At 70.6% G+C, this 57,671-nt stretch carries 33 protein-coding genes and 7 pseudogenes (1 of these 40 running past the window's edge); 24 read left to right on the top strand and 16 right to left on the bottom strand.

Annotated elements, in window-relative coordinates:
* Together ACZ6SQ_RS00200 and ACZ6SQ_RS00195 are read right to left on the bottom strand one after the other, a co-directional pair.
* Window positions 1-7,503 carry the 5' portion of a SpvB/TcaC N-terminal domain-containing protein gene (locus ACZ6SQ_RS00200; protein WP_469554800.1) on the bottom strand. 618 nt of this gene lie to the left of the window's left edge, so only the first 7,503 of its 8,121 coding nucleotides appear in the window; its start codon is at window positions 7,501-7,503; its stop codon lies beyond the left edge, outside the window.
* Between the two features lie 387 nt (window positions 7,504-7,890).
* A complete protein-coding gene (locus ACZ6SQ_RS00195) occupies window positions 7,891-10,890 on the bottom strand; it encodes an AfsR/SARP family transcriptional regulator (protein ID WP_469554798.1) in 3,000 nt (999 codons plus the stop codon).
* 929 nt (window positions 10,891-11,819) lie between these two features.
* Here ACZ6SQ_RS00195 and ACZ6SQ_RS00190 point away from each other — a divergent pair.
* The 3 genes and pseudogenes from ACZ6SQ_RS00190 to ACZ6SQ_RS00180 all read left to right on the top strand — a co-directional run bounded on the left by ACZ6SQ_RS00190 (window position 11,820) and on the right by ACZ6SQ_RS00180 (window position 13,789).
* The gene (locus ACZ6SQ_RS00190; RefSeq protein ID WP_469554796.1) at window positions 11,820-12,821 is read left to right on the top strand and encodes a DUF389 domain-containing protein; all 1,002 of its coding nucleotides are present in this window, start codon (window positions 11,820-11,822) and stop codon (window positions 12,819-12,821) included.
* A gap of 3 nt (window positions 12,822-12,824) precedes the next feature.
* Window positions 12,825-13,385: pseudogene (locus tag ACZ6SQ_RS00185) on the top strand (transposase); the annotation flags it as partial.
* Complete coding sequence (locus ACZ6SQ_RS00180) at window positions 13,382-13,789, top strand: hypothetical protein (protein WP_469554794.1); 408 nt, start codon at window positions 13,382-13,384, stop codon at window positions 13,787-13,789. The pseudogene ACZ6SQ_RS00185 and the gene ACZ6SQ_RS00180, both read left to right, overlap by 4 nt.
* Before the next feature lie 385 nt (window positions 13,790-14,174).
* Here ACZ6SQ_RS00180 and ACZ6SQ_RS00175 read toward each other — a convergent pair whose 3' ends face one another.
* On the bottom strand, window positions 14,175-14,324 hold the full coding sequence (locus tag ACZ6SQ_RS00175) for a hypothetical protein (protein ID WP_469554792.1): 150 nt from the start codon (window positions 14,322-14,324) through the stop codon (window positions 14,175-14,177).
* Between the two features lie 6 nt (window positions 14,325-14,330).
* On the opposite strand from ACZ6SQ_RS00175, the pseudogene ACZ6SQ_RS00170 reads away from it, so the two are divergent.
* The 4 genes and pseudogenes from ACZ6SQ_RS00170 to ACZ6SQ_RS00155 form a co-directional block, all read left to right on the top strand.
* A pseudogene (locus tag ACZ6SQ_RS00170) lies at window positions 14,331-14,405 on the top strand (hypothetical protein); the annotation flags it as partial.
* Window positions 14,406-14,487: 82 nt separating this feature from the next.
* A complete protein-coding gene (locus tag ACZ6SQ_RS00165; RefSeq protein WP_469555772.1) occupies window positions 14,488-14,640 on the top strand; it encodes a hypothetical protein in 153 nt (50 codons plus the stop codon).
* A complete protein-coding gene (locus ACZ6SQ_RS00160) occupies window positions 14,637-14,846 on the top strand; it encodes a hypothetical protein (protein ID WP_469555743.1) in 210 nt (69 codons plus the stop codon). Before ACZ6SQ_RS00165 ends, ACZ6SQ_RS00160 begins: the two co-directional genes overlap by 4 nt.
* A 70-nt stretch (window positions 14,847-14,916) precedes the next feature.
* The gene (locus ACZ6SQ_RS00155) at window positions 14,917-15,312 is read left to right on the top strand and encodes a hypothetical protein (RefSeq protein ID WP_469554789.1); all 396 of its coding nucleotides are present in this window, start codon (window positions 14,917-14,919) and stop codon (window positions 15,310-15,312) included.
* Window positions 15,313-15,857: 545 nt separating this feature from the next.
* On the opposite strand, the gene ACZ6SQ_RS00150 is transcribed toward ACZ6SQ_RS00155, so the two are convergent.
* The 4 genes and pseudogenes from ACZ6SQ_RS00150 to ACZ6SQ_RS00135 form a co-directional block, all read right to left on the bottom strand.
* Window positions 15,858-16,406 carry a hypothetical protein gene (locus ACZ6SQ_RS00150; protein WP_469554786.1) on the bottom strand — a complete coding sequence of 183 codons (549 nt, stop codon included), beginning with the start codon at window positions 16,404-16,406 and terminating at the stop codon, window positions 15,858-15,860.
* A 523-nt stretch (window positions 16,407-16,929) separates the two neighbouring features.
* Window positions 16,930-17,367 (bottom strand): annotated as a pseudogene (locus ACZ6SQ_RS00145) (ATP-binding protein); the annotation flags it as partial.
* Window positions 17,364-17,735, bottom strand: a complete 372-nt coding sequence (locus tag ACZ6SQ_RS00140) for a hypothetical protein (RefSeq protein ID WP_469554783.1) — start codon at window positions 17,733-17,735, stop codon at window positions 17,364-17,366. The pseudogene ACZ6SQ_RS00145 and the gene ACZ6SQ_RS00140, both read right to left, overlap by 4 nt.
* Before the next feature lie 210 nt (window positions 17,736-17,945).
* On the bottom strand, window positions 17,946-18,284 hold the full coding sequence (locus ACZ6SQ_RS00135) for a hypothetical protein (protein ID WP_469554781.1): 339 nt from the start codon (window positions 18,282-18,284) through the stop codon (window positions 17,946-17,948).
* A 757-nt stretch (window positions 18,285-19,041) separates the two neighbouring features.
* On the opposite strand from ACZ6SQ_RS00135, the gene ACZ6SQ_RS00130 reads away from it, so the two are divergent.
* Window positions 19,042-19,674: a DUF6461 domain-containing protein gene (locus tag ACZ6SQ_RS00130; protein ID WP_469554779.1), complete on the top strand. Its 633-nt coding sequence runs from the start codon at window positions 19,042-19,044 to the stop codon at window positions 19,672-19,674.
* Window positions 19,675-20,065: 391 nt separating this feature from the next.
* On the opposite strand, the gene ACZ6SQ_RS00125 is transcribed toward ACZ6SQ_RS00130, so the two are convergent.
* From ACZ6SQ_RS00125 to ACZ6SQ_RS00115, 3 genes and pseudogenes are all read right to left on the bottom strand, one after another.
* On the bottom strand, window positions 20,066-22,549 hold the full coding sequence (locus ACZ6SQ_RS00125; protein WP_469555741.1) for a hypothetical protein: 2,484 nt from the start codon (window positions 22,547-22,549) through the stop codon (window positions 20,066-20,068).
* A 204-nt stretch (window positions 22,550-22,753) separates the two neighbouring features.
* A pseudogene (locus tag ACZ6SQ_RS00120) lies at window positions 22,754-22,975 on the bottom strand (helix-turn-helix transcriptional regulator); the annotation flags it as partial.
* A 322-nt stretch (window positions 22,976-23,297) separates the two neighbouring features.
* A complete protein-coding gene (locus ACZ6SQ_RS00115; RefSeq protein WP_469554775.1) occupies window positions 23,298-23,909 on the bottom strand; it encodes a hypothetical protein in 612 nt (203 codons plus the stop codon).
* A 576-nt stretch (window positions 23,910-24,485) separates the two neighbouring features.
* Between ACZ6SQ_RS00115 and ACZ6SQ_RS00110 the strand changes: the two genes are divergently transcribed.
* The gene (locus tag ACZ6SQ_RS00110) at window positions 24,486-24,860 is read left to right on the top strand and encodes a CU044_2847 family protein (protein WP_469554772.1); all 375 of its coding nucleotides are present in this window, start codon (window positions 24,486-24,488) and stop codon (window positions 24,858-24,860) included.
* Window positions 24,861-24,971: 111 nt separating this feature from the next.
* The gene (locus tag ACZ6SQ_RS00105) at window positions 24,972-29,168 is read left to right on the top strand and encodes an nSTAND1 domain-containing NTPase (protein ID WP_469554769.1); all 4,197 of its coding nucleotides are present in this window, start codon (window positions 24,972-24,974) and stop codon (window positions 29,166-29,168) included.
* Window positions 29,169-29,840: 672 nt separating this feature from the next.
* Here ACZ6SQ_RS00105 and ACZ6SQ_RS00100 read toward each other — a convergent pair.
* Window positions 29,841-31,082: a PucR family transcriptional regulator gene (locus tag ACZ6SQ_RS00100; protein ID WP_469554765.1), complete on the bottom strand. Its 1,242-nt coding sequence runs from the start codon at window positions 31,080-31,082 to the stop codon at window positions 29,841-29,843.
* Between the two features lie 301 nt (window positions 31,083-31,383).
* Between ACZ6SQ_RS00100 and ACZ6SQ_RS00095 the strand changes: the two genes are divergently transcribed.
* Window positions 31,384-32,268: a DUF4394 domain-containing protein gene (locus ACZ6SQ_RS00095; RefSeq protein WP_469554762.1), complete on the top strand. Its 885-nt coding sequence runs from the start codon at window positions 31,384-31,386 to the stop codon at window positions 32,266-32,268.
* Between the two features lie 38 nt (window positions 32,269-32,306).
* Here ACZ6SQ_RS00095 and ACZ6SQ_RS00090 read toward each other — a convergent pair whose 3' ends face one another.
* The gene (locus ACZ6SQ_RS00090) at window positions 32,307-32,777 is read right to left on the bottom strand and encodes an SCO4225 family membrane protein (RefSeq protein WP_469554759.1); all 471 of its coding nucleotides are present in this window, start codon (window positions 32,775-32,777) and stop codon (window positions 32,307-32,309) included.
* A gap of 109 nt (window positions 32,778-32,886) precedes the next feature.
* On the opposite strand from ACZ6SQ_RS00090, the gene ACZ6SQ_RS00085 reads away from it, so the two are divergent.
* Entirely contained in the window at window positions 32,887-33,366 is a 480-nt protein-coding gene (locus ACZ6SQ_RS00085) for a hypothetical protein (protein WP_469554756.1), read from the top strand.
* Window positions 33,367-33,442: 76 nt separating this feature from the next.
* Here ACZ6SQ_RS00085 and ACZ6SQ_RS00080 read toward each other — a convergent pair.
* Window positions 33,443-33,598, bottom strand: a pseudogene (locus ACZ6SQ_RS00080) (ATP-binding protein); the annotation flags it as partial.
* 109 nt (window positions 33,599-33,707) lie between these two features.
* Between ACZ6SQ_RS00080 and pyrF the strand changes: the two are divergent.
* On the top strand, window positions 33,708-34,403 hold the full coding sequence (pyrF, locus tag ACZ6SQ_RS00075; protein WP_469554752.1) for an orotidine-5'-phosphate decarboxylase: 696 nt from the start codon (window positions 33,708-33,710) through the stop codon (window positions 34,401-34,403).
* A gap of 24 nt (window positions 34,404-34,427) precedes the next feature.
* Here pyrF and ACZ6SQ_RS00070 read toward each other — a convergent pair.
* From ACZ6SQ_RS00070 to ACZ6SQ_RS00060, 3 genes and pseudogenes are all read right to left on the bottom strand, one after another.
* Window positions 34,428-35,551 (bottom strand): annotated as a pseudogene (locus ACZ6SQ_RS00070) (IS630 family transposase).
* A 99-nt stretch (window positions 35,552-35,650) separates the two neighbouring features.
* Window positions 35,651-36,991: a sensor histidine kinase gene (locus ACZ6SQ_RS00065; RefSeq protein ID WP_469554749.1), complete on the bottom strand. Its 1,341-nt coding sequence runs from the start codon at window positions 36,989-36,991 to the stop codon at window positions 35,651-35,653.
* 83 nt (window positions 36,992-37,074) lie between these two features.
* A complete protein-coding gene (locus ACZ6SQ_RS00060) occupies window positions 37,075-37,764 on the bottom strand; it encodes a response regulator transcription factor (RefSeq protein WP_469554746.1) in 690 nt (229 codons plus the stop codon).
* A gap of 139 nt (window positions 37,765-37,903) precedes the next feature.
* Between ACZ6SQ_RS00060 and ACZ6SQ_RS00055 the strand changes: the two genes are divergently transcribed.
* From ACZ6SQ_RS00055 to ACZ6SQ_RS00005, 11 genes and pseudogenes are all read left to right on the top strand, one after another.
* Window positions 37,904-38,482 (top strand): hypothetical protein, encoded by a 579-nt coding sequence (locus tag ACZ6SQ_RS00055; RefSeq protein WP_469554742.1) that lies wholly within the window; start codon window positions 37,904-37,906, stop codon window positions 38,480-38,482.
* Between the two features lie 23 nt (window positions 38,483-38,505).
* Window positions 38,506-40,956 carry an MMPL family transporter gene (locus ACZ6SQ_RS00050; protein ID WP_469554739.1) on the top strand — a complete coding sequence of 817 codons (2,451 nt, stop codon included), beginning with the start codon at window positions 38,506-38,508 and terminating at the stop codon, window positions 40,954-40,956.
* Window positions 40,953-41,732, top strand: a complete 780-nt coding sequence (locus ACZ6SQ_RS00045; RefSeq protein ID WP_469554736.1) for an LmeA family phospholipid-binding protein — start codon at window positions 40,953-40,955, stop codon at window positions 41,730-41,732. Before ACZ6SQ_RS00050 ends, ACZ6SQ_RS00045 begins: the two co-directional genes overlap by 4 nt.
* A gap of 1,500 nt (window positions 41,733-43,232) precedes the next feature.
* A pseudogene (locus ACZ6SQ_RS00040) lies at window positions 43,233-43,880 on the top strand (hypothetical protein); the annotation flags it as partial.
* A gap of 343 nt (window positions 43,881-44,223) precedes the next feature.
* On the top strand, window positions 44,224-45,234 hold the full coding sequence (locus ACZ6SQ_RS00035; protein WP_469554732.1) for a quinone oxidoreductase family protein: 1,011 nt from the start codon (window positions 44,224-44,226) through the stop codon (window positions 45,232-45,234).
* 156 nt (window positions 45,235-45,390) lie between these two features.
* Window positions 45,391-45,807 (top strand): trypco2 family protein, encoded by a 417-nt coding sequence (locus ACZ6SQ_RS00030; protein ID WP_469554729.1) that lies wholly within the window; start codon window positions 45,391-45,393, stop codon window positions 45,805-45,807.
* A 21-nt stretch (window positions 45,808-45,828) separates the two neighbouring features.
* Window positions 45,829-48,510 carry a tetratricopeptide repeat protein gene (locus ACZ6SQ_RS00025; protein ID WP_469554726.1) on the top strand — a complete coding sequence of 894 codons (2,682 nt, stop codon included), beginning with the start codon at window positions 45,829-45,831 and terminating at the stop codon, window positions 48,508-48,510.
* Window positions 48,511-48,717: 207 nt separating this feature from the next.
* Window positions 48,718-49,749: a hypothetical protein gene (locus ACZ6SQ_RS00020; protein ID WP_469554723.1), complete on the top strand. Its 1,032-nt coding sequence runs from the start codon at window positions 48,718-48,720 to the stop codon at window positions 49,747-49,749.
* A 914-nt stretch (window positions 49,750-50,663) separates the two neighbouring features.
* Entirely contained in the window at window positions 50,664-52,097 is a 1,434-nt protein-coding gene (locus ACZ6SQ_RS00015) for a lipase/acyltransferase domain-containing protein (protein WP_469554720.1), read from the top strand.
* Complete coding sequence (locus ACZ6SQ_RS00010; protein ID WP_469554717.1) at window positions 52,094-54,028, top strand: ATP-binding protein; 1,935 nt, start codon at window positions 52,094-52,096, stop codon at window positions 54,026-54,028. The genes ACZ6SQ_RS00015 and ACZ6SQ_RS00010 overlap by 4 nt, the downstream gene beginning before the upstream one ends.
* Before the next feature lie 18 nt (window positions 54,029-54,046).
* Entirely contained in the window at window positions 54,047-57,535 is a 3,489-nt protein-coding gene (locus ACZ6SQ_RS00005) for a serine/threonine-protein kinase (protein ID WP_469554715.1), read from the top strand.
* The last annotated feature ends 136 nt before the right edge of the window (window positions 57,536-57,671 follow it).

Genomic DNA, 57,671 nt, shown 5'->3' with positions numbered 1-57,671 from the left:
GTTGTTGTGGACGTAGGTGTACGCGGCCAGGTTGCGCGGCTGGCTGATGCCGCCCGCGAGGTCCTGGTCCAGGTACTTCGGCAGCGCCGGGTCGGCGCTCGCCCACAGCTGCGTGCGCGGATTGTAGTAGCGCGCCCCGTGGTAGTAGAGCCCGGTCTCGGCGTCGAGTTCCTCGCCGGTGAACTGATACTCGGTGTCGTGCTGCCCGGAGCGCTCCTCGACCCAGGTCTCACCGTGCGGGAAGTACTCCAGGTGCTCGGTGACCGCTCCCGCCCCGTCGGTGACGTAGCCGGACGAGCCGAGGTGGTCGGCGTGGTAGAAGGATTGGTCGCTCTCCACGCCACCGGACACCGTCTTGGAGGCAACGCGGCTGTCCCCGACGAACACGTGCTTGAAGCCGGTGCCGTCGCGCTCACTGTAGTTGCGGTTCGGGTAAACCGACACCCCGTCACCGGCCTTGACGACCCGGTCGCCCTCGGCGTCGTAGGTGTAGCGGACGGCCGCGCCCGCGCAGCCCGTCGGGTCCTGGGTGACCGCCATGGCGCCGTCGGCATTGCAGGCGAGGCGGTTCTCCTCGTCCCAAACGTACTGGCGGCGCGCTCCGGTGGCGGTGTTCACCGTGTCGGTGAGGTTGCCGTTGGCATCGTAGGTCTGAGTGATCGGCCCGACCTTGTCCGGCGCGTGCGGCTCCCCGTTGCCGTACTCGTAGGCGTACGTGTAGCTGGTGCGATCCTGGACGTCGACCGGGTTGGCCGGGTCCTCCACGGGTTCGATGGGCCCCGGTGACCCGGTGCCTGCCGGGAACGCGGGGGTTCCGCCCGTGATCTCGTGGTGCTGCGCCTTGGTCGTCGTGTTGTCGATCGAGTCGTATGCCAGCGACAGCGTGTACCGGTTGAGCTGATTATCCTTGTCCGTGTACTGCCCGGACGAACTGGTCAGCCGGTACAGGTCGTCGTAGGCGTACGTCTGGCTGCTCGGACCGCCGATAACCGAGTTCTGTGGCGCGCTGTTGGTGCGGCCGGTGACGTTGCCCGTGTTGTCGTAGGTGTAGCCGAGCTCCTGGAACGGCGTCCCGCTCGGGCTCGCGGCCTTGAGGGTCGCCAGCCTGCGGTCTTCGGAGTCGTAGGTGTACGTGGTGCGCACACCGTTGCCGGTCTGTTGTAGGACCTTCTGCCCGAACTTGTCGTAATCCAGGCGGTGCAGGTAGGTGTACTCGGTACCGCCCTTCACGCCGGTGGCTCGGTGGACCTGGCCACCGGAGTCGTAGTCGTAGGTCAGGATCTCGCCGTCCGGATAGGTCAGCTGGAGCACACGGTTGAACGAGTCGAAACGCCACTGCGTGGTGTAGGCGCGCGGTGACCCGCCCGCCGCGGTGATCGTGCGGGTCTCCTCGGTCACCTCGCCCAGTGCTCCGTAGGCGCGTTTGGCCGTTCCCGCTGCGTCATGGACCGCGGTGATCCGCGAGGCCGAGTTGGCCGCCGCGCCGGGAGCTCCGTACTCGTAGGAGATGTTGTTCTGCGGGAACGTCGGGTAGCGGATGGCCTTCAGTCGAGAGTAGTCGTAGTCGTACTCGACGGCCTTGTCCGCTGCCCGCAGGTTCGCGGTGACCTTCGATGTGACGTTGCCGGCGAGGTCGTAGCGGGTCTCGAGGCGTCCGGCGTCCGGGCTCTCGAAGGAGACACGGCGTCCCAGCACGTCGTAGCCGGCGCGCGTGACGTTGTTCTTGTCGTCGGTGATCGTCGTGACCTGACCCAGCGGATCGTGGGTGTAACTGGTCCAGATGCTTGAGGAGTTGTTGAACTCCCGCACCGAGGTGAGGACGCCGCGGACATCGGTGTAGGTGCGGCGTTCCTTGCCGTTGCCGTCGGTCACGCTCTGCTGGAAGCGGGTCGTTTCCGTCCGGTCCTTACCGAAACCGTATCCGGTGGTGGTGATGACGCCGTCCGGCTGCACGGTCTTCACCGAGCGGTCCAGGACGTCGAAGCTCTCCTTCGTGGGTGCCACGGAGTCGAAGGAGGCGTTGAGTGTGGTGTTCGCCTCGCCCTTGTCCTCGGCTGTCGGGTAGTACCTCTCCACGGCATGGCCGAGGGAGTCGAACTTCAGTCGGCCGGAGACCGTCATGACCTCGGTGGGTGTGTCCCCGGGTGAGGCGGACACCGAGGCGTCCTTCTTCATCTGCACCACACGCTTGAGACCGTCGGTGAAGGTGACGGTGTCGATGGTGTCCTCGCGTACACCGTCGGCGGTGCGGTCGAGGTGCTTGGTCGTGGCATACGCGACGGGCGCCTCGGGGTGGTAGCCGAAGGTGATCGTGGCCTGGTCGCCGCCCTGCTCATAGGGGCTGGTGAGTGTGGTGAGGCGGCCGACGCTGTCGTACGTCATCGTCACGGACTGGTTGTTCTGGTCCGTGTTGCGGGTGGGGACCCCGTACTTGAGGTCGTGGGCGGCGGTGGAGCGGTAGCCGAAGCTGTCCTCGATGGACACGACGTGTACGCCGACGGCGGTGTCGTAGCCGTACTCCAGCTTGTAGCGCTGCCCCTTTGCGTTCGCCGGACCGGTCACCGATTTGAGGTTCCCGTCCGGGTGGTACGTCAGGTCGGAGACGGCCGCGGTGTCGTCGTCGAGGTACTCGCGGATCTGGCGCACGGCGCCGGTCGCGCAGTCGACGGTGGATGCGCGGTGGCGCAGGAGTGCGTCGGTGGCCGCGGCCTTCTGCCGTATCGCGTTGGCGGTGCCGACGAGGTGCCGGTCGCGGCACTGAGTATCGGAGCCGCTGTACGCGAAGGTGGTCTCCAGGTCGTCCGCGGTGCCCTCGTCCCCCGCGTCGAAGGTGCGGGTCACGTTGCCGTACTCGTCGTAGGACAGGTCGGTGAATGTGGACTTGGCCGCGGCGGCCGCGCCTTCGTAGTCCTTCTCCTCGACGCGTATGAGCTGCGGGAAGACGGTGGCGGTCCGGCTCTTCGGGTCGGTTTCCTCACCCGTGGAGGTGTCGAGCAGCCGGTAGGTGTTGAGTGTCTCGCGGTACGGGTGGCCGGCGCCGTCCTCGGTCAGCGTGCGGGTGAGCAGGCCGCGGCCCGCGTATCCGTCGGTGCGGTACTCGTCGGTCACGGTGCGGCGAACGGCGTCGTCCGCACCGGTGTCGCGGTGCTCGCTCACCACGCGGCCGAAACCGAGGAACTCGCGCTCCAGCCGGTCGTGGCGGCCCTGCTCGTAGCGGAAGGTGGTCAGACTCGTGTCGGCACCATCGCCCGCGAGCCCGTCGAAGACCGAGGTGCGGGACAGCACCCAGCGGCTCTCCTGCATCTCAGCGGTGTTGCCCGACCGGGTGTAGTCCAGGTCGATACGGGCGCCCATCGGCCGGCTGACCGAGCGCAGCAGGTTGGTGCGACCGGTCTTGTTGACCGCGACCAGGAGTTCGTTGTCCCGGGTGGACTTGACGTGGTCGGCCAGGCCGTCGCCGTTCACGTCCCGCAGGCTGGTTTCGGCCCGGCTGATGCCGGTGGACGCGTTGGCGCCGGGGTTGAAGACGAAGACGCCGACGGGAGTGGGCAGGCCGACGGTGAAGTAGACGCCCCCGCCGAGACTGGCGTTCTTGTCGACGGCGATCTCGGGGAAGCTGCCGCGGAACGGGGCGGGCGCGGTGAAGCCGGTGCCGGTGTTCACCGCGACCTTGATCGGGTTGGTCCCGTCGGTGAACACCCGGTCGGGCAGGCCGTCGCCGTTGACGTCCGTCATGCTCGCGTTGGTGTATGAGGTCCCCAGCTCGGCGGACACGCCGCCCGCGAAGCCGTAGCGGTCGACGTTGAACCCGAGGTTGACGCCGACGTTGCGGGTGGACGCGTCGTTGATCGGTCCGGCCGACCAGGGTTCGCGGGCGGCGAAGGAGTAGCCGAGGTTGAACTGGACGTCGCCGTTGCCGAACACCTTGTCCGGCAATCCGTCCCCGTTGATGTCGATCAGGTCGACGCGGACGTCGGACTCGCCGCCGCCGAGGCTGCCGCCGATGCCGAGCGACGGTTGGACCGCGCCGGTGGTGGCGGTGTTGGCACTGGTGCCCGCCTCGGGCGCGGCCATGCCCAGTGCGCTGGCGATGGTGGCGGTCTCGCTGCCCGCGGAGAGCGACACATTGCCGGAGACGTTGTCCGCCTCGCGGACGTTGCCGCCGAGGGTGCCGCGCGTGGCGCCGAGCGCGCCGGTCATGTCGGAGAACTGGATCTCCTTGGCCCCCACGACGTCGGGGTAGCCGTCGCCGTTGAGGTCGAGGTAGTCGACCGAGCCCGCGGTGATCCCACCGACCACGGTGCCGCCGAACGGGCCCGCCGCGAGCGTGGCCGACACCTGGCCGGTGACACCGCGGCGCATCACCGCCCGGTCGCCCGCCACGTCGGCGTCGGTGACGATGTCGATGGTGTCCGCGCCGAGGCGGGAGCTCGTCGCCATAGCGGCGGTGACCCAGGAGGACTCGTCCTGAGCGGCCCAGCCGCCCTTGGCGGGAACGGGGGCGAACACCGCGAGCCGCGGCATGCTGAGCCGGGGATTCGCGGCGAAAGGCGCGACGTCCGCTTCCTTGGGCTCCTTGGGAAGCGCGTCCTTGAAGCTCTGGTCCAGCGTGAGTTCGGCCTGCTTGAGCGGTTGGGTGGCGCGGTCTCGGTTGCCCTGGTAGCCGATCACACCCCAGCCGCGGTAGGGCTGGGCGAAGGCGCCCTGCCCGACGGAACCGTGCATGGCGCTGGGAGCCGGGGTGAAGGTCGGCCAGCTGGAGGTCACGTCATAGGTGACCGACGCGGACTGGTCGACGAGCAGGCCGAGCAGTCCGGTATCCGTCGTGGAGTAGTCGATGTAGAGCTCGTCGCCGGCGGTGACCGGCACGGTCAGGTCCAGGTTCTGGCCACTGAAGGGGGAGGTGTCCTTGGCTTGGAAGATCCGTTTGCCGAGCAGTTGCCCGCCGCGCTTCTTCACCGTGAGCGCGATCTTGGCGTCACCTTGGAGACCGAAGTTGAGGGACAGCTTCGGCCGCACCTTCAACTGGCCGGTCTTGGTCGCCTTGTAGGGCTGCTGCGGCGCGGTGAGGGTGTTCGCCGGGTACATGGTCATGTCGTACGGCGGGGTGATCACCAGCGTGGGATCGCCCTTGGCGTCGACGACCGACTCGACCCCCTGCGCGGCCGTGTAGTGTGCCTTCGGTGCCCAGCTCACCGCCGAGACGTCGATCGGGGAGTCGGTCTTCAGCTTCCACGACATCTTCTCGAACATGCTGACCGGGATGCTCACGTCGATCGCGGTGGTGCCGGTCGACGCGGCGGGCAGGACCTTGCGGTACACCTCCGCGGGGGCGTGGACGCCGTTCCCCTTCTCGATCACGACGGTCACGTCGTCCGAGGTCGCCTTGGACTTGACCACGTCACCGGTCAGCCGCAACGTGCCGTTCACCGGCACGGTCACCAAGGACGGCCTGCCACCGAAGGTGAAGTCGGCCGACGCGCGGAACACGGTGTTCGCCAGCCCGTTCGCGTCCGTGCCGGCCGGCAGGTCGGTGTAGGTGATCTCCGGATCCCACGCCACGGTGTCGTACTTGCCGTCCAGAATGGACTGGGTCCGGAAGTACAGCGCGTCGCCCTTCTTCACGGGGATCGACGCCACATTGCCCGGGGTGAACTCGGTGTGGTCGTCGGGGCCGATCCGCTGCGCCCAGAGTTCGGCGTTCTTGTGCTGGATGGTGACCCGCACGCCGTCGGCCTTGGTGTAGGCCGCCCGCTCCGGGGAGGGGTCCTGGGTCAGCTGCACGTGGCCGTCCACGCGGACGTTGCCGTCGAACGGCGCGACCCAGCGGCGCACGGTGTCAAGGAGAGGCGAGTTGTCCACCTGCTGGTTGAACTGCGCGGTCTGATCGCCGACGATCTCGCCGGTCACCGCGCCACCCCCGATCGGCACCGGGGTGCGGGTGGAGTCCGCGCTGTAGGCGGGTTGCCCATTGGCGTCCAGGTAGCCGAACAGCACGCCGCCGTTGTTCACCAGGTCGGTGATGCCGTCGCCGTTGACGTCGCTGAAGAACCGGTCCGAGGTGGTCGTGGTGCCCACGAAGTCCAGCTGGGCCGAGGTGGTGAGGACGTACGACTCGACGCCGATGGTGCCGGACAGCGTGCGCTCGGTCGAGATTCCCGGGAGGTTGGTGAGCTTGATCGGCGTGCCGCCGAACTTCGGCTCACCGCCTGGTCTGGCCAGATTGGGCCGGTAGAACACGTCGTTCTTCTTGCGGAACACCTTGTCCGGCAGGTTGTCGCCGTTCACGTCGGCCAGCGTCGACAGGCCGTCGGACTGGCCCGCGCTGAAACCGACCTTCAGCCCGACGGAACCCTCCTTGGTCGTCAGCCCCTGCACGTTGTAGCCCGCGAAAAGGTGCGCGCCGAAGCCGGCCGACGTGTTCGCCGAGATCGCGCTGGCCTCGCCTTCGTGGATGTTCACCCCGAGGTCGTCATCCGGCACCGTCCAACTCGCGGCCTCCGTGAAGGTGTTGTAGTTTCCCGACTGGTCGCGGACGTCGTCGTAGTAGTCGAACCTGTGGGTATTGAACAGCTGGTTGCTCTCGCTGAACTGTGACACCGAGACGAGTAGCGTCTTGGCGAACGCGCCGGTCCGGTAGTTCAGCTCGTAGGCGCGGATCAGGTCGTCGTCCAGCTTGACCTCGACGCGCCGCAGCAGGTCGGCGGTGACCTTCTTGAACCCGTACCTGCCGTCGATCCGCACGTCCGGCCGGCGGGGCTCGCCGCGCTCTCGGTCCCGGATGAACGTCACCGAGTACCTGCCGTCGGTGTCGCCGCGGCCGGTGTAGGTGATCTTCTGCAGGTACAGGTCGCTGCCCGGCACCGCGGAGTCCGCCGTACCGCCGTCGGCCACCTCGGCGTACCGGTAGCGCAGGACGTTGTCGTTGCCGTCGCGGACCTCCCGGGCCGCCCAGGTGGCGACGCGACCCTTGCCGTCGGCCAGCGCGCTGTCGGCCGTCCCGCCGAAGAGCGTGCGGACGCCCTGCTTGTCGGTGACCTCCCACCAGTAGTTCGTGGGGCTGTCGCCGTGGCGCACGATCCGGTCGAACCGGCCTTCCACCCGGGAGTGGAACACCTTCTCCGCGGTACGCGCGCGCAACTCGCCGCGGTGCGCCACTGGGGTCAGCTGTTCGCCGTTGAGCAGGTAGGTCTCGGTCTCCAGTCGGGCGTCGTAGCGCGGCACACCCCACCGTGTGTCGACCGTGAGCATCGGGGTGGCGAGGTGCCACCCGACGCCAAGCCACCCGTTCGTCCCCGACGAGTTGTAGGTGACGGCCAGCTTCGGCTCCAGACCCGCCCGCCCCTTCGGCACCTCCAACGGGTACGACAACCGGGCATCACCCATGTTGTTCGCCGACGGCGCCTCCACCAGATTCACCCCGGCACCCGGATCGGCCGCCTTGATGTCCTTGATCTGGTTCGGATTGAACGACGTCCCTTCCGGATGCTCGGGAACCGTCACCGCCGCATCCGCACCCGCACCCGCCGCCGACCCCGCCGAACGCGCCCACTGCGACGGAACCACAGCCGCCATCGTCATCAACGCCACGACCAATGCGAAGATCAGACCCTTGTGGCGAACACGAACCGGATGACGAGCCGACATGAGGACAGTCATGCCCCCGACCCCCTCTGGATCCGGGCGACATCCCTGCCTGCCGCCACCTACCGGGACGGTAGCCATGGCCGTTGAAATCCCGATGAAACGGCGTAGACCGGCCCCGGCGGCCGGCCACGACGACACGGCCTCACCGGGCGACTCTCAGCGCTCCGGCCCGTCGCATCGGTGGGCATCCGCCGAGCCGGGTTTCAGCGCGGCGGTGTCATGCCGGCATCCTCGAGAGGGGTACTAGATCTGCCGGGGGCTCGGTTGTCCGCGGCGGCGCGGGTCGTCGAGGGTGCGGGCGAGTTCCCCGGGGTCGGTGCGGGAGCGGGCGATGGCCCGCTCGTACCGGTCGCGCGCCTGGGTGAGGTCTTCCGTCGCGGCGTGGCGCCAGCCCAGCCGGTTGCGGATCTCCGCCTCCAGTCTGGTGCCGGGCCGTTCGCCGACCGCCGCGAGTGCCTGGTGATGGAGTTCCTTCGCCCCGGCCGGGTCGCCCAGGTGCCCCACGGCGGTGGCCAGTCTGCCGAGGACCGCGGCGTACAGCGGGATGTCCCCCACGCGCTCGGCGAGTCCGGCGGCTCTGCGGAGCGCGTCGGCAGCCTCCGCGTGCCGCCCGCGGTCGAGTTGGAGCGTTCCCATGCGGAACAGCGTCTTGCTGAGGATCCTGGGTCTGCCGAGCTTCTCGGCGAGGACGACCGATGCCGCGTAGCAGTCGTGTGCCTTTTCGTGCTGTCCCACCTGATGGTGGATGGCGCCGATGTTGGCCAGATACATGACGGTGAGCCAGTCGTCGTCCGCTGCCTGGGCGAGGTCCGCGGATTGGGCCAGGAGCGCGGCGGCCTCGCCCGGTTCGCCGGCCGCGTTGGCGAAGATCCCGAGGGAACCCAGGGCCCGCGCCTGCTCCATCAGGTCTCCGGTACGGCGGCTGATCTCCAGGGCATCCCTCAGCCAGCGGCGCGCCTGCTCGTGGTGGCCCTGCAGGCCGTACGCTATGCCCATACAGCTGCGCAGTTCGGAGACCATCCGCTGGTCGGTGGCCTGCTCCGCCAGCGGCAGCGCGATCTCGATGGCGGCTCGGCACTCGTGGTACCGGCCCTGTCGCGTGAGGTAGTCGCACAGCCCCTCGGCGATCCAGCAGGCGTCGTCCACGTGCCCCCCGGCCGTCGCATGGCCGACGACGTCGACCAGCTCGCCGCCCACCGCGTCCAGCCAGGCCGAGGCCTCCTCCCAGTCCGCGAAGGGCGCGGTGTCCGGCCGGGGGCCGGTCGGGAAGGCGGAGGGGCCCCAGTCGCTCGCGCGGCGGGCGGCGACCACGTAGAGCCGGAACACCGCGGCCCGGGTCGCCGCGACTTCCGCGGGGTATGCGGCGGCGACGTGGCGGGCGTAGACCGCGACCAGGTCGTGCAGACGGTAGCGGTCCGCGGCCGGCTGCTGGACGAGACTTGCCTCGACCAGGTTCTCCAGGGTCCGCTCGGCGTCGGGTGGCGGAAGGTCGAGCATGGCGGCCAGCGTCAGCCGGTCGAACTCCACGGTCGGCGACAGGCCCAACGCGCGGAACGCGCGCCGTTCGGCATCCGGTAGCTGGTCGTAGGAGACCCGGAAAGCCGCCTCGACGCTGCGGTCCTCCACGGTGAGTTCGCCGAGCCGGTGCTCGTCGTCAGCCAGCCGGGCCGCCATGCGCTCCAGCGCCCATGACGGGCGGCCCTGTGTCCGCGCCCCGACGACACGCAGGGCCAGCGGGAGCCGGTCGCAGAGGCGGGCCAGCTCGCGCACCGCCGCACGCTCGGGCTCGGAGCCCGGATCGCCGACGATACGGGTCAGCAGGGCCACCGCCTCGTCGGTGCCCAGCGGCATCAGCGAGATCCTGCGGTCGGCGTCCAGTCCGGTCAGCCGCTGACGGCTGGTCACCAGCAGGAGGCTGCCGGGCCCGGTGGGCAGCAGCGGGCGCACCTGCTCGGCAGCGGTTGCGTCGTCGACCACCAGGATCAGCCGGAGGGCGGCGGTCGCGGCCCTCCACGACGCGGCCAGAGCGTCGAGGTCCTCTGATGTCTCGTCGTCGCCTTCGCCGGCGTCGCCGACTGCCCGCAGCAACCGGCGCAGCGCGCGGTGCGCGACCGTTGACTCCCGCCCCTCGCGGTGGCCGTGAAGGTCCACGAACAGGCAGCCGTCCGGATAGCGTTCCCGCATCGCACGCGCGGCGCGCACCACCAGCGCGGTCTTGCCCACCCCGGCCATGCCGTCCACCGCGCGGACCGTCACCGTCTGCTCATCGGCCGACGCAAGAAGCATGTCGAGCTCGCGGCCCCGTCCGGTGAACCCGCTCGCGTCGACCGGTAGTTCATGACGCGCTCGGCGGAGCGGGCGAGCGGCTGCGGGCCGCCGGTCCGCCGATCGGCGCGGCCGTGGCGATGCGTTGTCCGTCGTCCGCTGCGGTGGTGGCGGCGCGCCGAGAAGGAAGGCGGTGTCAGAGCGCAGCACCGCCTCGTGCACGCGCCGCAGTTCACCGCCCGGCTCCGTGCCCTGGTCCCTCACCAGACGGCGGCCCACCTTGGTGAAGACGGCCAGCGCATCGGCCTGCCGGCTGCCGGCGTAGAGGGCACGCATCAACATGGCGGCCAGCGGCTCGTGGTGCGGATGCGTCTCGGTCAGAGCGAACAGCTCTCCCACGACCTGGGCGTGGCGGCCCAGCCGCAGCTGGCACTCCGCCTTGTCCTGCACCAACGCGAGCCTGTGTTCCGTCAGCCGCAAGCGCTCTCCCTCGGCGAACGGCCCGGGGACACCGGCCAGGGGATCGCCCCGGAACAGCTCCAGAGCGGCGGACCACGCGCCCGCCGCGGCGTCAAGGTCACCGGAGTCCCGCGCCGCGTGCGCCTCGGCGACGATCTCCTTCAGTCGGGCCACGTCCATCCAGACGTTCCGCGGGACGAAGCGGTAGCCACCGCGGTCGGTGACGATCACGGAGTCGGAGGGGTTCTCTCCTTCGGTGCGCAGACCTCTGCGCAATTGGTGCACGTAGACCGGGATCACCTTGGCACCCGTGCCCGGCGGTTCCAGGCCCCAGACACTGTCGAGCAGCAGCTGCCGACTGACGGTCGTGCCCGGCCGCAGCAGCAGCGCCGTCAGCAGAGCCTGCTGGCGAACCGGACCGAGCTCCAACGGTACGTCGCCGCGCCAGGCCCGGAGCGGACCGAGCACGGCGAACCGGAGCCGGCTGCCGCCCGTCGACAACTCCCCTTGAGATGCCACGCAGGGAGTATAGGTCCAGGATCTCCGCTTCTCCGGAGACATGGTGTGTCAGAGGGACGGACTGTCTCCCTTCCGTGCAGCCGCGTGGAGCACACGCGCAGGTGGGTCGGGAATCGGGAGACGTTGCGCCGGTGCTGCGGGTGTGTCCGCCAGCGGGTCTTGAGGCGGGTGCGGTCCACGGTCGGTTGGCCCACAGGTGCACCCCCGCGCTGGTGCCTTGGCCCTCGACGCTATGGCAGTTCGCCGCGTGCCCAGTCGCGTGAGCCCGGCATGGCCGGCTGGCCAACCTGATCCGAACGACAGCCCCAGGTCGGCGGCCTCTTCGAGCGCATCCCTGGCGTGGTGCTGGAGGCGGCGCTCGGTGTCGCGGCATCGGGCCGCTGAGGAAGGCAGGTTGGGCTTCGGCAGGATTCCAGGATCTGCTCCCCGCATCCGCGGGGATGGACCCGTCCCGGCGAGTGCAGCGTCGGCGCCTGCTGTCTGCTCCCCGCGCCGTCCCGGATGGAGCGGGTGCTGCTCGCGTTCACGGGCGGCAGACCCCCGACGGGGGTGCTGCAGGGTGGTGGGACGGGGAGTGGTGCAGCTCTGCGGTGCCAGGGCCGCTTCGACCCCCATTGCTGCCCGGGACGTCTGTGAGCCGACTGGGCATGGCCCTTCTCGTTCCCGCACTGCCACGCGGGCATGCAGGCCGGTTTCGGGTGCGGCGGTCCGGTGCACGTGTGCACTGCCGCCTTCGACGGTAGTGGTACTGATCGTGTGATTGACCAGGCGTTGCCGGCCGTTTGACGGGTGTTCACCGGTCAGGTAGGCGGGCACGTCACATGACGGCGCCGTTCGAGTGGGTGCGGGGCGTTGTGCTTTGCTCTCTTGGGGGGACAGCCGCGGGTGGCTGATGCATTCTCTGTACAGGGTGGCGTGAGACTCTGGGGGTGCTGAGCAGCCTCCGTGACCGTGTGCTTCCCGATCATCAGCGAAGGACGCTGGAGGAGTTGCAGGGGGATCTGGACCTGTCGGCGGGGGACAGCCGTGCGAAGCAGTCTGCGTTCTGGTCGATGCTGTTCCTGTCGGCCGTCATCGCGGCCGGCGGGGTGCTGACGGATTCGACGGCCACGGTGATCGGTGCGATGATCATCGCACCGCTGTCGACGCCGATCATGGGGATCGCACTGGGCGCGGTGCAGCGTCGGCGGTCGACGGCGGTTTTGTTCGTGGCGGCCGGTGGGCTGCTGGTCGTGGTGCTCGGAGCACTGTTCTCGCTGGTGCTGCCGGCCTCCTACGATCTGCTGTCGAACAGTCAGATCTCCAGCCGTACGTCGCCCGGTCTGATGGATCTGGTGGCCGCGCTCGCCACCGGTTTCGCGGGCGCTGTGGCGCTGGCGCGCCGGGACGTGGCCGCGGTCCTGCCCGGGGTGGCGATCGCGATCTCCCTGGTACCGCCGCTGGTGGTGACCGGTGTCTGCCTCGGGCAGGCCGCGTGGTGGCTGGCCCTGGGATCCTTTGTCCTGTTCGTGTCCAATCTGCTGGCCCTGGTGTTCGCGGGCATGGTGGTGTTCGGCGGCCTGGGCTACGCGGGGGCCGGTCGCCGGCAGCAGACGGGCGCCGTGCGCAGGACCTATCTGGCGCTCGGCCTGCTGTTCGGTGCGGTGGCCGTGCTGCTGGTGGCGAACACCGCGGCGACCGTGCTTGTGCAGTTGTGGACCACGCGTGCCGCGAACAGCGCCACGCAGTGGCTGGCCGCATCGCCGGGCGCGTCCGTCGTCGATGTCAGTGCGCAGTCACGGACCCTTTACATCGAGGTCCGTGCGCCGGGGGAGCTGCCTCCGGTCGAGGCGCTCCTTGCCGACCTCGAGGGACAGATCCCCGACGGGGTGCCCGTCGTGGTCGTCACCAACGAAGGCCGCCAGGTACAGGCCGGACGCGTCGGCGGGTGACCGCGCTGCGGAGTAGGTCGTGGACGAGGAGGCGGGCCTGCGGCACCGTCCCTGGTGATCATCGACACCCAGTCCGTCCGCATGGCGGCCGGGGTGCCGAGGACGACCACGGGACTTGACGTGAACAAGAGGACGCCTGGCCGTAAGCGTGGGCTCGTCGTGGACGTCATGGGCCTGATCATCGGTGTGGTGGTCCTGGCCGCGAGCGCGCACGACAACGAGGCCGGCATAGCGCTGCTGGACCAGGCGGCCGAATGATGCGGGATGCGCCTGGAGAAGGCCCTGGTCGACCAGGGCTTCAAGGACGCCGTGATCATCCACGGAGCGGTGAAGGACGTCACCGTCGAGGTCGTCCGGCGCAACCCCGACGACCAGGGCAGAGGCTTCGTTCCGCAACCGAAACGGTGGGTGGTCGAGCGGGTCAACGGCACCCTCATGCTCCATCGCCGTCTCGCCCGCGACTACGACCACCGGCCCGACAACGCGGCCTCCCGCGTCTACTGGGCCTCCACCGCAGGCATGCTCCGACCCGCCTGGCACGACGACGTGGAACTGGCCGCGTGAACGTCTGCGAACTCCTGCGGCTGCTGCAGACCGAACACAACGAGACCACCGCACAGGCCGACAGCCTGCGCGAACAGATCGAGCAGCTCACCACCGCCCTCGCCGAGGCCGAGGACCGCCTGACCGAGCTCACCGCCACCCGAAAGGTCATCGACAGCCTCGCTCTGCCCGGCCGCGGACAGACTTCCGCGGAGACCGACACCCGCTACCAGCGCATCGTGACCGTTTTCAACGAGCACCCCGGAAAGGTGTTCCGCGTCCGCGACCTCCACGAACATCTCGGCCTGCCCACCGACGAGCCCTCGATCAACGTCACCCGTCCCGCCTGGGACGACTCGTTCGCCAGGGATTCCTCGAGCAGCCCGAACGTGGCCGCTACCAGAAACGGACTCAACGCCCTCTAAAACGTGCAAACACAGCCATGGGGCATGGGAGGGGGCGTTGGTTTCTCGGGCAGAGGCGTGGCTGAAATTCGTTGGGCTCGTGGCTGCCGGGGGCGAGTTGGGCTGGCGGGGATTCAGCGTGCTGTGTGCCGCCGGAGGGCCATGGCCGCGCGCTGGTCTGTGCCGGCGGGGGCAGATGCCGCGGACTTGGCTGGACTCCAGCTCCGCTTCGACGCCGTGGACTCAGTCGGGTGATCTTCTGGCCTGCAGGGCATGGAAGCGCGGCCTCCCGCACGGCTCGTGGGTGTCGAATCCAGCCGAGCAACAGGAGGCCGCTGGTGCTGCAGTCTTCCGTCCCGGCGCCGATCTCGTCCAACTCGGCTCCTCTGACGTGTGATTGCCTCGCTCACTGGTTCGGGAACGCCGCAGACCGCCCCCACAGGCGTCCGAGGTATCCGTCGGACATGAGCGATGTGGACTGGGCGGTCGTGCGCGAGGTGATGCCGGTGCCTGGCTGGCTGGAAACCGTGGCGGGCAGCCAGAGGGCTATGGACACCGTCAGATGGTCGACGCGGTGCGCTATCTGGTCGCGGGCTGCATCGCCTGGCGGGCGATGCCCGCGGACTTTCCCGCGTGGGACCGCGTGTACGCCTTCTTCCGGCGCTGGCGGAACAACGGCCTGGCCGCCGAGTTCCATCGAACGAGACAGGAGCGCCATCATGACACCTGGCTGGAAAAGGCCTCCAGACCCGGACGACCCTCGCCTCAAGGGCCACGAGACCGTCTACCAGCCGTCGCGGTGCGGCTACTTCCCCGCACCGGAGAAGCCCGCTCCAGGCAGCCCGAAGAACCCCAAGGAGAGCACCCGATGAGTGAGCGACTGTCTGCATGTGTCCTGCTGCTGGTCGGCGACGAGGCCGAGGTCACGACTCCGCACAGGGATCACACGGACCCCGAGCGGGTTCCGGTGGCGCGTCTGGTGGAGGAGACAGGCATTCCCCGTGAGCGGTTGGCGGGTGCCGTGCTGGTGGCTGTGGTGAGCGACGAGGGCGAGCTGGAGCGGTTCGAGCGGGCCTGATCGGAATGTCGGGGGCGGGGGGAGAGCTCCGAATCTGGCAGTCAGTTGAAAACTGCAGAGAGGAGAAGTCGTGGCTGGCCACGACAACGACAGGGAGCGTCTCCTGACGCTCATGGAGGCCCTCGTCGGCGCCTACGCCTACATCCAGGCGCTGCTGAAGGACCTCCCCCTCCCCGTCATCGTTCCGGACTTCACGCCGGACGACGAGGAGACGGACCCCAACACGGCCCTGCTGGCCATGGCCCGGGCACGCCAGGTCATCCAGGACGAGCCCATCGCGGACCGCCGCAAGCGGGCCTTAGACCACGCCATCCTGGACCTGTTCACGGCGTATGAGCTGATCGTCGTCACGACGATGGCGAGACCCGCCCCCTGGCGACTCGACGCGACCGAGTTCTCACTCAACAGGGTCGTCACCTGGATCGAAATGATCGAGGAGGACGAGCCGGACGGCGACGAGTCGTAAACCCCCACCCGCCCCGGACAGCCAGTCCGGGGCGGGACGTCTCCTCCCGCACCCGCAGCACGGCTCTCACACAGAAACGGGGCCGGCGCAATCCCCATGGCGAGCCTGGGGGTGAGAGAGCGCCGGCCCCACCAGTTGAAGACTCCACGAAGGAGAATCGCCACCCTGCTAGGGCCTGTGTGATGTCGTGATCAATTTTGCCGATCCGGGTCTCCTGGTAAAGGGATTTGGTAGGAAGGCGATCGTGACGCGCAGGCAACTCACCGACAAGCAGTCGCAGTTGATCGAGCCGTTCCGAAATGGGCCTCACCGAGTGACGAAACGCAGGCATGGGCCGGTCGGGCACCGTCAGGATGTGCCTACGTTCCTCTACCGACCCTCGTGGAAGGGAGTGCGGGCTCACCTGCGCGGGAACTCCACGCGTCGGAGGTCACGTTCCTGCAGGTCAACGAAATCCGTTGGTTGTCCGGGACCCTGAGTCTCGCGGACACCCGGCGTCACGGCATGCCCGCACCGTGACGCCCCGGCTGCACCCTGTGGACGGGCTACGTCATCAACTCGATGTGCGGATGCTCGGGCTTGGACGGGCAGACGAACAGATGCTGCCGGTAGCCGCTGCCTATCTGGACCCCGGTCGCGTTGTAGCCGCGGTGGCCGGGGTACGGTCCAGCACCCGGGTGGGGGTACGGAGACCAGCTGTTCCCGGCGTCGTCCCCTTCCTCGAACGTGGCGACGGTCATCAGGACCTCCATGCCGGTGCCGCACTCGGAGCAGTGCTGCGGGCTGGGGTCGGTGGAGTTCCAAGCGGGCCAGCCGCCGACCTTCCAGCCGGGTGCGTTGGACAGCACACAGTCGTAGTACGTGTCCGGGTCCATGTCTTCCTCTGCTGCCTGCGGCACACTCCACTGCTTGAGCTGCTCCCGCAGTTCCTCGCTCAGCTCCAGATGGTCGGGGTACTCGGTGATCTGCTCCGGCTCGAGCACGCACGGTTCCGGCAGATAGCCGTCGAACTGCACTGCGGGCGGCTCGGGGGGCGTGTCGAGGATGTCGGTGACGGCGGCTGCCGAACGCCAGAAGAGCAGGGTCCTGGGCATGATCGGATGATCAAAGGGGCACCAGAGAACCTGCAGCAGGTCCTTACCGTCCGGCGGGCTCAGATCGGGCACATCCCGTGCGTACAGCTGCGCGACGGGCAGCATCGCTATGGGGCCGTCGTACGACTGGACCGCCAGCCTCACCGGATACGTCTGAGGGGGCCGGATCCGCTCGAGAGTCTCCCGTTCCTCCGGAGTCAGGTCCCGGCCGTGCGAGGCGGCGAAGATACTTCGTTCCAGCCGCAGTTCCGCCGGGGACCGGGCTGGGTTGATGCCGTCCACCTCATGCGGTTCCTCGCAGTGCGGCCACGCTTCCTCAGCGGGCCACAGCAGCGGTCCGCCGATGGAGCTGTCGTGCCACGTCGGCGCCCCAGGGCGGGGGTGCAGGCGGGTCGCCGTGCGGGCCAGCGGGGCCAGTTGGGGAAAGACCGCGACAACGTCGATCGGCCTTGGCGGAGTGACAGGAGTGACATTCATGGCCGCAATCTTGCCAACCACCACTGACAACGGCCCTCGTGGCCGCCGAGCCCAGCGACGCCGACAGGCGCAGGCCGGTCGCCTGGGCGTCGAGGGGGACTGCGAGCCAGAGGCTGCCGTGGTGCATCTCCTGCCCGTCGAGGAGGTCGAAGGCGGCTTCGACGTTCTCCACCCACGGATGCGCATCGCCGGGGGCAGACGTGTGGCCGGGCTCGATGCCCTCGATCATGCGCAGGGCGATCTCACCGGGATCGGCCTGCGCGCACAGGCCGATCAGCCGGGGTGCCCCGGACAGCGAGCGCACCAGATGCGTCACCTTGGCGAGCCGCTCGTCACGGGCCTGGGCCGGGACGTGGGTGCCCGGGACGGCGTCCTCCCGGCGGCCGTGTTCATCCGGGCCGGGGTGCAGCCGGTAGACGGCCCACACGCTGCCCTGCGTCGACCACACCAGGTGTCCGGCGATGTGACGGATCGGCACCCTCACCGCACACCACCCCCACCGCGCTCGGTCTGCGCGAGCAGCCGCTGGACACCCGACGCCGGACCCCACACCGGTGCAGCGGCCGCCGCTGCCGGACGGCCGACCGGCGCGGCAGCAGTCATGCGAGGGCGCAAGCCCTGCGCGGACCGCTCCGGCGTCCGCCGAACTGCAGGGGCCGGCCTGGCAAGCGAGGCCCGGCGCGGCGTGGGGGTGTCCTCGATGGTGAAGCCGGCGAGCAGCAGCCGTGGGCTGCGGTCGCGGGCCGGGTGGCCGCCGATGCGTCCGCCGGCGGGCTGGCGGGCGAGGAGGATCCAGCCGAGCATCGCCTGCAGGCGTGCGCGGCCGCGGATCGTGGGACGGCGGACCGCCACACGGCCAGCATCCAGACGGCGACCGGGACGGGGCCCGTCCAGGATCACCAGCTGATCGTCTTGAAGAGCAGGAAGCCGCCGCCGACCGCGACCGTGATCTGCGCGGGGGTGAAGGGGCCGAGGGGGATGCGCCAGTCGGCGACCTTGCCCAGCACCCACGGATGACGCCGGGCAGTCGTGTAGTAGCGGCCACCCGTCCCGCCGCCGCGCTCACAGCGAGCCTCCAGCGATCGGTGGTTGACGCGAGAGGCTGGGCAGTTGCTGCTGGGCGGGGCCCGGGACGGCTGGTGCGCCCTGGGCGGGGTTCTTGACCTCGTCCTCGAACATGTCGGCGAGGTCGTTGCGGGAGTTGTACAGACCCAGCGCGATGATCATCAGCAGCAGGGCGCCGATGCCCGCTTTCAGGCTGACCTTCTGGATCATGAGGATCACGACCAGGCCGAGCAGGCCCGCGCCGAGGCCCTTGGTGGCCCAGTCCTCCAGCATGGTGATCCAGCTGTCCCCGAGGTTGTCCAGTCTCCCGGCCACGATCGATTCCGGTGTGTTCATCGCGCGCCTCCGTTCCCGGATGCCTCTGCGGCGGGGAGGGCGGAGATCTCCCACCGGCCGGAGCGGGCGGTGAGGTCGAGTTCGTAGGACAGCGGCCAGCGCCCGGCACTGTCTCGGGCTTCGACCGCCGCTTGGACGCGCACCCTCGTCCTGTCGGAAGGGACTTCTTCGACTGCTGCGGTCTCCTGGGCGGCGGACACCTGCTCGACGGCGACGTCGGTGTAGGGGGCGGGGGAGACCGGCGCGAGCGCTATGCCGGGGGCGAGGTAGCGGTCGGTCCCGCCCGCGCCGGCCGGTGAGGCAGGCGGCGAGGAACTCGCTGGCCGCGGTGGCCAGTTCCCCGTGGGGGACAGCCACCGTGTACGGCGAGGCTGGCGTCTCGGCCCGGCCGGGGCTGGCGACCACGGCGGGCGCGCCGGTCACCGTGAACAAGGAACCCGAATCGTCGGCAACCACCGGCACGGCGAAGTAGCGCACCGCCTCTCACTCACGTGGCCTGGTCTGAAGCAGGGCAAGATGCCCCCGGCGAACGCCAAGTGCGCCCGTGCCAGCATGCCGAAGAACCAGAACGAGGGCGTTGGCGGCGACCTGGGCCGGTTTACCAAGGCTCAGCGCCTCCTCGGCGGCGACGGATACTGGGTGGACGCAGGAAACAAGCTGTAGTTGCCATATCCACTTCACTGGCCGGCCCAGCCAGCTCCGAGGGCCGGCCAGCGACGGCTCAAACCGATTGATGGAATCCGACGGGGTGCACACCGTGACCAGTGACATCTTCCCGAGCCGAGAGCTCTACCAGTTCGGCTACTGTGCCCTGTTCGCCAAGGGCATCGGTCCCGCTGATCTCTTGGCGCGGGCAGGAGGCGAAGGTCTCCACCCAGTCGCCCTGACTCGCACAGAGATCGCGCACATCGAGGCTCTGGGCGAGGATCTCGAAGCGGACGACCTGCCCGACGTGGACTTCGACGTGCTCGAAGCAAGCGGCGTGCTGGCCAGCGACGGCCCTGTACTGAGAGCCGGTGAACACGCCGGCTGGTCATTCGCGATCGAGCCCGACGGCCCCTGCCTCGCGGCGGACGACATCGTGAAGTCGGCATCCCTTGGAACGGTGGCTTTCTCACTGAGGGACGGCGAAACAGGCGCGTGGATCACCTATGCCGAGTACGGCGAGATCCTCTCCTCCTTCGACCCGCTCTTTTCCGACAGCGACTACGGCACGCGGCCTGAGGCCCTCGAGCAACTCGCAGGACCTCGCGCAGCGATCGACAACGGTGACCGTGCCGACGCGTACACGAACGCTGTGCGAGCCATCCAGCAGCACCTGCAGTGCACGGTGCCTCCGGAGGTCGACGAGCGCCACCTCCTCACGATCAGGATCGCGGATGGGTACTGAGGGCGCCTTCGGACGCCGATTCTTGTGGCGCCTGTAGCGCTCACCCATGCGCGCAACGGGCGGTCCGGGAGATGATCCACCGTTGCGGGCTCGGGGCCAGGCTGCTTGTTCGGATTTGTTGAGCGCGGCCTTCAGTTCCAGTACCGCGCCGGGCTCTTCCGTCTCGATGGTGTCGGGAATCGCCTTGTGGGCGCGTCTGGCTTCGAGGGTCTGATCGAGAGCGTACCCGTCGCGGAAGCCCTTGGACCGTGTCCTGCGTGGTGAGGGGACGAGTCTCTTGCCCCACATCCGGCCAGGGCCTCCAGCCGTGACGGCCGAGGGCCGACTTCACCGCGCCGGCCGCCGGGACGCAAACGGCCGCCCGACCAGGGCTCGCCTGGAGGGGCGTGGACTACTGCCATGGGCGTGTTGGAGTACCGTCCGGATCTAGGCCGTGCGGCCACAGTCTCCCGACGAGCTGCGGGGAGTAGGGGTTGCCGTGGTCGGCCGCTTGCCGGGCCAGGGTTTCGGCTCCTACGTGCTCTCCGGCTGCCTCCCGTATTTCGGCCAGGCGGTACAGGGCGGAGGTGCTGCCGTGGTCGGCGGCCTGTCGGGCCAGGGTTTCGGCACTCTCCCGGTCCTCGGCTTTCTCCCGTATCTCGGCCAGGCGGATCAGGACGGTTGTGTCACCGTGGTCGGCGGCCTGCCAGGCCAGGGTTTCGGCGCCTTCCCGGTCCCCGGCTGCCTCCCGTATTTCGGCCAGGCGGCACAGGGCTCTGGTGTCACCGTGGTCGGCGGCCTGCCGGTAGAGAGCTTCGGCCCCTGTCCGGTCCCCGGCCTTCTCCCGCTTCTCGGCGAGGCGGTGCAAGGCGGTTGTGTCACCGTGGTCGGCGGCTTGCCGGGCCAGGGCTTCGGCCCGCTTCCGGTCCCCGATCTTCTCCCGCTTCTCGGCGAGGCGGTGCAAGGCGGTTGTGTCACCGTGGTCGGCGGCTTGCCGGGCCAGGGCTTCAGCTCTCGTCCGGTCCCCGGTCTCCTCCAGCATCTCGGTCAGGCGGTTCAGGGCGTCGCTGCTGCCGTGTTCGGCGGCCTGCCGGTAGAGGCCTTCGGCGGCTTCCCGGTCCCCGGCTGACTCCCGCAGGGCGGCAAGGTGGTACAGGGCGTCGGCGTCGCCGTGGTCGGCGGTGCGCTGGGCCAGGGTTTCGGCTCCTTCCCCGTCCCTCGCCTTCTCCCGCATCTCGGTCAGGCGGACCAGAGCTCTGGTGTCACCGTGGTCGGCTGCCCGCCGGGCCAGGGTTTCGGCGCCTTCTCTGTCTCCGGCTGCTTCCTGGATCTCGGCCAGGCGGTTCAGGGCGGTGGTGCTGCCATGGTCGGCGGCCTGTCGGGCCAGGGCTACGGCGCCATCTCTGTCTCCGGCTGCCTCCCGCATTGCGGCCAGGCGGTTCAGAGCGATGGTACTGCCGTGGTCGGCGGCCTGCCGGGCGAGGGCTTCGGCCCGCTTGCGGTCCCCGGCTGCCTCCCGCATTGCGGCCAGGCGGATCAGGGCGGCGGTACTGCCGTGGTCCGCGGCCTGCCGGTAGAGGGCTTCGACCCGCTTTCGATAACCGGCCTTCTCCCGCCCCTCGGCCAGGCGGTACAGCGCTGTGGTGTCACCCTGGTCGGCGGCCTGCCGGGCGAGGGCTTCGGCTTCCTTGCGGCGCCCGGTTTCCTCCCGCTTCTCGGCCAGGCGGACCAGAGCTCCGGTGTCGCCGTGGGCGGCGGCCTGCCGGGCCAGCGCTTCGGCCCTGTTCCGGTCCCCGGCCCGCTCCCACATCATCGCCAGCCGGGACAGGGCAGCGGCGTTGCCGTGGTGTGCGGCGCGGAGGCGGAGATGGTGCGCCCATTGCAGGCGGTGGCGGTTCTTGGCGGCCTGGGTGAGGTTGTGCAGGTCGTCGGGGTGGGTGATGCGTGTGTGGGCGGCGTGCCAGAAGGAGGCGGGCGGGCACAGGTGGCGGCGGCTGATGCGGCCGTGCTGTTCGAGGTAGTCGGCGAGCCGGAACACCGCTCCCGCGGGCAGAGTTGTGGGAGCGGCTTGGGCGGTGGGCGCGGGTGGGTGTTGTGCGGGGCGCGCGGTTGTGCGGCGCAGGGGTGCCTGTTTGCCGTGGACCGGTTGGGCGAGTTCGGCGTAGGCGGCTTCGGCCCAGTGGCCCGTGAGCTGTTCGTAGTCGTGCCGGTCGAGGTAGCCGGGGGCGGCGTCGGTGAGGAAGGCGTGCGGGAGGTGGAGGCCGACGCCGAGGCGGCGGGCGTCCATCGCCGCTTCCAGCAAGGCTCTCGCCGCGGGGGTGGCCTGTTCGTAGCGGCGCAGGAGTTCCGGGGCGCCGGCGAGGTCCTGGGCCACCCGGCCGTGGTCCCGTGCCCGGGTGAGGGCGTCGGCCAGCAGCCGGTCACCCTTGTCGGCCAGGGCTGCGGCCGCGGTCAGAGCAGTGGTGCCGAAGGCGTCGGGCACGGTCAGCGTGCGACCGGCCAGGAGCTCCCGCACCCGGCTGTGAAGATCGGGCTCGCCCGGTGCGGGCAGGGCGGTGTACTTTTTGGCGTACTCGGGCCACAGTGTGCCCAGGACCAGAACTGGCCCGCGCTGCTCATCGCCCAGCAGCCGGTGCACGGCCGCCGCGATTTGCTCACCGACGTCGGGGTCGCCGAGGTAGTGCTGGGCTTCGTTCAGCCACACCACCGTGCGCGCCCGCACGTGGTGCAGTTCTTCCAACGCGGCCCTGGCGCGGGTCGGGTCGAAGGGATGCCACAACCGCCATTCCTGCGCTGCGAGCGACTGCACCGCCTCCCAGCACGCCCTGGTCTTCCCCGTCGACGACGACCCCACCAGCACCACGATCCGGCTGCGGCCGGCTGCAGCATCTCTCACCGCGCCGGCAAGCACCTGGTCGTGCAGGCGGGGCACATACCCAGGCAAAGCTCGCACCCCGCCGCCGCCCGCAACGACTGCGCCCGATCCGGCAGGGTGCACTTCCAGCTCATGCGGCCCCCACAGGCCGATCGGCCTGCCCGGCCCTGACGCATCTGCCCGGGGCGCGCCCGCCTCATCCGCCGCGGCCCGCTGCAACTCAAGCAGTTCACCCACCGGCAGCCTCAACGCACGGCCCAGCGCAGTGACCGTGTCCACCGACGGCACAGCCCCGGTCGGCGAGAGCGCCTTCGACACCGTCGTCCGCCCCAGACCCGCCTGCCTCGCAAGCTGCGTCTGATCCAGTCCAGCCCGAGCCCGTCCCTCGTCGAGTCTCCTGCGCAGTCCGGCATGTGCCGGACTGCGGTGGTCTGGCCCGTCGTCCATGCGGTCGTCCCCCGGGGTGGTGTGTTCGCCCGTGTTCATCATCGTCCCCGTGAACCATGGCGCACAGCCGTTCCGCGACCTTCGACCCTGTCAACACCCATCGGGTACAGGGAGCCTGCAGTGAGCGTTGCCGTTGTCCTCCTTACCACCGCACTCGTCACCGTCGTCGCAGTGCTGGCCGGCGCTGGCGCGGGCAAGCTAGCCCGCATGGACGGAGCCACCTACCCCACCGCCCTCACCCGCGCCGCCACCGCATTCGCTGCCGTCATCACCTTGGCCGCCGCCCTGACCGCAGCCCTCACGGCCCTCTTCGCCTGACCGGTCATGGTGAGGGGGCTGGGTAGGCCTTGGCCGGGTGTGTCGGCGAGCCTGCGGTGCAATCGTGCGCAGGGGCTGTCTCATCGGGCGCTGCTACGGGGTGGCTGAGGGGGGATTCCTTCTGCGGCACGGCCATGGACAGGCCGGAGCTCACGGCGTCGGTCCCGATGCGCTGGAGGTAGGCCCAGCGGTCCAGATGCTCGCAGGCCCAGGCGGGGTCGTACGCTGCCGTGGGCAGCTGCGGGATGCGCTTTCGGCCGGTGTCGTCGAGCCGGTAGGGGACAGTGAAGGCTGTGTGCCAGCTGTCCAGGTGCGGGGCGAAACGCGCTTCCGCTTCTTCGGGGCCGATGTCCAGGTACTGGGCGATCTGCGTCCAGGAGCTTCCCCGCTCGCGTTCGTAGATCACGGCCGAGACCAGGGCGCGCTCGGCGAGTTCGATGAGCTGGAATGCCTGGCTGACCCGCCCGCCGGGACCGGTGTCGGGGTCGTTCTCGGTGGCGACCATGGCTGCCGCGCGGTCGGCGACGTCCACGGCGTGGTCGCAGACGACCAGGCGTGCCAGGGCCTGGCGGGTGAATCGGGCTCGGTCGGCGTCGTAGGGCGTCGTCTCGGTCACCCGCCCAGCCTCCCAGGATATGTCCGCATCGAGCACAGGGATTTCTGCTGCTGGCAGCTCTCCGCATGACGGCTTGCTGCATGCAATGCCCTTCTCCGCTGCAGCGGGGAGGAGGCCGGACCGAGTCCGCGACGACGACGGCGGTGCGCTGGGGGGCTGCGATCCAGGTGATGCTGGCCCGTCTGGTCGAGGGTCTGGCGCCCGTGGACCGTATCGGTGCGGTGGCGGTGTGCATCGTCGTACTGCTGCGGGCTTCGCTCGGCCGCATCGCTATGCCGACGACGGCAAGAAGCCCCCCGGGAGCCGGACCTCTCGCCTGCTCGAAGGACCCCTCGCCGCCGGAGAACATGGCGGGGCCGAAGATCACCGTACTGTCGGAAGTCCTGCCGGTGAGGTACAACCAGTCCCCGAAGTACACGGTGCGGTTGGAGAACGTTGCGCTGTGGAAGTCCATGGCACCTGCGGAGACTGCCGCGTCTGGGAAGTCCACCGCGCCGTCGGAGAACGTTGCGCGGATGCGTCGGCGGGAAAGCCGAGTCGGGGGTTGCTCCGCCCGTACGGGGGAAGGACGGCTGCATGGCACGGTATCTTCAAGTCCCGCTCGGTGACGAGCAGTTCATGTCCGTCGAGGTCACCTCACAGGACGACGAGGACACCTTCGGGCCGGTGAGCCGAAGGCAGGACGCGGTGACGCGGCTTCCCGAGAGCCTCTCCGACGGACTGGACCGTGTGCGGTCCTTCTCCGAGGAGGTGCTCACCCGGCTGCGGTCCGGGACCCGGCCGCCGGACTCGGTGCAGGTGGAGTTCGGACTGAAGCTGTCGGCGAAGGCCGGCCTGGTCATCGCCGAGTCGACGGGCGAGACCCATCTGACGGTGACCCTGCAGTGGCAGCGGCCCGGCGGCGCGGACGGTCCATCGCTGCCCGCCTCTGATTCCCCGCAGCCGGGTTAGGCAGCGGCACGCGAGATGACGGGGAGGACCAACGGGTCGGCCCGGACAGGGGCGGCCACGGACGCGATGCGGCCCGGACTGGTCCGGTTGCTGGACCAGCGGGGACGACCGGTGGGGTTCGGACTCCTTGCAGCCCACGACAAGGTCGTGACCTGCGCCCATGTGGTGGCAACCGCGCTGGGACTGCCGCACACGTACCCCGAGGCGCCCAAGGAGCCGGTCTTCCTCGACTTCCCGTTGCGGGAACCGGGGCGTCTGCTCAGCGCCCGGGTCGCCTCCTGGACGGCGATGCTCCCCGACGGCAAAGGCGACGTGGCCGGTCTGCTCCTGGAGCACGCGCTGCCCGAGGGGGCGGGGCCCTTGGTGCTCGCCCGTGACGACGCCGTGGGCGACCACCCGGTCGCCGTGTACGGCTACCAGCGGCAGTTCAAGGACCAGCCGGCCTGGGTGAACGGCACCATCGAGGGTGACGTGCATCAAGACCGGCTGCAGATCGGCAGGCCTGCGCAGGACGACGGGTGTGTGATCCAGCAGGGGTTCAGCGGCACTCCGGTGTGGGACAGGGCCACCGGGCGAGTGATCGGGCTGGTCAGCCAGGCCGCGCGCCCCGACATCGCACGGTACGCACAGGCGATCAAGGGCAAGACCGTCCTCGACTCCTGGACGAATCTCCGGGCGGAGTACCAACAGGCCTGTCCCTACCGGGCTTTCCTGCCGTTCACCGCCGAGCACTCCGCCGTCTTCTTCGGCCGGGCGGAGCTGGCGACGGAGACGGTACGGACCGTCCGCACCTCCGAGATCACGATCGTCACGGGCATGTCGGGCGCCGGCAAGACCTCCCTGCTCCAGGCAGCGGTGGTGCCCCGGCTGGAGGAGGACGACCGGACGGCGGTGCTGGTCCTGCAGCCTCATCTGCATGAGACGTTGCGCCACGCGCTGGCCGCGGCCGTGGTGAGCCGCACGGATCCCGGGGCCGTGGACGTCCGGACCCGGCAGGAGGAGCTGGCCGATGCACTCGTCGCCCTGCGGCCCGCGGCCCTCGTCGGCCGTGTCCTGGGCGAATTGGGCGCCGGCCTGACACGGCTCATCCTGGTGGTGGACCAGTTCGAGCTGCTGCTGAGTCCTACCGCCGGCAAGCCCGGGGAAGGAACAACAGAGCCGGAAAGGCTCCGGCGGGTCGCCGCCGAGCTGCGTCGGCTCGCCACCGATGACGGCCCCGGCGAGGACGGCACCCCGGCCGCTCGTGTCGTCGTAGCCGTGACCGAGAACCTGCTGGAGACAGTGCTCGGCCTGCCCGGCTGGCAGGGCACCGTGCGGAACGCGGTGGTCCGGGTCGGCACGATGACCCCGGAGCAGCTGACGGATGTGCTCGAAGGCCCGCTGCGCAGCGGGATCGCGCGGTTCGAGGACGGGCTGCTCGATCTGATCGTGCAGGACATCGTGCGACAGCGTCAGACACTGCCCGACGTCCAGGCGCTGCTGACCCGTATGTGGCACGGGCAGACCGGCAACGGACTGCTGACCACCGCCAACTACCGTGAACTCAGCGGGCCCGAAGGCTGGTTGAGCGCCCACGTGGAGCAGATCTGGGCCGGGCTGACCAACAAGAACAGGGAGGCGTCTGAGCGGCTCCTGCTGCATCTGGTGGAGCCGGGCGCCGGAGACGGTGACTTCCTACGGCGTTTCGCCGCTCGCGGCGAACTCGACGAGGACGGCTGGAAGGCCGCCGAGCTGCTGGCCCAGCCGGACTACCGGCTGGTGGTGATCAGCGCGGGCGCAAGCGGCGAGCCCATGGCCGCGCTGTCCCATGACACCCTGCTCGCCCAGTGGACCTCGGCCAGGGCCCACCTCGACGCACATCGTGACCTGTTGCGCTGGCGATCCGAAATCAGACGGGAACGTGCCGCGTGGGAGCGCTCGGGCCACCGTTCCGGGTTCCTGCCGCGTAGAGCCGCGCTCAAAAATCACCGTGACGCCCTGGTGGCGTACAAGGCGTATGCCTCGGAAACCGAAAGGCAGTTCGTCGAGGCGGCCGAGCACCATCGCAGGACCTGGCAGTGGCGCTCGGGCGCCGTCCTGACCGTCGTCCTCGTGCTGATGGTCGTCGGGGTGACCGTGTTCCTGGCGCTGCGGCGACAGGCGGCGGACGACCGTAGGGCGAGGGAGGCCGTCGAGATCGCCGAGAAGAGCGAGATCCTCGCAGATGCGGACCCGGTCACCTCCCAACTGCTGGCGGTCGCCGCGCAGGAGCGGGCGGGAGGCCTGCCCGAGACGCGGAAGGCACTTCTTCAGGCCGCCGCCGACCGACGGCGCGGCACGATCCCCAGCGGTCGATACGGCGGCTCGCTCATGGCCTTTGACCCGGCTGGCACCACTCTGGTGACCAGCGGGTTCGACGGCCGGATCATGTTCTGGGACACGGCCGGGCAACGGCGCGCAGGGCCGCAGCCGCGGGCCGATTACGCCACGCCGTCCGCCCTGGCCGTCAGCCCGGACGGCCGGCTCCTTGCCTCGGGGCACCACGGGGGTTCGGTCATCCTCTGGGACATGGCCACTCGCCGTCCCGTGGGCAGCCCGGTGTCGCTTCCCCGGCCGTCCGGCGCACCTGCCGGGGAAGAACGGCATGTTTCCCTTCTGGCGTTCGCGCCGGAGGACAGCACCCTGGTGGCCTCCTCGTCCGACCGTGTGCTCACGCGGTGGGACCTGCGCGGGCCCCGGCCGCGGTTGCTCGACACCGACGAACTCCCCGATTTCGGCGGTCCTTTGACCCTGAGCGGCGACGGCAGGCTCCTCGCCGCGGCGGACGACCGAGGCGGCATCCGGTTGTCTGACGCACAAACCGGTCGTCGCCTCGGTGATCTGCCCGCGGACGGCAGGGCGCCCGTCAAGCATCTTGTCTTCAGCCCGGGCGGGCGCAGGCTCGCCGTGAACCGCGGGGGCAACGAGCTGCCGGGGATCGAGCTGTGGGATGTCGCCACTCGCCGCCAGGCCGGGGATTTGCGCACCCAGCACATGGGTTCCATCACCACTCTGGCCTTCAACCCCGACAGCTCCCTCGTCGCGACCGGATCCGATGACCAGCAGGTGGAGTTGCTCGACGCGCGCGGCACCGGGCTGCCGATCGGCGAACCGCTCGCCGGCCATGTCGGCTCCCTCACTGGGCTGGTCTTCGCGCCCGACGGCCGAACCCTCGCCTCGGCAGCGGACGACGGAACGGTGCGACTGTGGGACCCTGAGCTGCTCCGCCCTCGCGAAACCGCGATGGATGACGGTTCCCAGCAGGTCCTCTCGGCCGCCTTCAGCCCTGACGGAGAGATCCTGGCGTCCGGGAGCGCGACCCTCGCGGTCCACCTGTGGGACCCCCAGACCGGGCGCCCCGCACGTGCTCCGCTGACCGGACGTATGGGCAAGGCGTTCTCCGTGGCGTTCAGCAAGAACGGTTCGACGCTCGCGGCCACGAGTGATGTGGGACCCGCCTGGCTGTGGGACACCACCAGCTGGCGGCCCACCGGCCCCCCGCTGGAGGGAGCGATCGGCGCGGTCGCGTTCAGCCCCGACGGGAAGCTCCTCGCGACCGGAGACACGGACCTCAACCGCTTCGACGTCCAGGGCGATGTCCAGCTGTGGGACACGGCAACCCACCGTGCGCTGCAACCGCTGCTCCCCGCGCATCGACCCGGCGGTGGAACATACCCGCTGGGCCATAGAGGCAGGGTGCACGCGCTGGCGTTCTCCCCCGACGGAAGAGTGCTCGCCTCGGGCTCCGGGTTCGGGGAGATCCAGTTGTGGGACGTCGCCGGGCGACGGGCGCTCGGGGAACCGATGACGGACCACTCCGGCGATGTCACCTCCCTGGCCTTCAGCCCCGACGGAAAGCGGCTGGCCAGCGGCGCCACCGACGGCACGGTCCGGCTCTGGGACGTGGCCGCCCGCCGCCCGTTCAGCAAGCCGCTGACCGGACACCGGGTGACCGTGAACGAGGTGGCGTTCAGCCGTACGGGCCTGCTGGCCAGCGGTGGGCAGGACAGCCGTGTCCGGTTGTGGGACCCGGACACCGGGACGCAGATCGGTGATCCGCTGCTCGTCGACGGCGGCATCGTGCACGCCCTGGCCTTCAGCCGCGACGGCTTCTCCCTCGCGGCGGGTGGCGCCCGGCTCCACCTGTGGGACGTGTCCGCACTGGCCGATCCGGCGAAGGCCGTCTGCGCCCGCTATCCCCACCTGCTCTCCCGGGCCGCCTGGCATGATCATCTGCACGAACTCCCCTACCGGCCGGGGTGCTTGGATACGCCACGGCAGCCTCGATGAGGTGAGCCAGCGAGGCGCTGCCGTTCGGCTGCCCGTCCGCCGACGCTCCGCCGAACGGTGACCACGATCGCCGACTGAAAGTCCGCGCCCGCCGCGCCGCCCTCGCGGGCGCGCTCGAGCGCTGCGGCCGCCTGCGGCAACCGGCCCACCTGATGAGCGACAAGCCCCATGTCGTAGGCGTCGACGTGCTCCACACGGGACAACAACGAGTCCCCAAGATGGTCGGGCACGGCAGGAGGTCCGGCGCGGTCAGCAGATAGTCGTAGGCGGTGTAGCCCTGACTGTAGTTCCTGATCAGTAGCCCACTTGTGGTGTAGGCGGCCTTGCAGGCCGACACCATCGCCTTGTCCGCCGCGCACGGCGAGAGAGAGGAGGTGCAGGTCCCGAAGCCACTCTCGGCTCGCCGGGCGTGGCTTCGGGACCTGCGGCAGTCCACCGCCTCGGTCAGTCGCATCCGCCGCTTGATCGTGCATGTCAGCACGTCCACCATGCGCCTCCCTCACGTTGCGGAACATACGAGACGCCTCGCGCGGACCGCCCCCAGGAGCCGCGAACCGGCCCCTGGCAGACGATCACCTGCTAATGATCACGTCCGAGACCGGCACGAGCGCGTCAATCTCCACCCACACCAGCGGCCCGACCTGCGATGCCCTGCGGGCCAAGCCTTGCGGGTCAGCGCCACGCTCCCGACAGGTCCCGGGCGACTACCGCGGTCAGGACCCGTACGCCGTGTGTAGAACCCGGGTCGAGGTCGGTGAGTTCGCGTACGCGGCGCAGGCGGTAGTCGAGGGTACGGGGGTGGATGTTGAGGGCCGCCGCGGCGGGGCCGCGGTTCATGTCGTGGCGGTAGTAGGCGTCGAGGGTGACGAAGAGGTCCGGGCCCGTCTCCAGGAGCCGGGCCGTGGAGCGGAGCCAGCTGTCGACGAACGGCACCTCCGCCACGGCCAGTTCGACGAACACGTCGGCCAGGGTGTGCGGTCTCAGCCGGGCCGACGTCCGCAGCGGGGCCGCCCTGCTGATCCGCCGGGCCCGGTCGAGCGCCGAGGCCAGGCCGGTCACCGGCGCAGTGGCGGCACCGGCGGCACAGGGGCGGCCGAGGGCGTCGGCGAAGTCCTGCAGGAGGTCCGGGACGAGGGTGGCTACGGCGGGTTCGGGGGCGGAATCCGGCAGTGCGGCAGGGGCGGAGTCCGGGATCAGGGCGATCAGTTCTCGGCTGTCCGCTCCCGTGCCTGGGGCGTCGGCGGGCTCCCGTTCCGTGTGCCACGTCATCGGTACCCGGTGGGTCTTCAGCAGGGCCTCGATGTCGTTCTCCAGGTCGCGGTCGTCCGGTGGGCGGCCCGGGACCCGGACCACCAACACCGTGTAGGCGTCGGCTAGTTCTATGTCGGCGAGCTGGGCCAGCTCCGCCGCCGCGCCGTTCTCCGACAGCAACGCCCATGCCAGCATGGCGGCTTGTTCGGCGTACGGCATACGGCGGCGCAGCACCGACTCGTAGCCGCCGCGGTAGGCGTGGATGCCGCGCTCGCCCTGCGGGGCGAACCAGCGCATGAGGCGCATGAGTTCGTCGAGGTCACCCCCACGCAGGGTGTCCGTCGCCTCGTTGATCTCGCGCAGCATCAGCTCGGTGTGGATGCTCAGGACGAGTTGGCGCGAGTCCCGCGACATGCCCGCCTCGGCCCGTACCTCGCCCATCGACGCGATGAAAGCGAGGTCGTCGTCGGTCAGCATGCCGTTGTCCGGGGCCAGTTCGACCGTACGACGGCGTAACCAGAGCGCGTAGTCCAGGGTCTCGTTCCTGGCCCGGCGGTTCGTGTCCAGGGACCCGAACTCCCGTATCTCGCGTGTGTATGTCTCTACCTCCCGGCGGGCGTTGGTCGACGCCTGGCGGGCCAGTTCGGCGAAGAGGCTCCCCATGGTCGCGAGCATGCCACCCAGGGCGAAGGTGCCGACAGGCGAAAACGGGACGCCCGTTTATCACTCCGGGTGAAACCGTGAAGGGTGTGCGGGCACGGTGTTTGTCAGAGTGCGCAAAGTTCGTTTATCGGGGTGTACTTGTGGCTCGATTCCCTTGTGAGCGGGCTGTGGCCTCGGCTTAATGAGAACCGTGCCCGCCGCCCGAGGGGGACCGATTCGGAAAAGGGACCACTTCGAATTCGCGGGGCGCGGGCCACCCACTGACCTGCGTTCAAACGGGAGGCCAACAATGCTGAAAGCCATGAAATCCGGGACCCGGAAGAGAATCGCGACCGCCGTCGCCGTCGTGACCGCGGCCACCGCGCTCATCGTGACCTCGCCGGGCTCCGGCTCCGCCGCCGTCACCGCCACCCCCAAGCTGCAGGCGTTCGGGATCACCGGTGACGGCCTGACCATGGCCAGCTTCTCCACCGACACCCCGGGGGTCCTCAACTGGGTCCGGGATGTCACCGGACTCAGCGGCGACACCAGGCTGGTCGGTATCGACCACCGGGTGCAGAACGGTCTCATGTACGGCCTCGGTGAGAAGGGCGGCATCTACACGATCACCACCCCGCCGCCCGGCACCAGCAACAACGTGGTCGTCACCAAGGTCTCCCAGCTCCAGGTCGCGCTCTACGGCACCACCTTCGACATCGACTTCAACCCGGCGGCCGACCGGCTGCGGGTGATCAGCAACAACGGCCAGAACCTGCGCCACAACCTGAACGACGGCGCCACGGCGACCGACAGCAGCCTGAACATCCCGCCGGCGACCACGGCCGCCACCGGCGTGACCGGCGCCGCGTACACGAACAACGACCTGGTCGGCTCCACCGGCACCACGCTCACCAACGTGGACACCCTCAACGACCAGATCACCATCCAGTCGCCTCCGAACGCCGGCAGCCTCGTCCCGACCGGCCTGCTCGGCTTCGACGCGAACCTCGACGCCGGCTACGACATCTTCAGCACCCTCACCAACGGCAAGACGACCGCCAACACCGCCTTCGCCACCATCACGCCGTACAACGGCAGGGCGTCCTTCTACAGCATCGACATCCTCACCGGCGCACCGACGCTCATCGGTACGTTCCCGAACTCGGTCCAGATCACGGACTTCACCATCACGATCAGCGGCAGCTGACCCGCAGGGTCATCGCCTCACGTTCTCGCTGCGGCCCGCTAGCTGGGCCGTGGCGAGTCCGTCTGCCTGCCCCGGCGCAGGGCGCGGGCGCACCAGCCGATGACCGTGGCGTTGACCAGGGCGCCGACGACGACGGAGAGGACGGCTTCCGTCCGCCGGACCGTGTCAAGAAGGGCACGCATCGCGGCCAGCGCCTCGCGGGCCCGGTCGGCGGTCGCGTCGAGGTGACCGTTCTCCGCCTCGGCGACCATGTCGGCGGTACGGGCCAGCACGGTGGTCTCCAGCTCACCGGCGACCCGGCGCCGCTCGGTCCAGGCGTCCCGCACGGCCTCGTCGGTCCAGACGGCAAGCCGCTCATCCCGGGTTCCCCGCTCGTCCCGGTGCCGCCGGCCGCGCAGGGTCCTGGCCCGGCGGGCCCCGGCAACCGCGAGGGCAGCCAGATCGCTCGCCTGAAGAAGCAGCACCGAGAAGAAGTAGAGGCCCTGCGAGACGCCCTCGAACAAGCCCACGGCGAGAACCTCGACCTTCGACGCGAACTCGCCCGCCGCGGCCTGTCACGGACGGCTCCCGCCGAAACGGAGTAGCGGCCAGGGACAGGCATGCCGCAGGATCGGGCTCGTGGAGACAGTAGTGCAGTGGGTTCGCACGTCATGGACCAAGCAATCCCGCGGCGGGCTCAAAGCCGCACGTCGGAATGCGACCCCTACGGCGTTCCCGCTGCCGCTCAGCTCGCCACCCTTCATGCACGAGGTCCGGATGCGCGAAGCCGAAGACTTCCAGCCCCGGGCTGTGGCGCACGACCTGCCCGACTCCAGCACGGACGCCGGCGTGCTCTTGCGGGAAGTCGATGGGCTTCTGCGGGTTCAGCTGGTCGCGACGCCATTCGGCATGCCGCGCAGATGGCGGCGTCCTCCTGCCGTTCGACTTGCCCGCGGCGAGTGGCTCCGCTGGCAGATCAACTACCGCTTTACCGGTCCATGCGGCGGTGAATGGACCTACCGTCTCGACACACTCAACATCGCCCACGGCCACGCGCGGCCCGACCTCTTCCTTGGCACCCCCACTCGCTACGTCAACGAACTTGCCAGCCTGCGCTGACCCACCTGCCAGCAATCTCATCAACCGTCTGACGTGCAAGAATTGTGCATCCACATTCGAAACCGTTGATAACGCCCGGTCCGAAGGGGATGACCGACTCACCGGCATGCAGCCAGTGCAGAGCGCCGAGATCGCGGATCTGGGCGGCGGGCAGTTTCGAGGAGGCGGTGAAGTCGAACTCCTCCAGGGTGACCTGCTGCTCGAACTTGGCCCGCTGCAGACGGCGTTGGAACGGCCGGGCTCGCGAGTGTTGTGAGCGGGAAGGTTCACCGGGTGGGCGGTCGGTGGTGTCGGGTCAACCCGGCCATGAATCGATCGGCGTGGTGGGTGACAATGGCGCTGTGGAGTCAGCCAGTCGGATCATCGTTGCTTTGGATTTCGACAGCCGTCGAGCGGCTGAGGAGGTCGTCGACCGTCTGGGTGATGAGTGCCGTTTCTACAAGGTCGGGCTGGAGCTGCTCACTGCGGCGGGACCTGATCTCATCAAGTACCTCGTTGCCAAGGGCAATGAGGTGTTCCTGGACCTGAAGCTCTTCGAGATCCCGAACTCCGTTGCCGGCGCGGTCCGTGTGGCAGGGACACTGGGTGCGTCAATGGTGACGGTGCATGGCATGGGTGGCACCGACATCATGGCCGCCGCTGTCGCCGCAGCCCGCGACTTTCCTCGCCTGCGTGTGCTGGCCCTCACCGTCGTCACCAGCATGACCAGCTCCGATCTCGCTGACCTCGGGGTCAATGCCTCGGCCGAGGAGCAGGTGCTGCGCCTGGCCCGGCTGGCGAACCGCGCTGGATGCCATGGCGTGATCGCATCGCCGCAGGAAGCCGCGCAGCTTCGGGATGTACTGGGTTCCAGCTCCCTGATCGTCACGCCGGGAGTCACGCTGCCCGGTGAATCCCAATCCGAGCACGCCCGACCCGGGACACCGCGGGCTGCCATCGCCGCCGGTGCGTCACACATCGTCGTGGGCCGGGCCGTCACTCGATCCGCGGACCCAGTAGCCGCAATCCGGCTCGTCCGCGCCGACTTGGGGCCGTGACCGCGGTAAACACCGGTTCGGTGGTTAGGCCGCTGCTGATGGGAGTGGTCGGCCGCCCCAGCGGATGCCCCGCCCGCTGCGGACGCGGGCGCGTTCACGTCGCTGGGCGGCCAGGATGTCGGGGTGCCGGGCGTTGGCGTTGCGCCAGCGCAGGTAGCGGTGCAGTTCGCGTGTCTGGACGGTGTGGTTGGGGTGGTGGGAGTTGGCGAGGGTGAACTGCCGTAGCGGTCCGAAGTGCGCCTCGATGGGGTTCGCCCAGGAGGCGTTCGTCGGGGTAAAGCAAAGCTCAACTTTGTGCTTCTTCGCCCAGGCGCGGATCTTCGTCCCCTTATGCGCGGAGAGGTTGTCCAGGATCACGTAGATCGGCGCGCCGTCCGGGCGCGCTGACCTGATCGATTTCAGTGCGGCCAGGGTATTGGCGGCGCCCTTATGACGCCGGTTGACGCCCCACAGGGTGTCGTCGCCGACCGAATAGCAACCGTGGAAGTAGGTGACTCCGTGGGTGCGGTGGTAGGTCGCCGGAACCCGGTCGGGGCGACCCCGCTCGCCCAGCAGGATCCGCCGGTTGGGCGGATTCCCAGCGGTCCGAACTCGTCGAAGGCGAAAACCCGGTCGGGGAAGTTGTCCAGGATGTGCTCGATCCGGTCGAGTTTGGCGTCATACTCGGGGTCGGTGGACGCCTTCCAGGTCTTGGTGCGCTGGAAGGTGATGCCGCGACGGGCCGGCAGGCAGCGCAGAGCCTCGCGGCCGATCCGGATCACCCGGCCGTGGACCTTGCGCAGGTAAGCGGCGAGTTTGCGTTACGACCAGCGGGTGAACGGCTGGGCGAGCTTGGTCGGGCGAGTGGTGGCCGTCGTCACGACGAAGTCCTCGTCGTCAGGACTGAGCAGGCGGGGACGGCCTCCCGCCCATCGCGGGTCCAGGCAGGCCAGGCCGATCTCAGTGAACCGGTGGATCACGTCGCGGACCGTGTCCTCGTTTGCCTGCACCAGCTGGGCAATCATCGGCACGCGGTTCCCGCCGGCCGATGCCGACAGCATCATCGCGCGCCGACAGCGCATCGAGTTGGTGCTGCCCCGGCGCACGATCTGCTGCAGCCGCTGCCCCTCCTGGTCGGTCAGTCTGCGCATGCGAACGGGCTCTGCCACCGCATCCCCACCTTGCCGGATCGAATGTGTCACCACATCCAACCGGCTCACCAGTCTCGGCCGCGACCAGCAACCCGGTGAACCATGCCGGTCAAAGCACTAGGCAGGCGGTCGCCCGTGCCCCGGCAGGCGGACAGTGAAGCACGCGCCGCCCTCCGGGGCGCGGCCCCCGGCGGTGATGGTGCCGCCGAGCCGGGTGGTCAGGCGGTGGGCGATGGCGAGGCCGAGGCCGCTGCCCACCGGGCGGATGCCGCGGTAGCGGGTGGTGAGGGCGCCGCGTTCGAAGGCCACCGCAGTGTCCGCGTCGGTGAGGCCGGGACCGCCGTCGCGGACCTCGACGACGGCGCCGTACGAGCCGCCGGGGCGGACGGCGACGACCAGGGGACGGCCCGCCGGGGTGACCCGGAGGGCGTTCTCGACCAGACCGTCGATGAGCTGGCGGACCCGGAAGGCATCGGTCGTGACGGGGAGCGGCCGGTCCGCGAGCTCCACCCGGAAGTCGACCTCGTGGCGGGCGCACAGCGGGCCCCAGACGTCCGCGGTCTGCGCCACCAGCGCGTCCAGGTCGACCTCGGTCACCTCGAGCCGGAAGTCGTCGGCCTCCATGCGGGCCAGGGCCAGCAGGTCGCCCACGAAGCCCTCCACGCGCTGGATCTCGGACGTCAGGACGCGGCCGATCGACGGGACCTCCTCGCCGGTGATCACCTCGTCCGCCAGGGCCTCGGCGTAGCCGCGTGCCGTGGTCAGCGGGGTGCGGATCTCGTGGGAGACGGAGAGGAGGAAGTCGCGCTGGCGGTTCTCGCTGCGGCCGAGGGCCGCGTCCAGGGTGTTGAGGGCCGTGGCCACCTCCGCGACCTCGGCCGGTCCGCCCACGTCCGCGCGCAGCCCGCGCGCGCCGCCCGCCAGCCGGTGGGCGGTGGCGGCGGCCGACGTGAGCGGCCGGGCCAGCCGCCGCGCGAGCAGCGCACCGGCCCCCGCCGCGCCGGCGAGGCCGAGCACCAGCGGCACCGCCAGGGCGCCGCGGATACGGGCGGACGCCTGGTCCACGGTGTCCATCGGCTGGGTCAGCACCAGCCCGCCGCCGCTCGGCGTGGGCACGCCCTCGACCAGGACCTCCTGCCCGTTCAGGTACGCGGTCGTCGACACCGTTCCCCCGGCGAGCAGGACCCGGCGCCGGTCCGCGCCGACCACGTCCGCCGCCGGGCCCTCGACCTGGCCCGAGGGGCCCACGACGGCCAGTGCGGGGCCGCTGGAGCCGGTGATCCGTTCCTGGCGGCCGAGCATCAGCGAGGCGAGCGCCGGGGTCCGGGCCAGCACCTGGGCCTGGTCGGCGAGCCGGTCTCGTTCCTGGGCCTGAGCCGTTGTACGGATCATCCGCCACGCGAACAGGCCGGTCAGGACCACCGCCACGGCCGCCACGGCTGTCGTGAGCACGATCATGTGGCGGGTGAGTGTGCTCCGGCGGTGCGCGACGCCCGTGTGCTCCGGTCCCGCACGCCCGTCCGCCCGGGCGTCGCCGGTCGTCATCGGGCTGTCGGGTCGGACGCGCTGTAGCCGACTCCGCGGACGGTGCGGATCGGGCTCGCGTCGCCGAGCTTGGAGCGCACCTGCGACACGTACACGTCGATCACGCGGGTGTCCCGGTAGCCGGCCTGCCCCCAGACCTGCGCGAGCAGCTGGTCGCGGGAGAACACCTGGCCGGGGTGGCGCAGCAGGAAGGCGAGCAGATTGAACTCCGTCGTCGTCAGCTCCACCGGGCCGTCGTCCACGTGAAGGGTGCGGCGGCCGGTGTCCATGGTCAGCCGCCCCATCCGGCGCACTGGCTCCTGCGGCGGGCCCGCCGCGCGCCGCAGCACGCTCTTGAGCCGGGCGACCAGTTCATGCGGTGAGAAGGGCTTGGTCAGATAGTCGTCGGCGCCCAGTTCGAGGCCGACGATCCGGTCGGCGACCTCGTCGCGCGCGGTCACGAACAGCACCGGAGTCCAGTCGCCGTCCTCGCGCAGCCGACGGCACACCTCGACACCGTCCATCCCGGGCAACGCGATGTCCAGCACGATCGCCACCGGACGCATCCGGCGGGCGGCGGCCAGCGCCGCCGAGCCGTCGGACTCGACGTGCACGCCGAAGCCCTCCCGGCTCAGATAGCGCCGCTGCAGATCGGCGATGTGCCGCTCGTCCTCGACGACCAGGACGAGACCCTTGCTGTTCGGCATGCCCCCGATGCTAACCAGGCCGTCCGCGCCCGCCCCGCCGTGCCGTCCGATCCTTACATCGCCCGAACATTCGCCGAACCTTCCGCTCGCAGGCAGCCGCAACGCTGGCACCGACACCGAGGAACGGAAGGACACCATCGTGAACAGCACACGCACCACGGCCCCACCCGAACGCGCCCCGCACCCTGCGGTTCGCGCCCTGCGCACGACGGCCGTGACGCTGCTCGCCGCGGGACTGGTGACGGGGTTGGTACGGGCCGCGGGCTCCACCCACGGCGGCGGCACCCCGACCGTGGTGGACACATCCGCCATGCTGCTCACCGACGCCGACCCGCTCACCGACGACACCCCGGCCGGCGAGCCGGTCGTCACCGGCACCGACGTCAGCCCGCTGCCCCGCCGACTCCCCCCGGAGCTCCGCGCCGACCTGCGAGAACTGCGCTCCCTGGAGCCCGCCCGGCGACCCGAGGCGGCGGCACGGATCTGGCGGGACGCCCTCGCCGGCGAGTACGGCACTCGCGTGCGCATCCGGGCCGCCGCGGCACGGGCCCAGTACCAGGCGCTGCCCGGACAACTGCGGCACGACATCGAGAAGTTGCGCGGCCTCGGCGGAGAAGAGCGGCGCAAGGAGCGGCAGGAGATCCGGGAGAAGGCACTCGACGGCGAGTACGGCGACCAGGTGCGGCAGTGGGCCGAGCGGCGGTCCGAGCAGTGGTAGCGGGAGCGGGCGAGACCGACGCGATGAAACAGGCCCCCCTCCCGCCGGCCAGCTCGCTGCACCGGCTCGGCCGCGTGTGCGCGCGCAGGCCCGTACGGGTGCTCGCTCTCTGGCTGCTGGTCCTGTCGGCGGCCGTCGCCGCCGACCGCGCCTGGGGCGGCACGTACGAGGACGACTTCTCGCTCCCCGGCACGTCCGCCCAGACCGGCGCGGATCTCCTGCACAGGCACGGCTCGGACGACGTACGAGGAACGGCGGCGCAGGTCGTGCTGCACGCGCCGAGCGGACGGCTCGACGCCCACCGGACCGCCGTGGACACGGCCGTCGCCGAGCTGACCCGCCTCCCCGAGGTCATCTCGGTGTCCGACCCGCTCACCATGCCCGGCGCGGTCTCCGCCGACGGCACCACCGGCATCGTCACCGTCCGGTTCACGCACAACCCCGTCGGGTTCGACACGTCGTACGTCGAGCGGGTCGACGACGCGGTGGAGGGCCTGCGAGCCGACGGCATCCAGGTCGAGTACGGCGGCCCGCTCGGCCAACTCGCCAGGCCCGAGACGGCCGGTTTCCTGTCGGAGGGCATCGGGCTCGCCACCGCCGTGGTCGTGCTGCTGGCCGGCTTCGGCTCCCTGGCGGCCGCCGGGTTCCCGCTGCTGACCGCCGTGGTGGGGCTGCTGGCCGGCATCTCCCTGCTCGGGCTGCTGGCCGCCGCGCTCACCTTCGGGACGGCCGCGCCCACGCTGGCCGTGATGATGGGCCTCGGCGTCGGCATCGACTACGCCCTGTTCCTGATCACCCGGCACCGCCGTCTGCTGCGCGAACTCGACGACCCGGCCGAGGCCGCGGGCCGGGCCGTGGCCACCAGCGGACGGGCGGTGATCGTCGCCGCCGCGACCGTGGCCGTCGCCCTGGGCGGCCTGTACGCGTCCGGCGTCGGCTTCATCGGCGGCCTCGGCGCAGCCGCGGGCCTGACCGTCGCGGTGTCGGCCGTCGCCGCGCTCACGCTGGCCCCGGCGCTCCTCGGCCTGGCGGGGCGCCGGATCGACCGGTGGAGCGTACGGCGTCCGGTCGACGAACCGGATGATCCAGGTGAACCGGGTGGTACGGAAGTACTCCCCTCCGAGACAGGAGTGGCGGAGGGGGCCGCGGTGGTACGGAGCGTGGAGTGTGGGCGCGGGACTTCGGAGGCCGGCGAGTCCGAGCGGGCGACCAGGCCCGAACCGCCCGCGGGCGCGGGGCAGTCCGGCGCCGACCGCGCCGCCAGGACAGGCAGCACCTCCGTCGGCACGGACGCCTGGCACCGTTGGGCCGGCACCGTCGGCCGCCGCCCCGGGTTGTTCCTCGTCCTCGGCGCTCTGATCCTCGTCGTGCTCGCCGTGCCGACCGCATCCATGCGGATCGGGCACGTCGACGCCGGTGCCAACCCGGCCGACTACACCGACCGTCGAGCCTTCGACCTGGTCTCTGAGAGCTTCGGGCCGGGCGCCAACGGTCAGTTCACGGTCGTAGCCGCCCTGAACCCGGATCGAACGGACAGCCCCGGCGAGATCGAGCGCCTGTCGTCCGGCCTGCACGACGCCCTCTCCTCCACTCCCGGTGTCGCCCGAGCCTCCACCCCGGTCGCCACCGCGGACCGAGCGCTGCTCACCGCCACCGTCACTCCTGAGACCGGCCCCGAGGACGAGGCGACCGCGGGCCTGCTGCACCGTCTCCAGGACGAGACGCTGCCCGAGGCCCTCTCCGGCACCGGCGCCGACGGCTATGTCACCGGTGTCACCGCCGCCCAACTCACCTTCCGGGACATCATGGTGGACCGGCTTCCGGTGATCGTGTCGGTCGTCGTCGCCGCGGCCTTCCTGCTGCTGCTCACCGTCTTCCGCGGCTTGCTCGTCGCCTTCAAGGCGGCCCTGCTCAACCTCCTGTCCATCGCCGCCGCCTACGGTGTGGTCGTCGCCGTGTTCCAGTGGGGCTGGGGTGGTTCGCCACTCGGCGTCCCGGAACCGGTGCCGGTCGAGTCGTACGTACCGGTGATGATGTTCGCCATCGTCTTCGGCCTGTCCATGGACTACGAGATCTTCCTGCTCTCCCGGATCCGGGAGTCCTGGCTGCGCACCGGGGACAACCACCTCAGCGTGGCCGTGGGGCTGGCCGGCACGGCGCGGGTCATCACCTGCGCAGCACTCATCATGACCAGCGTCTTCCTGGCCTTCCTGCTCTCCACCAACGTGGTGATCAAGATGCTGGCGCTGGGGCTCGGCGTCAGCGTCGTCATCGACGCCACCGTGGTACGGCTGGTCCTGGTGCCCGCCACGATGTATCTGCTCGGCCGGGCGAACTGGTGGCTGCCGGGGTGGCTGGACCGCCTTCTGCCCCGTCTGGACCCCGAGGGCGCCGAAGCCGCCGTGCCGCCCGGCCCCGGGACCCGCGCTCAGGAGGCGGCCCCGGTTGCCGTGGCCTCGGGGGAGCGCACATGATCACCCGGCCTGCGCCCCGTCCGCCCCGCCCGAACGTCAGGCCCGTTCTCGGCCCCGTACGCACCAGCGGAATACTCCTCATCCGCGGAAGGCGCCGCCGCGTCACCGCCTGCGTCGCGCTGGCAGCGCTGCTGCTCACCGCCGCCGTCGCCGAAGTCGGCGCCCGCGCACTGCTGGAGAGCCGCATCGCCCGCGCGGCCGGACCGGCCCTCGGTTCTGGCAGCGACGTCGACATCGAGGGCGGACCGGCGCTGGCCGCACTGGTGGAGCGGCACATCGACGCGGTGACCGTCAGCAGCGACGACGCCACCCTCGGCCGTATCCCCGACGTGTCCGTCGCAGTCCGGCTCGGAGACGTCCGGTTCGACGGCGACGGCGCCACCGTCGCTCGCATCGAGGCGGACGTAGCGGTTCCGGCCGGCTCGCTGCAGAGTCCGTCCGGCGACTCCGGTGGACGGCTCCCCGTCTCGGCGGTCCACTGCGACGAGGCGGCGGACACCCTCACCCTGACGCTCGGTCAGGGAGGCCTCGGCAGGGCGACTCTGCGCCCGGAAATCCAGGAGGGACGGGTTGTCTTGCATGTCGACAGCGCCGAGGTACTGGGCCGTCCCGCGTCAGCGGGCATGGTCGAGCGCATCCAGGACAGGCTGTCCGAGCACACCGACCGGACCTATCCGCTGGGCCTGAAAGCCACGTCCGTCGACGTGGCCGCCGCCGGCCTCGAGATCACCCTCGAGGGCGGCAGTACGCGGCTCCCGCCGAAGGACGTGGCGTGATGCGAGTTCTCTCCGCAACGCTGCTGCCACCTCACCCCGTACCGGCCCCGGCCTGAACCTGGTCACCGGCGTGGCTGCGATCGAGCTGATCCTGAACCTGCTTCCGGTTTCGTTCGTCTTCGCACCGACCTCCGCCTGCGCGAGGGTCACGACCGGGCTGTGGGTGACCGCCGAGAGCAGATGACGGCGAGGCGAGGTCAGCCGGGCTGAGCCCTTGAGTGCCTTGCCGTCGACAGCGATCACGCGCCGTGGCCCGGTCCCGGGCGTCCGGGCCACGGTGATGGTGCGGTGCCGGTCGGCCGGATGGGCGCCCAGGGCGGCGCAGGCCCGTGCGGGCACCATCCTGGCCTCCTCTCCGCACAGGCGGCCCGAACACCCGGGGGACAGAGTCAGCGCGGCCGGGTCGTCACGCCGGTGCGCAGTCGCTGGCAGGGTGTGCGCAACGGGAGGACGAGTGCGCAGAGTCTGCGCAGAGGATTGCACACACCGACGACACAGGCCGACGACACAGGTCGACTGGGCAGGGTCGTCGATTGGCTGCGCAGTCGCGTGACGCAGGTTTCCGCCGTTGCTGCGCAGTCGGGTCTGCGCAGTCCGTGAGAGCCCGTGGCCGGGCCATGGTGAGGGCACCGGTCAGACCATGGTCAGGCAGTGGTCTGACCAAGGGTCGGCGCAGGCCGGTGCGTGCCGGGCCGTCCCTGCGGCTCCGCCCGCTGTCCGAGCACTGCCTGGGCTGCGCATCGATGCGCAGTCGGGTTGCGCGAGCGGCTACGCGACCCAGGGGGCCGATTGCGCAGAGTCGTGGGCCGACTGCGCAGCCGCCGTGCGCAATCCCGCCGGTCCTGCGCAGTCGAGTGGTGCAGCCTGTCGCAGGGCACGGCCGACCCGTGGACAGGCCGGCCACGACCTGACGATGAGCCGGCCGTGGGCCGGTGCAGGCCCGACGAAAGCGGCGGACGCGGTGGCACGGCGACCGGGCGGCTCAGCTCGGTCGTGATGCGGATCCGCCGGGTGAGGAGTCCGGCTGCTGTGACACGGCGGCCTTCAGTTGCCCGCCGGGGCGGAGACCGGGCTCGGACGGTCAGCGCGGCGCCCGGCCCAAGGAGGCAGTACGGGCTGCCCGGCTTGACCCGCCGTCCGCTGCGGGCCGGGGACGCGCTCCCGCAGGGGCTTGCGGCCGGTGCGCGCATCGAGGAAGCCGCACGGCCTGTCGAAGGCTGTGGTCGGGTCACGGTGGGGCCATGGTGAGGGCGTGGTGAGGCTCACCATGGCCTGACCACGGTCCGGCCATGGTCTGACCATGACCTGACCATGGGTTTCGTGTCCTCATCGTGACTGTGGTGAGGGGTCCATGGTGAGGCTGGTGGTCAGGGGTGCACGCTGTGCTGGGGTCATGGAGAAGACTCCGGCCCACGCACTCCGCATTCAAGTCCGCCTCAGAGAAGAGGTGTTGTCTCGCCGCTCCGGTCGCCTCGGCCTGTCCGCATCGGGGGCACGGTCGTGAGCGGTACGGGTGCGGGGGTGCGGCGTGCGGTGATGGCGGCGGATCAGTTCACGCAGATAGCGAATGGTCTCTTCCGCGACAGCCGGCTGTCCTACCGGGCGAAGGGCGTGTTCGGGTGCATCAGCACGCACGCCACCGGCTGGCATGTGACGGTCGCCGATCTCGTGCGGGCGGGGCCCGACGGGCGGGACGCCGTACGTGCCGCGCTCGCCGAACTCGAGCTGCATGGCTACCTGGTGCGGGAGCAGCTGCGGCACGGTGACGGGACGCTCGGCGAGATCGTCTACTCGATCACCGACCGGCCCGCCGGGACCGCCGACCCTCCCGCCCAGGCCGACATTCCGGTGTTCGTGCCCGCGCCCGAGGGTGGGGTGCGGCCCGGTTTCGGGGCGGGGATCCGGCGTGGGGTGATGGCCGGGGACCGGTTCACGCGGATCGCGAACGGCCTGTTCCGCGACGGGCGGCTGTCGTTCAAGGCGAAGGGTCTGTTCGGGCTGATCAGCACGCACCGGGACGGCTGGCGGGTGAGCGTCACGGACCTGACCCGGCGCAGTCCGGACGGCGCGGCAGCTGTGCGCAGCGGGCTGTCCGAGCTGCAGGAACACGGCTTCCTGCAGCGTGAACGCGAGCGCCGTCAACCCGATCCGGCGGGAGTCCATGACCCGGGCGAGCGGAAGGTGGCTGAGCTGGTCCAGGACGAGCCGGAGGTCCGCGATCCGGGTGTCCACCATCGTGCGGAAGGTTGCCGGGTCCGGGGGTCCGAACAAGACGGTCGTCCGCAGCCCGTTTGTGGTGGGTGGCCGGACGGCGGTGCGGGAGCGGCGGGTGGTGCATTCGTCGACCCGTGACGGCCTCGGTCTCCTGTCCCAGACCCGGGTGCACAGCAGGCGTCTCAGCTCTCGGCGGGGGCGGAGGGCTGGTCTGCTTGCCGGGAATCGGATCGCCATCAACGGGGTTGGTGGGGGATGAGCCGTTATTGGAGGGGTCATGCGAGCGATTCAGGTATACGAAGTGGGCGGTCCCGAGGTGCTGCAGGAGGCCGAGGTGGACCAGCCGCGGCCGGGTCCGGGCGAGGCGGTCGTGGAGGTCGCCGCATCCGGGGTCAACTTCCTCGACGTCTACCACCGCGAGGGCCGGTACAGCCTCCCGCTGCCCTTCACCCCGGGCGCTGAGGGCGCCGGTACGGTCGTCGAAGTTGGACCCGGCGTCGCTGACGTCGCAGTGGGGGACCGGGTCGGTTGGGTGGAGATTCCCGGCACGTATGCCGAGCGGGCCGTCGTGGACTCTTCCCGGCTGGTGCCGCTGCCCGACGATATCGGCTTCGAGACAGCCGCCGCCGTGCTCCTCCAAGGCATGACCGCGCACTATCTAGTCAAGGACGCCTACCCGGTTCAGGGGGGCGACACGGTGCTCGTGCATGCGGCTGCTGGTGGCATGGGGCTGCTTTTGACCCAGCTCATCACCCATCTCGGCGGCAGGGTTATCGGCACGACGTCGACCACGGCGAAGGCCGAGCTGGCGAAGCGTGCCGGGGCCGCTGAGGTGATCCTTTCTTCCGCAGTCGACGATCTCGCAGCCGAGGTGAGGCGGCTCAACGGCGGTCAGGGACTGCCGGTTGTCTTCGATGGCGTCGGCGCGCACACCTTCGATGCGAGCCTCGCCAGCCTGCGGACCCGCGGCCATCTCGTGCTCTTCGGCGCGGCAAGTGGTGCCGTGCCGCCATTTGATCCGATTCGGCTCGCCCACGGCGGTTCGCTGACCCTGATCCGGCCCAGCCTCGGGGACTTCATCGCCGATCGGTCCGAACTGCTCCGACGGGCCGCCGATGTGTTCGAGTGGGTGCGTTCCAAGGCGCTTGAGGTCACCGTAACGGGCCGCTACGCATTGTCCGAGGCCGCCCGGGCCCACAGCGATCTGGAGGCTCGGCGTACCACCGGCAAGCTGCTCGTCGTACCCGATGCGGCCGCTATTGGACGCCGCGAGGAGACGCAGAGCTGATCGCGGGTATCAGGTATCGGCGAGTGCCTGGTTCAGCCTGACGGGGCGTGCGGATTGAACACCAGCACCAGCAGTGTGGGCTGGTGCCAGGCGGTCTACCACGGCATGTGGTGAACCGCGGGCTTTCCGGGGATTCTCGCGTGACCCGCGGTCCGCGTGGGAATAATCGTCCCGCACGGCGGGAGGCCTCTCTTCCTCCCGCGGCCCGCATCCGTCGTGGCGACCGTGCGGGTGCCGTGCCGATGCGGAACACGGATACGGGGGATCACAGTGGGGAACCTTGGGCTTGCCGAGACCATCGCCGCCTTGCGGGAGGAACTGGCCGCAGCTGTCGCAGCCGGCTCGGACTCGGACATCCGCTTCGGTGTCGGCGAGGTGCAGTTGGAGCTGAGCGTCGGGATCACACACCAGGCTACGGGCACGGGCCGCGCCAAGTTCTGGGTGCTGGAACTCGGCGGCGACGGCCAGTACCGCAGGGAGGAGATCCAGCGGGTCCTGGTCACGCTGGAGGCGCCGACCGACCGTACGGGACGGCGGGTGCGCGTCACGCGCGACTCCGTCGCCAAGCCCTGACCGGACACTTGGACGACCGCGGTGACCGCCCCCATCGAGCGCGTGGTGGAAGTCCTCCGCAGACGCCGGACGGGCCCGTGGAGCGTGGGCTCCGGGTGCCTTGTCGGCGGCCGACTGATCCTCACTGCCGCGCACAACGTCCTCACCGACGGCTCCGTGGACGACGTGATCAGCGTACGGCGCGGGGACCGGTTCGAACTGGCGGCTGAGGTCCTCGCCGCGGACCCCGCACGGGACCTCGCAGTCCTGCGGGTCGCCGACCACCCCTCCCTCACGGACCTGCCCGCCGTCCGGTACGCCCGGATCGACCGCGCACGGACGGCGTTGGTCGAGTGCTGGGCCTTGGGTTACCCCGGCTGGAACGAGCACCCGCAGTCCGGCACCGACGTGCCCCTGCGCGACAGCTCCCAGATCAACGGAGTCATCCCACCGGGCTCCCATCTGCGGCGCGGCCTGTTGGAGTTCCGGACCCAGTCGGCGCCCGAAGGGACACCCGGCGGGAACGGATCACAGTGGCGCGGTATGTCCGGGGCGGTCGTGTTCAGTGACGACCCCCAGCTGGGCGCGCTGGCCGTGGGCGTCGTCAGCGAGCACCACCTCCCCGAAGGGGCGTCCACCCTGACCGTGGTACCGCTGACGGGACTGATGGAGCTGGGGCGAGGGCAACGGTGGTGGTGGGACCTGCGGGCGGACAACTGGGTCGTGCTGCCGCGCATCCCGGCCCGCGCCCTGCCGCGCACCACTCGGCATATGAACCTGGACAGGGCCCGCGCCAACTTCACCGACCGCGAGCGGGCCATCGTGAGGGCGACCGGCCTGCTCGTCGACCAGCTCGAGGACAGCGCCCCGGTGGTGGTCCTCCACGGCATGGCGGGCGTCGGCAAGACCGAACTCGCCACCCAGATCGCCCACCGTCTGGCGCCCACCTTCTGGCACGCCCGCATCCGCATCGACCTCGGCGGCGAGGGCTTCGACGTGTCGACCGAGGCGGCCATGATCGAGCTCCTTCAGGCGTTCGGGCTGTCCGGTGACAGCCTTCCCCCCGACGCGCGGGCGCGGCGGCAGCGGCTCCAGGACCATCTGCGGGCCGGTCCGAGCCTCCTCGTCCTCGACAACGTGGCTGACGCGGCCCGCGTCGTCCCCCTGCTGCCTGCGGCACCGGGCAGCGCCGCGATCCTCACCAGCCGCTCGGCCCTGCCCTCCGTCCAGGGCGCGGACCGGGTGCAGGTCGAACCGCTGCCCGACACAGAGGCGATGCGGCTCTTCGAACGCATCATCGGCGCCGAGCGCGTCGCCCGCGAGCGCGACGCCGCGGACACCATCGTTACCCTCCTGGGAGGGCTGCCTCTGGCCATCTGCATCACGGGAGGCAATCTCGTCGCCCCCTCCCAGCGCAGACGACCACTGAGCGAGCACGCCGAACTGCTCGCCGACGAACGGCGGCGCATCTCGCACCTGGAGGGCCAACTGGACGGGGAGGACATCGGAGTACGCAGCAGCTTCGAGGTCAGCTACCGGGCACTGCGCGAGGACACCCGCCGGCTGTTCCGGTACCTCGGCCTGCTCGCCGGAGCCGACTTCGTGCCCGCACTGGCCGCGCGCTGCGCCGACATCGGGGAGGAGACGGCCGCACGCCTCCTCGGTGAGCTCGCCGACCGGCAGCTGGTGGAGGTCGACGGTTCCACCGGTGAGCGCTACCGGCTGCACGACTTGATGCGCCTGTACGCCGGGGAGCACGCCGAGCGCACCGAACCGGAGGCCGAACGGCACCAGGCCTTCCGGCGCTCCGCGAACTGGTACGCGGCCCGGCTGGACACCTGGATGAACCGCCCGGGCGCCCACGAGAACCTGCCCGCCCAGGCGATCGACTGGTTCGCGGAGGAACACCTCAACGTCCAGGCCAATATCCGCCGCGCGTACGAGAGGCATGAGTGGGAGCTGCTGCTGCGTCTGGTGGAGCCGCTGTACGGGCTCCTCTTCTACCGCAGCCAGTGGGAGGAGATGGAGGCCGTCAAGACCATGGCGGTCGAGGCAGCCCGGTCCCGCCACGACGAGTCCGCCGAGCTGGGGTCGCTTATCCATCTCGCCGAGGCACGGCGCATCCTGGGGCGCCGCGATGAGACGACCGGGCTGTACGAGCGCGCGCTGGAGATCGCACGCGCGCGGGGCGACGAGGACAAGGAGGGCTGGATCCTGACCCACTTCGGCGACCTCCAGTGCGACCTGCAGCGCCCCGGCGACGCACTACGCCGGTATACCGAAGCCCGAGCCGTCTACCGGCAGCGTGGCGACAAGGGCGCCGAAATCTGGCTCTCCGCCCATGTGGCCGACGCCTACCGCCAGCTGGACCGGCCGGAGGAGGCGGCACGCGTGCTGACGGACGCCCTGGAAGCGAGCCGGCTCCGGGGCGACCCCGCCGAGATCGTCTGGTGCCAGTGGCATCTGGCTCTGGCGTACGACCAGATGGGCCGGTACGCCGAGGCCGAGGAGACCCTCGCGCCGGCCACCGAGTTCCACCGGCAACGCGGCGATCAGGCAGGTCTGGCATCGATGCTGACGATCCAGGGAGACATCCACATTCACGCCAGTCGGCCTGACCTCGCCCGGGGGGCGTACGGCGAGGCGCTGGAGCTGGTCCGCTCCCTCGACATCCCGCGGCGGGTGGCAGAACTCGAGGCCGCCCTGGAGCGAGCCTCTGGCTGAGGAGGCCCGGCACTTGGGGACCTCCGCGGACTGTTCCGGAGGTCCCCAAGTGCATACGGCTACAGAATCCGGTTCAGCCCAGCGTGTTTCGGATTTTTGGTGGTTCGCGGCGTGCCGGGACGTGGGCCTGGATGTCCGGCAGTCGCCGGGCGGAGGCGGCCGGGCAGGGCATGATCGAGTCTCGGGGATTCGATGGTGGGGTGTGGTGTGGGGGATTGGCGGGCCGATCCGACGTTCGCGATGTGCCGGGCGCTGGTGGACGGAGCGGAGCTCGCCTCGTTCGCGGGAGGCGCGTTCGATGTGCGGGCAGTGGTGGCCGGCATCCTGTCCCGGGCCCACAGCGGGTTGCTCCCCGACGCCGTCCCGTGGGGGAGCTTCCCCCACGGGGACGATGTCCGGGAGGCCGTCCACCTGCTGCATACGGGCGACAAGCGCGCTCACCACGCGGCGGACGTGCTGGGGGGCCTGTGCGCCAACGACAACCGGGCCGCCGCAGCCCTCGCCGTCCCGTTCCTGATCCCCATCGCCGCCGATGCCCGCCACCCACACCGTGCCGCCGCCCTCACCGTACTCTCCAGCCCGGCCCGCGCCCGTCACTTCGGCGTCGCCTCCCGCGACGAACTCCTTCTCCACCGCACCGATCCTGGGCGCCACGCCCCCGACGACTACGACGACTACGGCGTCGAGGTGAGCGGCTACCCGGCTGGCTGGTCGGTGGCCGCCGCCCGAGCCGCGATCACCGCCGCAACACCCGTCCTCCTGCCCCTTCTCGACGACGGCGACCCCACCATCCGCATCAACGCCTCCTACGCTCTGGCCACCGCCGCCGACCCCGGCCACACGGTCCGAACGGCCCTCGCCGCCAGGTTCGCCGCGGAGCACGACGCCACAGTCCGTGCCGCCCTGCTCCTCGCCGCCGCGGAGACCACCCGGACCCACCCACACCCGCCGACCGTCCGGTGGTTCAGTGAGCGGTGGCAAGACCGGACAGAGGCCCCCGAAGCCCGCCTGGCCGCAGCGATCGGGTGGCTCTGCCTCACGGACGAACCCGCGCCCGAGACCCTCCACCAGATGATCGACACCCTCGCCACAGACGAACGTGCACACGCCCTGGACGCCCTGCCGTGGATGAACGCCGCCGCCGGATCGGGCGAGCCGGGACTCCGGCGCTGTATTCGCTGCATCCTCCATCCCGAAGAGCCCGAACCGTGGGACGAGCTTTGGGGCTTTTCGCCCTGAGCGACCGGCTTCCACGCCGTGTGGACCAAAGTTGTCCACTGGGGCCAGGTAGCGGGCACGCTGCTCGGTCACTTTTCGCGAGACCTCCCAGCAGAACCATCAAGCACAGGACCTGTCGGGCAGAGTCCTGGAGGAGTCCGGCTTTACCGTCCACCCGCGTTCCATCGAGCGTGCGCTCTCGCGTCGGCGCGAGGCGGAGACCAGCACGGATGAAGAGCCCATAACCCGTGCCGCCCCGGGCGGTGACGCGGCAGCCGGCGTCGCCGAGTACGAACGGCTGCGGGAGAGCGCAGGCCGTGGCGGACGCCGGATGGGACTGGGGGTCCTCGTCGCCCGCGGCATGGTCGCGTACTTGACGGCGGCCGCCGCGCTGGGCCCTCAGCGGCGCGGCGAAGCCGACGGCGAACTTGTCGGTGATGCCCAGCGCCCACTGGTTGATCGTGTTGAAGGTGGCCGGGGCGATCACGGCCGACGGCCGCACTGCCCAGCAGGTAGAGAACTCGGGTCGCCGTCATGGGCGCACTCCACCCCGACGCGCCCCTTACCGCAACTGAACTTGTTGGGATGGTGATGTGGGCAGTCCTGGCGGTCGCCGGCAACGGCCTTGGGCGAAATGCGCCGTGAGTGTTCGAGCCCCGCGGGCACCCGGTCGGCGGCACGGGGCTTTGGACGTGACGCGTGAAACCTCTCGTCACCACGACGGGCACGGAGGTCCCCCATCTTCACTCCCCACCATCTGGCGTACTCCCTGTGCAGTACGCGGCAGGCGCATTCGCCGTTCGGGACACCTCGCCACACGTTCTTGGACAGAATGTGACGGGCCGGCCGACACCACCGCGAGGGCATGACCGTGGAGGGCCGACCGTCGGCGCGTGAACGGCCGGCGCACCGCGCGCATGCCGAAGGGGGCACGGATGGCGCAACAGCGGCTGCGGGACCTCGTGATCCTGCTGCCGGGGATCACCGGCAGCGTGCTGCGAAAGGACGGCCGCGACATCTGGGCGCCGTCTGCGGGCGTGGCATGGCGGGCGCTGACCACGCTCGGCGGTTCCCTGGACGACCTGCGGCTAGACGGTCTGGACCCCGGGGGCGTGGTCGCCGACCGGCTGCTGCCGGACGCACATCTCGTGCCGGGCCTGGTCAAGGTGGACGGCTACACCGCCACCGCGCGGATGGTGCACGACAGCTTCGATGTCGTACCCGGCACCGTCCACGACGCCAGGCCGGCGAACTTCATCGAGTTCCCCTACGACTGGCGGCTGGACAACCGCGTCACCGCCCGGCGGCTGGGCGCTCTCGTGGCCGGCCGTCTGGCCCTGTGGCGCGAGTACAGCGGCAATCCGCAGGCGAAGGTGATCCTGCTGGCCCACAGCATGGGCGGCCTGGTGGCCCGGCACTGGCTGGAGGTCCTGGAAGGCTGGCGCGACTGCCGGGCCCTGATCACCTTCGGGACGCCGTATCGCGGCTCGCTGAACGCGCTGGACTTCCTGGCGAACGGCTACAAGAAGGCTTTGCTGGACCTGAGCGAGGTGGTGCGCTCGTTCCCGTCGATGCACCAACTCCTGCCCATCTACCGGGCGTTGCGTATCGGAGACTCCTACGCCAGGGTCGCCGAGACCCCCGGCATGCCCGGCGTCGATTCCCAGCTGGCGGCCGACGCACTCGCGTTCCACCGGGAGATCGAAGCCGCCGTGAACCGGCACCGCCGCGACGAGGAGTACCTGCGCGACGGCTACGCGCTGGTGCCGATCGTGGGCACCCGACAGCCCACCCGGCAGTCCGCGACGCTGATCGATGGCAGGGTGACCGTGGGCACCGAGGCGCCGGACTGGTTCGACCCCGTACTCGCCGAGGGGGACGGAACCGTGCCACGCGCCTCCGCGGTCCCGATCGAGCTGTCCGACGCCTACCGAGAGACCTTCGTCGCCGAGCGGCACGCCTCGCTGCAGAGCAATCCGGTCATCCTCGACGACGTGCGGCAACGCCTCGCGCAGATGCAGACCGAGGGACTGCGGGAGATCCGCGGCCCGTTGCCGAGTCCGGCCGCCGCCGAGCGGCCCGCCATCTCGCTGGACCTCGACGACCTCTATCCGGTGGGCGAACCGGTCACCGTGCGGGCCCTGCTCGTCAACACACTGCCCGGAGCTTCGTTGCGCGCGCTGGTCGAGCCCGTGGGCACGACGGCCGCGCCCGGACCGCGTACGGTGCAGTTCATCGAGAAGGACGGCGGCTTCACGCTGTCGCTGGACGGCCTGCCGCCGGGCGCGTATCGGATCGGTGTGCGCACCGCGACGGCAGGCCCCTCAGCCCCCTCGGCGGTGCATGACCTGTTCGAGGTCGCGGGATGACCAGTACCGCCACGCCGGACTCCTGGCCCCCGTGGTCGCGCTTCGACGACCGCGGTCTCGCCCGCTATGTCACCCCACGGGCGAGCCGTTGGCTGTCGCTGACCACCAGCAGGTTCGACCTGGCTGACACCCCTGAGCGGCGCCGGGTCCTGGCCCGGCACATCTACGACGCCTGCGCCGCCGGCGGCATCCGCTACGCGCACGAGGCCTACCATCCCGCCCAGGCATTGCAGCCGGTCCGGACCCCCGCGGAGCTGCTAGACGCTCCACGGGAGGGCACCTGCCTGGACCTCGCGACGCTCTACTGCGGGCTGTGCCTGGCCTTCGAACTGCTCCCGGTCCTCGTCGTGATCGAGGGTCACGCGCTTGCCGCCGTCTCGCTCACCGCCGATGTGCGCGACTGGAACGGCTACCGGCCGGGGCGCGAGCTGTTCGGCGCCGGGCCTCTCACCGACGCCGGGCCACTGCGCGAACTGGTGGACGAGGACGCGTTCCTCGCCGTGGAGTGCACCGGCTTCGCCCACAGTACGACGCTGCCCGACACCGTCCCCGAAGGCACCGGACGCACGGCCGACGGCCTCCTCGCCTTCGACCGTGCCGTGGCGGCCGGGCGCGAACAGCTCGACACGGCCGCCCGACCCTTCCGGTTCGCCCTGGACGTCGCCGTGGCCCACTACGGCTGGCGGATCGAGCCGCAACCGCTCGCCCCGCAGCCCGGTGCCATCGACACCAGCGTCTTCCGCCTGCTCGCCGCCGCACCGGCACCGCTCGCGCAGGACCTGCGCGTCCTCGACTTCGAACGAATCGTGCGGGACCGTACCCGGAACTTCGTGGGCCGTGACTTCGTCTTCGCTGCCATCGACCGCCATCTCACGGACCCCGACTTCCCCTCCGGCTACCTCCTCCTCAGGGGCGAACCGGGCATCGGCAAGACCGCGCTGCTCAGCCATCTGGTGGACACTCGCGGGTACGTCCACCACTTCAACATCGGGCTGGAGGGGATCCGTTCCACCGGGGCGTTCCTCGCCAATGTCTGCGCCCAGCTGGTGATCCGCTACCGGCTCGACCACCCGGTGCTGCCGCCCGAGGCCACCTTCGACAGCGCGTTCCTCGGCCGGCTGCTGGCCGAGGCTGCGGACAGGTCCGGCGGGGAGCCCGTCGTGGTCCTCGTCGACGCACTGGACGAGGCGGAGGGGGACCCGGGATCGGCCACGAACCGGCTGTGCCTGCCGTCGGTGCTGCCGCCCGGAGTCTTCTTCGTCCTGACGTCCCGTGAGGAACTGGACTACCGGCTGAGCGTCAGCCGCCGCGAGGACATCCATCTGCGCGACGACGACCCGCGCAACCTCGCCGACGTCGCAGGCTACATCCGCGCCCGCCTTGGCGCCCACCCGGAGATGGCGCCGCGCGTGGCGGGGTGGGGGGTCGGCGAGGACGAGTTCGTCACGGTCATCACCGAGCGCAGCCAGGGCAATTTCATGTACGTCGTCCATGTGCTCAAGGACATCCGGGCCGGTCGGCTCTCACCGGAGTCCCTGGACGACATCCACAGTCTCCCACTGGGCCTGCGGGACTATTACGAGCGGCACTGGCGCGCCATGCGCGACAACCACGGCCACGACCGCTTCGAGCGGATCTACGAACCGGTGCTGCGGATCCTTGCCACGGTCAGGGAACCGGTCACCCTCGCCGAGGTCGAAAGCTGGTCCGGGGTCGCACCGCCGCGGGTCCGCGAAGTGGTCAGAGAGTGGCGCCAGTTCCTCAACGAGACCCCGGTCAGGGGCGGGCGACCCCGCTACCGCGTCTACCACGCCAGCTTCCAGGACTTCCTCGCCGAGGAGGGGATGGGACTGCAGCCCTTCCACGACCGGATCGCCCAGGCGGGGCTGGACATGATCAACGGGCTGGGCGGCTGCCCGGCACGGTCGTAGGCCGTGGACCACTCCCGGATGGCTGCCGCGCCCGAGGACACCGCGGACGCCCCCGGCAGCGTCGGCACCGGGCCGCTGGCCCGGCTGAGCAGCTATCACCTGCGCCATCTCACCGCACACCTGATCGCCGCCGATCGAGCGGAGGATCTGCACCGCCTGCTTGCCCACGGCACGCCCTCCGGTCACAACGCGTGGTTCGAGGCCAAATCGACCGTTGGTGAAACGGGCGCGTACGTGGGGGACCTCACGGCGGCCTGGGCGCTGGCGGGACGGCGCGTCCCCGGGCGTCCGGCGGGCGACATGGGCCGGCAGCTCCGCTACGCGCTGATGACCGCCTCGGTGCGCAGCCGCTGGCAGCGTGTACCGCCGGAACTCCTCGCCGCCGCCGTCACCGCCGGGCTGATCCCGGGTCTCGAGGCGGTGGCCGTGGTGGGCCAGCTCCCCGACCAGGAGGGGCGCGTCGCCGCCCTGGGAGTCCTCGCGCGGACCGTGCCCGATGTCGCGCTGCCCGCTCTCCTCGACGCGGCGCTCGCGCTCACCCCGTACCCGCGCGACGCAGCACTGGCGGCACTTGCGCCCCTTCTGCCGCCGGCGTTGGCCCGTACGGCGCTGAACGCCATCGTGGGCACCGAGGAGTTCTCCTGGATGGCCGGGGCGCGGACCGCGATGATCGTGCGGCTGGCCGAACTCGGCGAGCAGGCCGAGGCGGTACGGCTGGTCATCGCCGAGCACGAGCCGGACACGCGCGCCCGGCTGGCCGCCAACGTAGCACCGCGCCTCGACGAGTCCCGGCTGTACGAGCTGTTCTCCGACGCGGACCTGCTGGACCGCGCGGTGGACAGCAGCCAGGGCACGGTCGCCGGGCACCTGCCCGAGCCGCTGCTGCTCGACTGGCTGAACGGGCCGGCAGACGCACCGCTTTCCGAGGGCCGGGCACGTACGCTCGCCTGCGCCTACCCGCTGCTGTCTCCGGCCGCCCGGCCCGTCCTCGACCCTCTCGCCCTGTGCGAGGCCCTGCCCGATCCGGTGGAGAAGCTCGCCACCCTCACCCGGCTGGTCCCCGAGCTTCCCGAGAGTGACCGTACCGGGGCCCTTCGGCTCGCCGTGCACCTGGCCGGGGAACTGCCGCTGTCCCTTCCCGACGGCTTCGGCATCTCCGAGGACCGTCCGCGTACCCAGGCGTACATCGCGCTCGCCCCGCTGCTGGCGGAGAACGGGGCGGTCGCCGAGGCGCTGCGGCTGGCCCGCCTCGCATTCGACGACGAGATGACACGGGAGACCGTCAGCAGTATCAGGGGGGAGTGGTACGGGGCGGTGCTTGCGCGCACCGGCGACTGGCTGCCGCGCGCCCACAGGCGCCTCGTGCTCGACCGGATGGTGCGCGACATCACCGCCACCGAGGACCCGTGGCTGCGGGCTCACCGCCTCGTCCCCGTCTTGCCCTGGCTCCCGGTGAAGCTGCGCGCAAAGGCCGTCGCCGCCGCCCGCGAGGCCATCGAGGAGATCGACGGCGCCGACTCACGCACCGAACTCCTGCTGGCGCTTGCCCGACACCTCCCTCCGGAGCAGCGGTTCGACGTCGTCACGGCGGCTCTAGCCGCCTCTCCCCGCATCACGCTGAGACCGGGAACGGACGCGAACGGCGCACCACTGCCCGTCCCTGCCGTCCCCGGCCCCCAGGGCCGCCCCGCGCTGATCCAGCAGCTCGCGGATCTTCTTCCCGCTACCGACCGCGCCCGGTTCGCCGAGGCCGCCGCGCGGGCCGCCCGGTCGCTGAAGGGTCGTGGCGAGCGAGCGGCGGCCCTGTTCGCGGTCACGCGTTCGGCGGAGGGCGAGCGCGCCCAGCAGCAGCTCATCGAGGCGTTCCGGCTGCACAGCAAGGAGCGGGCACCGAACGCGGCCCCTGTCGAGATCCACACGGCACAACTGGCGGTGCTCTCGACGAAGGGGATGCGTACGGCGTTGTCGTACTACCAGGTGATCGGCGACTGGAAGGCGGTGACGGGGCATCTGGCAGCGCTGCTCCCCCGACTGGACGGACCGTACGCGGACGAGGTCGAGGACGCCGTCGCCCGGCTTTCGCCCGGCGCCCGAGACGTCGCCGCGCCCCGGGGGGCCGAACGTCTGGCGAAGGCGGGCGAGTTCGGCGCCGCGCTGGACCTGCTGCGGCGCACCCGGGCCGGGGGCAGCGCGACCCCGGATCCGAGAACCGTCGCCAGGCTGCTGACACTGGCCTTCCGCACGGGTGAGCCCGGTGCTCTCCTTGAGCAGGCCGGGTCTCTGCCGGAGGAGCAGCGGGCCCAGGCGCTCATCGAGGCAGCCCGGCACGGCCCGCTCGACGTGGGCGAAGCCCTCCGCCGCGCCGCACGGACAGTGCCCGACGTCCACCACCGCGGGCAGGTCTTGGTGGGGCTGGCGCGGCGGCTGGCCTCCGCCGGACGCACGGACGAGGCCGCGGCCTTCGCCGGCGAGGCATGGCGCATCGCGCTCGACCACGCCGCGACGGACGACGGGAGCCTGCCCGGCATCGACCATAGGTGGCTGGGCGCCGTGGCTCTCGACGTGCTCATGCCGCTGCGCGCCCCCGACGAACGGGAACCACTGGTCCGGGCCACCCTGGCCGGCCTCCGTTCGCTCAGCGATCTGCGCGAGATGGCTGTGACCGACATCGCACCCCACCTGACCCCCGGATTGGAGAAACCCGCGCTCGCCCTGCTTCGCCGCAAGGACCGCCCGGAACGAGCCATCGTGCTCGCGGCCCTAGCCGCCTCGGCCGGACCTTCCGCAGGGCGGACGGCGTTCGAGCGTGCGCTGCGCGAACTCGCAGGCGTCCGGATCCCGTTCGTCCGGGCAAAGACCATCGCCACGATCGCCGGCCTGACGCCCGAGCCCTGGCTGAGCCGCCTCATGGATCATGCCGCGAGGCTGGACAGCGAGGACGCTCGGGCTGTGGCCACGGGAGGTTTCGCCCGGCGGCTCGCGGCCCTCGGCCGCCCCAGCGAAGCACTCGCCCTCGTGGAGCGGATGTCCGGCGAGAGATACGGCTACGACGAGGGCAGTCACCGGGAGACTGCCGTCACCGGGCTGCCGCAGGTGCTGGTGCGCTACGGCCACGTGGAGCACGCCGTCGCGGCCCTGGCCCACGTGCCCGAGTCCAACGGCTGGAACGAGACCCCACGCGCCGACGCCCTCATCGCCGTCCTCCCGGAGCTCACGCGGGCGGACCCGGCCGCGGCATATCGCGCGGTGGCGGCGCTGGACCGGCGGTATCACCAGCGGAAGTTCGTGACGGCCATGGCAGCTTTCGCGGACGCGGCCGCCGGGGCACCGCAGTGTGTGCTCGCACCACTGTGGGAGGCGGCGCTGCGGGACGCAGCCAGGTACTCGCGGCGCGACGCTGCGGACATCCTGACCGCACTGGTCCCGGTCACGGCCGCGCTGGGCGCGACGGAGGCGATCGAGGCCCAGGCCGAGACTCTGCTGACGGTTCAGCGCTGGTGGCCGTAGCCGGACCGCCAGCCGCCACCTTCAGCTGGTGACGGCGAGGACTAGGCGCTGTTTCCTGGATCATGTGCGGAGCCAGATGATGAGGGCTGCGAGGGTGACGGTGCCGAGGTAGGCGTATGCCCGTTTCTCGTAGCGT

This window comes from Streptomyces sp. NPDC048600, assembly GCF_055587025.1.
The sequence above is the reverse complement of the archived record's forward strand: the minus strand, read 5'-3'. Positions and strand labels throughout refer to the sequence as shown.

Bases quoted from the DNA above. Each gene is read 5' to 3' on its own strand.
- ACZ6SQ_RS00165 (WP_469555772.1), top strand. From the start codon at position 14,488: ATGACACCTGGCTGGAAAAGGCCTCCAGACCCGGACGACCCTCGCCTC.
- ACZ6SQ_RS00160 (WP_469555743.1), top strand. From the start codon at position 14,637: ATGAGTGAGCGACTGTCTGCATGTGTCCTGCTGCTGGTCGGCGACGAG.
- ACZ6SQ_RS00150 (WP_469554786.1), bottom strand. From the start codon at position 16,406: ATGCCCAGGACCCTGCTCTTCTGGCGTTCGGCAGCCGCCGTCACCGAC.
- ACZ6SQ_RS00135 (WP_469554781.1), bottom strand. From the start codon at position 18,284: ATGAACACACCGGAATCGATCGTGGCCGGGAGACTGGACAACCTCGGG.
- ACZ6SQ_RS00110 (WP_469554772.1), top strand. From the start codon at position 24,486: ATGGCACGGTATCTTCAAGTCCCGCTCGGTGACGAGCAGTTCATGTCC.
- ACZ6SQ_RS00100 (WP_469554765.1), bottom strand. From the start codon at position 31,082: ATGGGGAGCCTCTTCGCCGAACTGGCCCGCCAGGCGTCGACCAACGCC.
- ACZ6SQ_RS00095 (WP_469554762.1), top strand. From the start codon at position 31,384: ATGAAATCCGGGACCCGGAAGAGAATCGCGACCGCCGTCGCCGTCGTG.
- ACZ6SQ_RS00065 (WP_469554749.1), bottom strand. From the start codon at position 36,991: ATGATCGTGCTCACGACAGCCGTGGCGGCCGTGGCGGTGGTCCTGACC.
- ACZ6SQ_RS00060 (WP_469554746.1), bottom strand. From the start codon at position 37,764: ATGCCGAACAGCAAGGGTCTCGTCCTGGTCGTCGAGGACGAGCGGCAC.
- ACZ6SQ_RS00050 (WP_469554739.1), top strand. From the start codon at position 38,506: ATGAAACAGGCCCCCCTCCCGCCGGCCAGCTCGCTGCACCGGCTCGGC.
- ACZ6SQ_RS00045 (WP_469554736.1), top strand. From the start codon at position 40,953: ATGATCACCCGGCCTGCGCCCCGTCCGCCCCGCCCGAACGTCAGGCCC.
- ACZ6SQ_RS00035 (WP_469554732.1), top strand. From the start codon at position 44,224: ATGCGAGCGATTCAGGTATACGAAGTGGGCGGTCCCGAGGTGCTGCAG.
- ACZ6SQ_RS00015 (WP_469554720.1), top strand. From the start codon at position 50,664: ATGGCGCAACAGCGGCTGCGGGACCTCGTGATCCTGCTGCCGGGGATC.
- ACZ6SQ_RS00010 (WP_469554717.1), top strand. From the start codon at position 52,094: ATGACCAGTACCGCCACGCCGGACTCCTGGCCCCCGTGGTCGCGCTTC.
- ACZ6SQ_RS00005 (WP_469554715.1), top strand. From the start codon at position 54,047: ATGGCTGCCGCGCCCGAGGACACCGCGGACGCCCCCGGCAGCGTCGGC.